Source organism: Streptosporangium sp. NPDC048047, assembly GCF_040653115.1.
Taxonomy (GTDB): Bacteria; Actinomycetota; Actinomycetes; order Streptosporangiales; family Streptosporangiaceae; genus Streptosporangium.
The window spans coordinates 49106-102482 of record NZ_JBEZNH010000006.1 but is presented as its reverse complement, the minus strand read 5'-3'; the positions used below and the strand labels follow the sequence as shown (position 1 = coordinate 102482).

The window sequence follows — 53377 nt, the reverse complement described above, 5'->3', positions numbered from 1 at the left end:
CGACCGGCTCACCGGCGGCGAGCCGCTGGAGACCCTCACCGAACTGACCGTGTGCGAGTTCCTCTGGTACACGCTGCCGACGCAGGTCGCGGGCGACCGGGAGGCGGTCGTCTCGGCGCTGGGCAGGCTGCTCGCACTGGGCGGCCTCGACCGCTACGCCGCGCTCTGCTCCTCGCCGGTCACCGCGCGGGTCCTGCGGGCCTACGAGCGGTCGGAGAAGGCCGGGACGGCCGCCTGCCGACGCGCCCTGGACGCCACCGGCCTGCTCCCGCCCGACCTCCCCGAGCTGCGGTGGAGCTCGATCATGGGTCCCGAGGAGCGGGGCGCGCACGGCGCCTGCTCCGCCGCGCTGGAGCTCGCCCTCGTCTGCGGGGAGCCGGCCTCGGACTCGGCCGCCGGACGCGAGGCGCTGACCCGCCGCTGGCTGACCGAGCCCCGCGCCGACCTCGGCGGCGACAACTGGCTGCACCGGGTCCGGGGCGAGCGGCTCAACCGCTGGGTGCTGGGCCGGGGCGACGCCTGGCGCGAGCTCGCCCAGCCCTTCGAGGCGCACCTGCACGCTCCGGTCCCGGCCCCGGCCGGAACGTTCCTCCCCGCGCTGCGGTGGCTGCTGGAACTGGGCCGCCGCCCGGGCGGGATGGTCCCTCCGGCCCAGGGCCCCGGCCCGTCCCGCCCGGCGCCCGGCGGGAGCCGCTGGAGCGAGGGGGAGCTGGAGGCGGCCCGCGAGCTGGCCGAGGGTCGCATGGGCGCGCTGCGCCGCGTGGGCCGGAGGCTGGTGACCACCCGGGAGGGGCGGCGCCTGCTCGGTGACCGCGACCTGCTGTGGGAGGCGGCGTCCGCCGCGCTCCTGGCCCCCGCGCCCGGGGAGGACGCCTTCCGGGCCTCGGCCCGCGAGGCGGCGCTGATGCTGCTCGCCGAGGGCGCCCCCGCCGACCGCGACCGCGTCGCCGAAGTGGTCGGCCGCGGGGAGGGACGGGCCCGGGAGGTGGACGCCGTCCTGGCCGACCTCGCGCGGCGCCTGGCCGCCTTCGGGCTGCGGACCGGCGGGCGGCTGACCCCGGCGGGCCGGTCCGCGGTCCTGGCGGCGCTGCGCAGCCACGCCCTGCGTCCCCGCTCGTACGCCGGGGCGTCATGACCGCTCCCGCCACCGGTGGCGGCCATCACCCACTGAATCCGACTATTCGCCCAAATGACGGGCAGGTGCCCTCCGTGTCCGAGCACCACTCCCCCGATCACGCCTCCTCCGCGTCCCCCCGGGCCGCGACGGCCGACCCCGAGGCACCCGATCCGGTCGCGATCGACCCCGTCGACGCGGCCGAGCCCGCCGAGCCGATCCTCACCTCGGCCGGCCCCCTGCGTCCGCTCGGCGAGTCCGCGGACGACACCTCCGAACTGCCCTTCGGGCGGCCGGGCCGGTCCATGCGCAACCACCCGTTCGTGTTCGGCTTCACCGCCGCGCTCGGCGTGCTCACCGCCTGGTGGCTGGTCCAGGCCGTGGTGAGCGCCAGCTCGGTGATCATCCTGATCATCGTCTCGCTCTTCCTCGCCATCGGCCTGAACCCGGCGGTCGAAGCCCTGCAGCGCCACGGCCTGCCCCGCGTGGCGGCGATCACCGCGGTCTTCCTCTGCGTCATCGCCGTCTTCGTCGCGTTCGGCCTGGCCATCGTGCCGCCGCTGACCACGCAGTCCACCGACTTCGTGCAGAACCTCCCGCAGTACGTGCAGGAGCTGCAGAACAACCCGCTGATCCGTGACCTGGATGCGCGATTCCAGATCCTGGAACGGGTCCAGCAGTACGTGACGAGCGGCGACTTCGGCAGCCAGATGTTCGGCGGTGTGCTCGGCTTCGGCCAGGTGCTCATCGGCGCGGTCTTCAACTCCCTGACCGTGCTGGTCCTGACGCTGTACTTCCTGGGCTCCCTCAACTCCCTGAAAAAGATGGCCTACCGCCTGGTGCCGCGCTCGCGCCGTACCCGGGCGAGCCTGCTCGGCGACGAGATCATCGGCAGCATCGGCGGCTACGTCGCCGGGAACCTCATCATCTCCCTGATCGCCGGGGTGGCGACCTTCTTCTTCCTCGTCCTCATGAAGGTCCCCTACGCCCTGGCGCTCTCCCTGATCGTGGCCGTTACCGACCTGATCCCGATGGTGGGCGCATTCATCGGCGCGGGGGCGGCCTCCCTGGTCGGGTTCTTCGTCTCGCCCACGGTCGGCATCGTCTGCGTCATCTTCTTCACCGTGTACCAGCAGATCGAGAACTACTGGATCGCGCCGAGCGTGATGAAGAGCTCGGTGGACGTCCCACCGCTCGCCACGGTCGTCGGAGCGCTGCTCGGCGGCGCCCTGCTCGGCGTGGTGGGCGCGCTGCTGGGCATCCCGCTGGTCGCGGCCATCCTGCTCATCGTCCGCGAGGTGGTCATGCCCCGCCAGGATCAGGCCTGACCTCGCGCCGGGTCCCCTGCCACACGGCGTCGAGCCGGGCGACCTGCTCCCCGTTCAGCTCGACGCGCGTCGCCGCCATGTTCTCCTCCAGGTGCGCGACGCTGCCGGTGCCCGGGATCGGCAGCATGACGGGTGAGCGGGCCAGCAGCCAGGAGAGCGCCACCTGTGCCGGGGTGCCGCCGACCTCTCGCGCGACCTCCGCGAGCGGCCCGTCCGTGGCGGCGTGCGCGCCGCCTGCCACCGGCTCCCAGGGGATGAAGGCGATCCCGGCGGCCTCACAGTGGCCGAGGACGTCCTCGTGCCGCCGGTCGGTGAGGTTGTAGCGGTTCTGCACGCCGGCGATCGGAACGATCCGGCGAGCCTCCTCGATCTGGGCGACGCCGACCTCCGACAGCCCGATGTGGCGGACCTTGCCCTCGTCCCGCAACCGCTTGAGGGCGCCGATCTGGTCGGCGAAGGGCACCTGGGGATCGACGCGGTGGAGCTGGAACAGCTCGATCCGCTCCAGCCGGAGGCGGAGCAGGCTCAGTTCGGCCTGCTGGACGAGGTACTCCGGGCGGCCCAGCGGCACCCATCGCCCGCGGCCCGGACGGCTCTGCCCCGCCTTGGTGGCGATGACCAGACCGCGCGGGTAGGGGTGAAGCGCCTGGGCCAGCAGTTCCTCGTTGGCGCCCAGGCCGTATGCGTCGGCGGTGTCGATGAGCGTCACCCCGAGTTCGACGGCCCGTCGTACGACCGCGATCGCGGCGGACGGATCCTTGGACGGCCCCCAGTCGGTCAGCTGCATCGCGCCGAAGCCGAGCGGGTGCACGGGCAGGTCTCCACCGATCCGGAAAGTGTTCATGGCCGTCACCCTGGCGCTTCGCGATCGCGAAGCACAAGCGAGTCTTTCTTAGAGAGTTTGCGTAGCATCACTTAGATGTTGAGTCTGGAACGGCTCCGCGTCCTGCACGCGATCAGCGCCCATGGGTCGGTCACCGGGGCGGCCGAGGCCCTGCACGTCACCACTTCGGCGATCTCCCAGCAGATGGCCAAACTGGAGCGGGAGGTCGGACAGCGGCTGCTGGAGCGCAACGGCCGCGGCGTACGGCTCACCGGCGCCGCCGAGCTGCTCGTCGCCCACGCCGGGCGGATGCTGTCCCTGGCCGAACGCGCCGAGGCGGATCTGGAGGCCCATCGCGGCGCCGTCGTTGGGCGCCTGACGCTCGCCGCGTTCGCGACGGCCGCGCGCGGACTGGTCCCGCCCGCGCTGGGGGAGCTGCGCCGCGACCACCCGCGGTTGCGCGTCGAGCTGGAGGAGGCCGAGCCGCACGAGACGGTGCCGAGGGTGGCCCGCGGCGACCTGGACATGGCGATCGTCCAGGACTGGTCCGGCCACCCTCTCCCGTTGCCCGGGGATCTGAACAGGGTCGTGCTCCTCGACGATGTCGCGGACGTCGCGCTTCCCGAGGGGCACCCGCTCGCCGCGGGCGACGCCGTCGGCCTCGCGGAACTCGCCGGTGAACCATGGATCACCTGGAGCCGCGGCTGGATCTGCACCGCCTGGTTGCTGAGCACGCTGCGTTCCTGCGGCGCCGAACCGGACATCGCCCACATCGCCGCCGAGCACCACACCCAGCTCGCCCTCGTCGCCGCGGGTCTCGGCGTGGCGGTCGTTCCCCGGCTCGGCCGCGATCCGGTGCCCGGCGGCGTCCGCTTCGTCGAGGTACGGCCGAGCCCGGTCCGGCACGTCTACGCGGTGTGGCGCGCCGACGCCGACCGGCGGCCCTCGATCCGCGCCGTGATCCGCGTCCTGCGGCGGCACGCCCTCAGCGGCCCGCCGGAACCTACGGCGAGCGCCGCCCGCGCGGGGTGAGCGGTACGGCCAGCAACGGCGCCACCGCCGCGAGCGCCCACACCCCCTGCCAGGAGGAGGCGGCGAGGGCGACGGGCACGAGCAGCGGGGTGACGAAGGCCGCGGCGAAGATCGTGGTGCCCACCAGGCCGAGGGCCGCGCCGGCCCGGTCCGCGCCCGCCATGACGGCGATCTCGGTGTAGGCGAGGCCGTGCCAGGAGTTGGCCAGCAGCCCGCCGAGCGCCAGGGCGGCGACGGTCAGCGGGACCGGCGCGTGAGCAAGGACGGCGGCGCCCGCCATGGCGAGGGCGGTGAGCGTCCCGATGAGCCGGATGGGGGTCCGGCGGTCGCCGTTCCGGTCGCTGCGCCGGCCGGTCCAGATGCGGGCCGCGCCGCCGCCGAGCTGGGCGACCAGCACGGTTCCCGCGGCCAGGGCCGTCCCGGCGCCCCTGGCGTCGTGCAGGAAGACCGCGGTGAAGGTGAGCACGGCGAACTGCGGAACGGTGAGCAGGCTGCCGGCCAGCGCCAGCCGCCACACGTCCCGGCGCAGAAGGGGTGAGACGCCCGGCGCGGGCCGGCGCGGCGTGGGACCGGACTCCCGCCTGGACGCGGCCTCCGAGGGGGTGGGTTCCTTGCCGGGGTCGCGCAGCCAGTGCCAGACCGCCACCGCGGTGAGCAGGCAGAACGCGGCCGGTGCCGCGTAGACGGCGCGGAAGCCGTACGAGGAGGCCAGGACCGGGAGGAGGGCCACGCCGACGGCGCCGCCCACCGGGATCGCGGTCTGGCGGATGCTCATGGCCAGTCCGCGTTCCCCGTCGGCGAACCAGGTCATGACCGCGCGGCCGGAGGAGGCGTTGACGCTGCCGCCGAGTGCCCCGGCGACCAGCAGGCACAGGGCGAGCACGGCCGTCCCGGGCAGCTCGGCGGGGGTGACGGCGACGGCCATCAGCGCCAGCAGCGCGCCGGTGGAGACCAGCCCGGTGAGCAGGACGCGCCGGTCGCCGAACCGGTCGGTCAGCAGCCCCCACGCGATGTCCGACACCGCCACGCCCAGCCCCAGGCAGCCCAGGACCAGGCCGAGCCGACCGGTGGACAGGTGGTAGCCGGAACGCATCGCGACGCCGGTGACCGGGATGCCGGAGAACATCACCGAGAAGCTCGCCTGCGCGGCGACGCTCACGGCCAGGACGACCCATCGGTGGCGGGGACCGTACCGGCGCGCGTCAGGAGCGGTCCGTGCGCGGACGGGGAGGGATGTCGTCACGATGACCCTCTCAGAAGTAACCGGATCGAACGGTTACTCAGCCTGACAGTCACCGAATAACCTGTCAAAGGGGTTACCATTGGGGGCATGGAGTTCACCTTCGTCAGCGGCGACCTCGGCCTCGATCTGGCCGGGACGGTCGGACGCCGCAGGGGCGAACGCGTCGACCTGCTGGCGACGCCCGCCGACCTGGCTCGCTGGACGGTCGCGGCGGGCCTCCTCGACACCCCGCCGGACACCGATGACGACGACCTGGCGCGGGCGAAGGCCCTGCGCGAGGCGATCTACCGGCTGGCGTCCGCCGCCCGCACCGGATCCCCGTCCGACGCCACCCCTCTCGGCACCGGATCCCCGTCCGCCACCGCCACCCTCGGCACCGGATCCCCGTCCGCCATCACCTCCCGCGAGGCCGGATCCCCGTCCGCCGCCCCCCTCGGCGCCGCGAGCCACCCGGACGGCACCGCCCCCTTCGACGCCGCGGACCTCGATCTGCTCGACCGCGCCGCCGCGCACCCCCCGCCCGGCGTGCGGCTGCGCGCCCCCGGCGTCCTGGAGCGGACCGGCGACCTGCCCGCCGCCCTGTCCGCCGTGGCACGGGCCGCCGCCGAACTGCTCGGCGGCCCGCACGCGGCGCTGGTCCGCGAGTGCGAGGCGTCCCCCTGCACCCGGCTCTACGTCGATCTCTCCCATCGCCGCTCCCGCCGCTGGTGCGACATGCGCGGCTGCGGCAACCGCGCCAAGGCCGCCGCCTTCCGCGCCCGCACCCGCTGACGGGAACCACCGCGCCCGCCGATCGTCGCCCCGGGTGTCATGCCTCCCGGACGCCGACGGCGGCGCGGCGGGTCCTCGGGGTCTCGACCTCGTCGAGCAGTGCGATCGCGAAGTCCTCGTAGGTGATGCGGCTGTCCGGGTCGCCGTGCTCCGCGACCCGGTACCGCCCGGCCGGGACGCCGCCGTGGTCGAAGTCACCCGCGGGCGCGACGTACGCCCAGTCGAGGTCGCAGGCCCGCAGCACGTCGAGACCCGCCGCGTGCCCGAGGATGAAGGGGCGGTACTCGTCGGGGTAGCCGGGCTCGTCCATCAGCGGCACACCGGATGCTCCCGGCATGACGGACGCGAGACCGACCACCACCAGGCGGTCCACCCCCGCCTTCGCCAGGCCGGCCGACAGGGCGCGGGCCGAGGAGGTGAAGAAGTCGTGCGGCGCCGCGGCCAGGTCCGCGGCGGCGCTGATCGCGGCGTCGTGCCCGGCGGCCACCCGCGCGATGCCCGCCTCGTCCGTGACGTCGCCCGCCACCACCCTCACGGAACCCGCCCCGCCCGTGACGCCTTCCACCGCCCTCACGGAACCCGCCCCGCCCGTGACGCCTTCCACCGCCGGAGCGCCGGCCAGGTCGCCGTGGCGCGCGGGGTCGCGCACCACGGCGGTGACCCGGTGGCCGCGCCGGAGCGCCTCGGCGACGGCCCGCCGCCCGGCCCTGCCGCCCGCACCGAAGATCACGATGTTCATGGGGAACCGCCTTTCGCCGGGGCCGGGACCTCTGCGCCCGGCCTGCCGGGGACGCTATCCGGAGCCGCGGTTACCGCCGGGATACCGGCTATCGTGAGGCCATGAGGGAGCCTCTGCCCGCCGACATGTTCGACGAGCTGTGCCCGTCCCCGCTCAACCCGATCCGGTTCGGCGACAAGTGGGCGGCGCTCATCATCCGGTGCCTCGAAGACGGGCCGCGCCGGTTCTCCGAGCTGCGCGTGCCGCTGCGCCGCGTCACCCCCAAGGTCCTCACCCAGTCGCTGCGCTCCCTCGAACGCGGCGGCCTGGTCTGCCGTACGGTCCGCGCCGGGGCCACCCCGCACGTGGAGTACGGGCTGACCCCGCTGGGCCGCAGCATGCTCGCGCCGATGGCCGCCGCGTGCGCCTGGGCGGAGGAGCACTGGGACGAACTGCTCGACGCCCATGAGGCGTACGACGACGCCGCCGGGCGGCCCGCGCACGTTCACGTCTCCGGCCCGGCTGCCGGACCCGGGGTTCACACCTCCGGTCCCGCGGCGAGACGCCCGGGCGGGTGAGGCGGGACCCGTCCGGACGGCTCCCCGTGACTCAGATGCCGCGCACGGCGGCGACGGTCCTCAAGCGGGCGGAGCAGGCGCTCAGCGCGGCCAAGCAGTCCGCGCTGAAGCCGGCCCATCTGACGGTGTCGCAGTACTCGGCGTTGCTGCACCTGTCGCTGAACCCCGGGATCTCGGCCGCCGCGCTCGCCCGGGCCTGCGCGGTCACCCCGCCGACCATGAACACCGTGCTCAAGAACCTCCAGGAGAACGGCCTGATCGAGCGCACCCCCCACGAGTGGCACAGGAACATCCTGGAGACCCGGCTCACCGAGAAGGGCGAGCGGGTGCTGGCCGAGGGGGACGCCCGCGCGGTGCGGGTCGAGCGGGGGCTCTCCGCCGAGTTCAGCCAGGAGGAGCGGGAGACGCTGGTCGCCCTCCTGGGCCGCTGCATCGAGCACCTCCAGTCGGCCCTCCCGGATCAGCCGGGTGGACGCGACCAGCGGGGCTGACCCGACGGCCGTTCGATGAGCGGCCCGGCGGATGCCGGGCGAGCATCCGGCGAACGTCCGGCGGACGGAAGACCCGCCGGGGCCGTCCGACGCCGGACCCCCGCGGGTCCGCCGGGGTCCGGTGAGGTCAGAGCGCCGGGGACGCGCCGCCCACGGAGGCCGTACGGCCGGCACGCCTCTCCAGGACGCCCGCGCCCCAGAGCGCCACGCCGATATAGAGGATCTGCTCGGGGACGCGCTGCCACAGCGGCGTCGCCGGCTCCCCGCCCAGCGTCGTTCCGGCCAGCGCGGCGTGGACGTTGGCCGGGAGCATGAGCACGAACAGCAGCGCCAGGCAGATCCCGGCCGCCCGCCGGGTGGCCGGCAGCACGAGCCCCACCGCCCCAGCCAGTTCCAGGACGCCGGTCAGGTAGACCACGAAGGCCGGGAACGGGACGAACGGCGGGACCATGGCCGCCATGTCGGCGTGGTTCGGCATGAAGGTCACGCCCGCCGGGACGAAGTGGGCACTGGCCGTCATCACCAGCATGACGGCCAGACCGTGCGCGGCGCTCACCCGCCAAGTTGTGAAACGGGACAGGCGGAACACCGCGCCCAGCAGGCGGAAGACCAGCGTGGCCACGATGAGGACGATCGACGTCATGAAACCCTGCTCCTTTTGGATAGTTACAGTATCCAATTATGGATAATACTCCTATCCACTACCTCCCCCGCAAGCGAGACGCCTGGGCGAGATATACAAACGATCGGTCGTTAATGTAGTTTGGCGTCCATGACACACGACGGCCGACTGCTGCGCGGGTCGCGCAGCCGGGAGGCGATCCTGGAACGCGCGGTGAGCCTGGCCTCCGTCGAAGGGCTGGACGGCCTCTCCCTGGGGCGGCTGGCCGCGGCGACCGGCACCAGCAAGTCCGGGTTCTTCGCCCACTGGCGCGACAAGGAGCAGCTCCAGCTCGACGCCGTGGAATGGGCCGCCCGCCAGTGGGCCGAGTCGGTGGTGGCGCCGGCCCTGCGGGCCCCCGCCGGCGTGCGGCGGCTGTTCGCGCTGCACGAGGCCCGGCTGAAGTTCTACAGCGACGGCGTGCTGCCCGGCGGATGCTTCTTCTTCACCGTGCAGACCGAGTTCGACGACCGCCCCGGGGCGGTGCGCGACCGCGTCGCGCGGGCCATGCGCGAGTGGCTGGAGTTCATCCGGCGGCTGGCGGCCGAGGCCGTGACGCTGGGCGAGCTGGCCGACAGCGTGGATCCGGCCCAGCTCGCGTACGAGTTCGACGCGCTCGGCGAGATGGTCGTCACGCACTCCCGCCTGTACGAGGGACAGGTCTCGTTCGTCCACGCCCGCCGCGCCGTACTGCAACGCCTGCGCGCGCTCTGCCCGAACCCCGCGCTTCTCCCGGAGGACTGATCATGATCGACGACGGCGTGTTCGAGCGGGTCCAGGTGCATTTCGATGATCTCGACGCCATGGGGCTGCTGCACAACTCCCGGTACGCCCTGCTGGTCGAGCGGGCGGTCGGCGCGTACTGGCAACGCCTGGGCTGGGCGGCGGACCCGGCCCGGTCGGCGTTCAAGGACGTGTTCCTGGCCGTGCGCGAGTTCAAGGTGACCTACCACGCCCCCATCGCCGGGGCCGGTGAGCCGACGGTGCACTTCTGGATCGAGCGCATCGGCCGCACCAGCAACGTGTACGGCTTCCGTGTGCTGTCGCCCGACCGCACGGTGCTGCACGCCGACGGCTACCGCGTCAACGTCAACCTGGACCCGGCCACGCTGCGGCCGACGCCGTTCAGCGACGAGCTGCGCGCCGCCGCCGAGCCCCTGCTCCGCCGTACGGCGGCGGCATGCTGAGGACCCGCTGGATCGCCGGTCCGGCGGCCGGGCATCCGGGCCCGCTGGTGGCCGCGCTGACGGACTACCGGGCGGACCGCCTCCTCGACCTGCCCGGGATCGCCCGGCGCGGTCTCGCACTGAGCCGCCTGTGGCCGGCCCTGCCGGGCGCGGTGGGCATGTGGCTGTGGGCGGACCTTCCCGGCCGCCGGGTCGGCTCGCTGTCGGTGTGGCGCGGGGAGGACGATCTCCAGGCGTTCGTACGGCTGCGCGAGCACGCGCGGATCATGCGCGAGTATCGCCACCGGGGCGTGCTCCGATCCCGCACCTGGCAGGTCGTCGGCCTGGACCGGGTCGCGCCGCCGGGGCCGATCCCGGCTATGCCGCCTCGGCGGCCTCCCCGGCCCCGCGCAGGACACGGGAGCGCCGCTGCCCGGCCAGGAGATGCCCGGCCCCGATGACGAGCACGACGGGCCAGTCGATGATCTCCAGGGCTCCCAGCACACCGAGCACCGCGTAGAAGGCGAGGTGCTCGGGGGGCGGAAGGGTCACCCTGCCGATCACCGGAACGGTGACGTGCGGCTCCTGGAGTTCGCCGGGTCCGCCGCCACGCTTGCCGCGCGGAACCGATGTGGATCTCGCCGCCATGATGGCCTCCGTCGGGTTCAGCGAGAGGACCACCGGATTCGCCCCGCGGGGAGATCGCTTCCCGTGACGGTCCGCACCTTCGGAACGGGCGGGGCTCGTCCGTCGCCTCCCCCGGGCCGGAGGAGGCGAGAGCCGTCCCTCCGGCGGGGGAGGCGCCACGAATCAGGGTCCCTCAGCTGGGGTTCCCGCTCTCCCGCGGACCGTAACACGGCCGCCGGGAGCTTTACGGTCGCACGCCGGACCATCGGCCGGCGCACAGGAGAGGGGCACGCGGCGAGCCCGCGATGCCATCGGGCGGCCGCGTGCCCCCTGTCATCCCCTGTCAGCCCTCTGTCACCTCACTGCCACCCCGCCGGCGGTCAGCTGCCCGCGGGCGGGAACGCCTCAGGGTTCTTCACCGGGTCGAGCGGGGCGTTCCAGGACGGATCCTCGACGAGCACGCAGGGCTTCACCGGGCCGTCGGCGATCTGGAAGAGGTACTGCCACAGCGCTCTCGGCTTCTCCGGCCCCGAGGTCTGGTCCTCGTTCTCGGTGAACTCCATGACAACGGTCCAGTTCGGCTTGATCCTGTCCGGATGGATCCTCAGGCCGCCGCCCGGCACCCTGTCGTATGCCTTCTCGGAGGGCGTGTTCTCGATCGCCTTCATCGCCTTGGCCCGGACCGCGGGATCCTTGCTCTTCAGCTCTTCAAGCTCGACGCCCGGCCCATCGATGCTGGTGAAACGATCCGGGGCGCACCTCTTGCCCGGCTTCACGTATGAGACGTCCGCCTTCACGCCCAGCTCGGCGAGGTCCCGCTCCACCTGCTCCGGGTTCCGGAACTCGTTGATCTTCAGGAGGATCGACCCGTCGGACTCCTGGGTCAGCGCGTACGCCGCGCTCTCCGTCCCCGCGACCATCGGCACGGCCACCAGCGCCGCGGCGGCCACGCCGGCGGCCGCGACCACCACCGGCAGACGACGCCGGAAGGGGTTGCGGGCGGGCCTCCGTGCCGCCCGCTCGTTCATCTCAGCCTTGAGCTCCATGAGCAGTCTCTCCTCGAAGTTCATCGGAGTCCTTCCATGACCGTGGGGGAGATGACGCCGGAAACGTGGCGCAGTGCCTTGCGTGCGCGGTGCAGCCGGACCCTGGCGGTCCCCTGCCGGATGCCGAGCGCGGCGGCCGCCTCGGGGACGGAGAGCTGGTCGACGGCGACCAGTTCCAGGACGGCGCGCTCGCTGTCGGGCAGGCCGGCCATGGCCTCGAAGGCCCGCCGGGCCGGGCTCTCCGCGTCCAGCCGCTCCTCCATCCGCGACAGGTCGTCCGCGTCGAGGAGCCGCCTCCCGCTGATCCGGCCGGCCAGCCGCAGTTCGCTCACGACCCGTCGCCGTTCGGCGGACAGGGTGTTGCGTGCCACGCCGTACAGCCAGCCGATCTCGCTGCCCAGGCCGGAGCGGTAGGTGTGCGCCGAGTCGAGCACCGCGACGAAGACCTCCGCGACCAGGTCGGCGACCGTGTGGGGGTCGTCCACCCTGCGGGCCATGAACCGCGTGACCGCCTCGACATGGCGCCGGTAGAAGGCTTCGAAGGCCTCGGGATCGGTGGAGATCTCCACCGATCCCGTGTGTTTGAAGCGCACCGGCCGTGCTCCCTTCGTCATCTTCCTGAACACGCCTTTGCTTGGAAGAAGACTGAAGAAGCGTTACATGCTCGACGAAAGACCCTTTTCCGGTAGGGCGACATCCTCTGGAGCGGCATCGTCCCGATCGGCGGCGGCTCCGACGGCCCCGGCCGGGTCGGTGGCTTGGGCCGGCTCGGCGAGCGGGAACGGGTGGTGCCTATGGACGGCGGCCCACGTCCGATCGCCCGAGATCTCCGCCCCGGGAGGTGGATCGCCGGTGCCTCCCCTGCCGCTTGACGGCCGTGAGCTTCACGGTCGCACGCCGGCCCGTCGGCCGGCGTGCGCGTGAAGGGCCTGCGGTCAGCTCCCGGTCACCCGCGGTCGCCCCGGGTCACTCGGACCAGGCCGCCAGCTCGTTGCCGGCCGGGTCCCTGAAATGGAAGCGCCGGCCACCGGGAAAAGAGAATATCTCTTTCACGATGGTTCCACCGGCGCCGGTCACCTTTTCGTACGCCGCTTCCAGGTCGTCGACATGGACGACCGCCAATGGCATGCGGGACCGCGCCCCGGCGTTGGCGATGAGTCCGCTGCTCACGCCGCTGTCCGCAGTGTCGGCATAATGGTCACCCCAGTCCTGGAATTTCCAGCCGAATACCTGTCCGAAGAATTCCTTGGCAGCCTGGAGCTGTTCGACGGATTCCGCTGGGAATTCGACGAGGTCGATATGATTGAAATGGCTCATAGGGCCGTTATCGTAGGACCGTGTCGGCACCTCGTCCAGCGTTCCACCCGTGGCCGAGTGATCTTCGCCTCGTCCGGCGGATCAACGCCGGTGACCGTACGCCTCGTCCCGGAGCAGGGAGCCGACCCGGGCGTCGGCGTGCTCACCCCGGTGGAAGAGACGCCTGCGAAGCGTCACCTCGACCAGGGAACCCACCTTCCGGGCCACTCTCACGGGGTCCGTACCCGCGGGGTCAGTCTCGCCACCAGTCGAGCACCCGGAGCGCGCGGAGGGTGTTCCAGCGACTCGGCCTGCCCACGCCCTCCTCGAGGGGGAAGTGGACGCGTCCCTGATGGACGCGGTCGAGCAGCCAGCGGCCGTCGGGCTGCCGCTTGGAGCGGACGACCTCCACGGCCTCCGCCATCCTGGGGTCCGGCTCGGCCCCCGAGCGCCTGAAGTAGTCGAGCGCGCGCAGCACGTCGTAGCGCCAGTAGTACGGGAAGGCGAAGTCGAGGTACGCCGCGTCGACGACCTCACCGGTGCTCCTGCGGCGGAACAGACCGCGTTCGAGGAGGTACTCCTCCCCTCCGCGGCGCGCCTCGCGCACCGCGTCGGACCCACCGGTCGCCCGCTCGAATTCGAGGAGCCCCTCCAGCACGTTGATCGTCGTGTCGATCGAGGAGCGCACCGATCCGTTCTCGGCTTCGCAGTTCCAGCCGCCGTCGGCGAGCCGCTCACCGAGGACCCGCTCCACGATCGCCGAGACGTCCGCCCCGAAGTAGGCGCCGGTCTCGATCGTCCTGCCGTTGATGCAGGGCTCGACCTCGCCGTCGAAGTACCGCTGCCCCTCGTGCTCCCACCGCCCGTTCTCGGCGACGAGCGGGATCGTACGGCGGGCCGCCTTCGACGCCGGGTCGAGGCCGAGGATCTGCAGGGTGTGCAGGGTGTGCATCGTCGCCGTCCAGGGCTGCCCGGGTTCGCCTCCGGTGTAGGACGCGGGGAAGCAGGCGCCGCCTTCCCAGAGGCCGTCGGCGCCCTGGAGCGCCAGGAGACGGGCGCCCCAGCCCTCGTGCTCCACGCGCGCCCGTTCGCCGGCGACCTCGTCGGGCGAGGAGCCGGTGAGGTCGCGTAGCACTTGCCAGCGAATGGCGGGGTCGGATTCGAACAGCCAATCGATCGCGGTCATCGCCGTACCATAGACCATCCGGAGCGCCCGCTCACGGGGTTCGCCGGAATGCATCCCGGGGCAGGAGACGTCCCGGCGGCACCGGGCCCCGCCGCCCCCGGGAGGCGGACGGAGGAGGCGGGGACGGTTCCGCTCTGCGCGAAGTCACCGGAACTCGAACGCGCCGTCTACCTATGGTGAGGTATGGCCTTCTCTGTCCCGCCGCTACGTCCGGCGACCGGTCGGACCGACCCCAAGCCGTCCCCGGTTCGCGAGCCGCTGTGGCGGCACGTGCTCGGTGAGCGTCTCAGAGATCTCCGTCACGAGCGGGGCGAGAAGCTGAGCGAGACGGCGCGTCGCGCCGGCGTCTCGCCGCAGTATCTCTCCGAGATGGAACGGGGTGTCAAGGAGCCGTCGAGCGAGATGATCGCCGCGGTCGCCGGCGCGCTGGACGTCACCCTGATCGATCTGACCCTCGCCGTCGCAGAGAGCCTGCGGTCCGCCCAGAGCGGCACGTCAAGAGGCGCCACCTGCTCCGCGGCGTACTCCCTGGCCGCCTGACGCGCTCCCCGGCCCGAAGGCCGGAGCGCCGGCCCGGCCGGGGTCGTCCATGGCCCTATGAACGCTCCTCGATGATCTGGTCGAGGAGCCCGTACTCCAGGGCCGCGGTCGCGGTGAACACGCGGTCGTGGTCGGTGTCGGCGCGCAGGGTCTCGACGGTCTGGCCCGTGTGCCGTGACAGGATGCGCTCGATGTCCGCTCGGACACGGACGACCTCGTCGGCCTGCAGGATGAGATCGGGGATCGTTCCGCGCCCCTGAGCGGCCGGTTGGTGCAGGATTATCCGTGCGTGCGGAAGTGCGGCGCGTTTCCCCTCGGCGCCCGCGGCGAGAAGGACGGCGCCCACCGCGACGGCCTGTCCGACGCAGGTCGTCTCGACCCGCGGGCGGATATAGCGCATGGTGTCGTATATCGCGAGCATCGCGCTCGGATCCCCGCCCTCACAGTTGATGTAGAACTGTATGGCGGCATCGGGGTTGTCCGACTCCAGGAAAATCATCTGCGCGATGAGCGCGTTCGCGACGCCCGCGTCGATCGCGGTTCCCAGATAGACGATCCGCTCGGTGAGAAGATGTGAGTAGACGTCCATGATCCGCTCGCCACGGGGATTCCGGGCGATGACGTTGGGAATGGTGTAACTGCTCACTGGCCGGCTCCTTCGGTGATGCCGAATCCGGACCGCGGGCGATTGCGCGGCGCTATTTCGTCGAAGCTCTGGACGATCTCGTCGATGAAGCCGTAGTCCAGTGCCTCCTGCGCCGTGTACCAGCGATCGTGCAGGGAGTCCTCGAAGATCCGCTCCACGGGCTGCCCCGTGTCCTCGGCGATGAGGCCGAGCACCGTGTCGCGGGTGTGCCGGAGGTCGTCGGCCTGCAGCTCGATGTCGACCGCGGTGCCACCGATTCCGGCCGAGCCCTGGTGCATCAGGACACGGGCGTGCGGCAGGGCGCGGCGCTTCCCCCGGGCGCCCGAGGACAGCAGGAACTGCCCGGCGCTGTAGGCGATTCCCAGCACGAGGGTCGACACGTCGCAGGGGATGAGCCGGATGACGTCGCGAATGGCGAGCATCGACGGGACCGAGCCGCCCGGGGAGTGAATCCACAATGCGATGTCGGCCGACGCGTCCTGCGTGGCGAGCGCTATCAGTTGCGTGGCGAGCAGTGTCCCGTTGTCGTCATTGAGAGGACCGTCGAGAACGAGAACGCGCCCCTCGTAGAGTTCACGCCTCACCCGCGCGTCGAACAGTGGAAGTTTCGATTCTTCGCCCATGCGTTCATCATGTGGGGCGGTACGGACCGATGTCGCCGCGATCCGCCTGCGGCAGATCTGCTCTGAGCAGCGCGAGTCCGGTTCGCGGACGTCGCGGCCGGGAATCGGCTCTCACCCGCCGGTCTCTCCCCCGATCGGGTCCTTGCAGGATCCTTGCCGGGTCCGCTCGCTCGGACAGCCGGCCGCGGTGCCCACGGGGAGCGGCCGCGATCGGCGTCCTTCCGGGTCCTCGACGTCTCCGTCGGCCCGGGGCGGTTCAGGGAGACCGCCGGGCTCGCCGCGGGGAGCGTCGAGCCCGGCCTCCGAGATCATTTCTTGGGCATGAGGACGGTGTCGATGATGTAGACGGTGGCGTTGCGGGTGGACACGTTCCCGCACACCACGCCGGCGCCGCCGACCGTGTAGTCCTGGCCGGACCCGCTGGTGGTGACCTTGCCGCCCTGCAGTGTGGCGAACGAGCCGTCGGCCAGATCGGCGGGTGTCTTGCGGCCCTGGACGACGTGGTAGGTGAGGATGTCGGTGAGCATCTTCTTGTCGGCCAGCACCTTGTCGAGCGTGGCTTTGTCGATCTTGGCGAAGGCGTCGTCGGTCGGGGCGAAGACGGTGATGTCCTCGGCGGAGTTGAGGGTGTCGACCAGGCCGGCCTTCTTCACCGCGGTGACCAGGGTGGAGAGCACCGGGTTGTTGGAGGCGGCGGTGGCCACCGGGTCCTCGGCCATGCCGGTGAAGCTGCCCTTGCCCGAGGCGGGGACCGCGGAGCAGGCCGCACCGAACGGCGCGGCCGCGGCGGACTCACCGGCCATCGGGGTGTCGCTGTCGGCGGCCGTCGGAGCGCTGCTACCGGTGGCCGTCGGGGCGCTGCTGGCGGACGGCGCCGCGCCCATGTCGGCGCCGGTGTCGGCATCGCCTCCGCACGCGGTCAGGGACACGGCCAGGGCCAGCAGGGGCAGAGCGACGGCAAGGCGATTGCTCTTGATCATTTTTATCGGTTCCTTGTCTGAGTGCGAACAGGCGGACAGATGGTGGGACAGGGGGTTCAGGTGACGGTCACCAGGACCGAGTGCCAGCCGGTGGCGCCGTCGGGAATGGTGGGTGCGCGCCGGCTGGTCTGGACGGCGCCGGTGGCGTCGACGGCGCGGACCTGGAGGCGGTGCCGGCCGGGGGTGGCGTTCCAGGGCAGCTTCCACTGCCTCCAGGTGTCGGGTCCGGGGGTGGCGGCGAGCTGCGCCTGTCGCCAGGGGCCGTCGTCGATGCCGACCTCCACTGCGGCGATGCCGCGGTGCTGGGCCCAGGCGGTGCCCGCGACCATGACCGGGCCGGCGGGCACGGTGGCGAAGGGCTTGGGAACCTCGATGCGGGAGGCGGTCTTGATCGGGGCGCGTTCGGCCCATCCCCGGCGGGTCCAGTAGGACCGCCCGCCGCCCGGCGGAACGAGGCGGAGTTCGGTGACCCACTTGGTGGCCGAGGCGTAGCCGTACAGCCCCGGCACGATCAGGCGGGCGGGGAAGCCGTGCTCGGGCGGGAGCGCCCGGCCGTTCATCGCGATGGCCAGGAGCGCGTCGCGGCCGTCCAGGATGGTCTCCAGCGGGGTGGTGGCGCTCCAGCCGTCGGCCGAGCGGGACAGCAGTTGCGCCGCGCCACGCTGGACGCCCGCCTGGCGCAGCAGCGCGGCGAGATCCAGGCCGAGCCAGCGGGCATTGCCCGCGTACGGCCCGCCGACCTCGTTGGACACGCACGTCAGGGTGATGTCGCGTTCGGTCAGCGGCCGGGCCAGCACCTCCCGCAGGGTCAGCTCAACGGGGTGATCGACCAGCCCGTGGATGCGCAGCGTCCAGTCGTGGGGGTCCACCTGGGGGATGACGAGCGCGGTGTCGACACGGTAGAAGGCGGTGGCGGGGGTGGTGAACGACGACAGACCGGGGACCGCCAGGTCCGTACCGGCGGGCAGGGGCGGAGCCGGGCGCGCCGGGCGTGGGAGTGCGATCGTCGTGACACCGGGCCGCCGCAGGGCGGTGATCGCGCGGCTCCCGCCGCCGGCGAGCGCGGCCAGCCCCAGCATGCCGGCGCCCGCGGTGAGGAGGACGCGCCGGTCGAGGTCGTCACGGGCCCCCTCGCGGCCGTGGGCCTTTTCGCGACCCTCGTTCCAGGTGAAGCGGTCATCGTGGCCCCCTTCACGGCCGTCGTCGTTCCGGGCGAAGTCGCTGAGCGCGACACGGTCGCGCGACAGGAGACGGCGGTCGACCAGCCGAAGCGTGATCACGCCGGTGATGACCGCGACCGCCGACGGCAGGACGTCCACGGGCAGGACGGCGGGCCTGGTCAGGACCGCCGCTCCGGCGACCGCCACGACCCCGGAGAGGATCGCGATGGCCACGCGCGGTCGCCGGGGCGCGGCCAGACCGATGGCCGCGGCGATCAGGAGGAACCCGGCCGCCAGGGCGAGCAGCAGCACGAGCTTGTCGGCGCTGCCGAAGGTGCGGATGGCGAAGTCCTTCAGCCATCCGGGGGTCAGATCGATGAAGGCCGATCCGACCGCCGCCGGCGGGCCGGCCTGCGGTCGCCCGATCAGCGCCGCCGCCAGCTCCGCCATGGCCATGGAGAGGATCCCGGTCAGCACCCCGTAGGCGGCTGCCGTGAAGCCTCGTTTCTCACCCGTCACACCAGGGATTCGGAGCCGCTCCCCGATCGGATGGGTGTCAGGCGGCCGGAATGTCCACCAGCAGGATCGGGTCGCCGGTGGGCTGCCGGGAACCGCCGGCCGGCTCCTGGGTCATACCCAGCCTGGCCGTCCCCGCGCCGGCCGTGACCAGCACCGGCGTGGCGCTGCCCGAGCTGACGGTGAGCAGACCCGCCGAGCTGATCTCCCCCGGCGCCAGCCGCCACAGCTGGTAGACCCGGCCCGCCGGCGGGTCGGGCAGGCCGGAGGCCCAGAACACCATCCGCCTCTCCGACCGCGAGACCAGCACGCCGCCCCGCATCCCGCCGGACACGGCCGTCGAGGTGCGGGCGTCCGGGGCGGTCATCACCGCCGTGATCTCCTGCTGGCTCCGGCGGATCTCCTCCAGCCGGCTCCGCGTCTGCAACGTCGTGACGCCCATGGCCACCACGGCCGCCAGCATCGCGGCCACGCCGGCCGCGGCCAGCCAGGGCCGCCACCCTCCCGGCCGCCGGCGCGGTCGCGCGACGGCGGGGGGAAGCTGCCGGACCTGCTCGATCTCGGCCATCACCCGTGCCCGCAGACCCGGTGGCGGCTCGGCGGCCACCGCCGCGCCCATCCTGGCCGCCGTCTCCATCAGCGTGGCGATCTCCCGGGCGCATTCCTGGCATCCGGCCAGGTGCTGCTCGAAGCGGTGGCGCTCCAGCTCGTCGTCGAGGGCGTTGAGCGCGTACGCCCCCGCCAGCGTGTGGGGATCGAACTCCTGTCGCCGCTCTGTCATCGCTCCACTCCCAGGCAGTCACGCAGCCGGATCAACCCGTCTCGCATCCGTGTCTTGACCGTCCCCAGCGGCGCCTTGACCAGTTCGGCGACCTCCCGGTAGGAGTAGCCCCCGTAGTAGGCGAAGGTGACCGACTCACGCTGCAACTCGGTCAGCCCCTCCAGGCAGCGGCGCAGCCGCTCGCCTTCCAGACGGCCCACCACCAGCTCGGTCACCTCGTCGAAGGGGCGGTACGGTTCCAGCCGCGCCGCCCGTTCCTCCCGGTCCATGACCGCCTGCGCCGAACGCACCCGGTCGATCGCCCGCCGGTGCGCGATGGTCAGCACCCATGCCAGCACCGACCCCTTGTCCGGTTCGTAACGGGTGGCGCTGCGCCACACCTCCACCAGGACCTCCTGCGCCACCTCCTCGCTGTGCGCCCGATCCCGCAGCACCCTCAGGACCAGCCCGAACACCCGAGGAGCCAGCACCTCGTACAACCGCTCGAACGCCTCACGATCACCCTTGCCGACCGCCTGCAGCAGTTCCCTCAGCCCCGGTGAGAAATCATCCGGACGGTCTTCGCCGATCGGCGACCGGCCACGCGCTCCCATGCGCCCCCTCCTGCCCCTGCCGGCACGGCACCGGCCACAGGAACTTCGTCGCCGGTCGCGTATCGGATGGGTCGGTGCATCCGTTGACCGGCGAATCCCCTCACCCACCCGGCGCGGGGACGGGCTCACCGGCACGGCGTGGCGGATCGGGACGCGCGTGCTCCCGTTTCCTCCTCGGGTGCAGGGGACGGCCCCCGGCACGCTCCGCCGCGGAAGGAAATCCCAGCACACCGGAGGACCGCCTCCACGGACCCGGAGGCGCACCGAATTTCTTCGCCGAATTCGAGTATCCCGGTAAACGCGTTTTTAAAACAGGCGTCGTATCTGGTGTGCGACATTCGTCGCGAGGGAAGACGCCGAACGAGAAAGGGAACTCATGCTGCCATTAAGCGGTGTGACCCGGAACGAACCGTTCACCCACCCCCGGCTCTCTCAACCCCCGCTCCGCAGGACGCTGCACCGGATGGTACGGCGCGCGTACGGCCGGGTACGGCAGAGCGACCTCGGCGCGCTACGGGTCGCGCTGGGCGGCACCGGCGTGGACAACTACGCCCGGACCGCCGCCCCGCTGGACTACACGAACGCGACGGCCGACGACACCCTGGAAAAGCTGATCGAGGTCTTCAACGACAGGACCCCGTACGTCATGCAGGCGGGAACCCGGCAGAACCAGCCTCCGAAGAACCCCGGCCTGACGGTGCTGAAGACCATGGTGGACGAGGTGACCGCCGTTCTCACCCAGATCGCCGCGGGCAACGCCGACGCGCACATCATCGCCGTCTTCGCCCTCCCGGACAACACCAGGGTGCCGGGGATCAGGAAGACGTTCACCGAAGCCGCGGAAGGGCTGAACCGTCTCCACGACAACCGGTTGATCCTGCTGGACCACCGGGGTGATCTGGACATCCAGGGCGCCGGCGCGACGTCCTCTCCCAGGTCGCTGACCGTTCCCGAGACGTTCGTGGACGCCCGTACCGATGGCCGGATCCGCACCCTGCTGCACGAGTCCTTCCACATAGCCAGCGCGGACATCACGGATCACCTCTACTTCGGCGCGCCGGGCTTCGCGACGGCCGACTGGCCGATCAAGAGCACCAACGCCGACCACTACGCCGAGGTGGCCAGACGCCATGCGGGCCTGACCCTGCCCGCGCCCGCTCCGCTCACCGTGCTCGGCCCGCCGGGCGGCCCGGCCCTGACGGCTCCGCAGGAGACCAAGGTGCGCCAGGCGATGACGGAGGCGCAGCAGCGGCTCACCCGGGCCTGGGCCCGGTCGCTGTGGGTGTGGCAGCGGATGGGATACGTACAGCGGTATCAGACCTCGTGGGTGTGGCTGGGCGCCGCACCGGACGAACTACTGCTCCGGCAGCTCATGCTGGAGTCGGAGCAGATCTCGATGACCCTGCACCACGGGGCCGAGGGCCGCTCCACCACCCGGGCCGACGTCGCGCCGGAGCTTCCCATGATCACCGCTTACGACTTCGCGGTGATGGAGGAGGTTCTGGCTGATCTGCACCAGCTGGTGGGCTGGGGCCTGGCGCAGAACACCGTGCACGTGCTGCCGGCCGGAGCGGCCCTGCCCGCGGGGAACGCGGCCCACCTGCGGGTCGCGGACGTGACGAACGCCGCGACGCCGATGACCAGCCTCGCCGATCAGTTCGTCGCTCAGGCCACCGTGTCACCGGCCGACCCCTGGTTGCCGACCTCCGCCGCGCTCAAGACCCTCGTGGACGGCATGCGCGTCCGCTACGACCAGATGTCCGCTTGAGAGACCGTCCGGCCTGAGAACCCGTCCGGCCTGGGGACGCGGCGCGCGTCCGCGACGCGTTCCGGGGGAGGTCCGCTCGGCGCCTGGCTGGATCCGACCCGTCGCCGTCTTCGATTCGACGCGGCCGGGGGTCAGGACGCCTGGCGGTCGCGGGTCCAGGCGGGGCTGTCGAGGAAGTGGTTGTCGTAGAGGTCCTGGGAGGCGAGCAGTTCGTCGAGTGTGGCCTCGCCCCGGCGCAGGCGGTCGAGCAGGCGGAAGTACTCGAAGCGCTGGATGCCGGGGGCGACGACGATGAGGAGGTCGGCGGTGTGGCCGGGGGCGGCGGCGAACGCGTGGGGTGTCAGCGGGGGCACGGCCGCCACGTCGCCCGCCTCCAGGGTCACGATCTCCTCGCCCGACAGGACGCGGGCCCTGCCCTCCAGGATGTAGAACAGCTCGGTCGCGGTGGCGTGGTGGTGGGGCACGGCGCCGTCCGCGCCTTCGGCGAGCGTCATCCGGATGGTGCTCAGCGCGCCGCCGGTGTCGCCGGAGTCGAGCAGCAGCCGTCCGGTCGCCGTGGGCGAGCCGATGGTCTCGGCGTCGACCGCGTGGACGACGGCGGTTTCCACGATCATTGACATGTCAGGTTCCCTTCGAGCGCGCAGGACACGAGCCGTTTCGCATAGGCCCGGTCGACAGGTGCGCCTGTGATCATCACTCGGTAGTAGAGGGCGCCGGCCATCTGGTCGAACAGCGCCTCGGCGTCGAGGTCCGCGCGCAGCTCTCCGCGTACGCGCGCCCGCTCGATCAGGGCGAGCGCGATGGCGTTGCGCTCGGCGTACTGTTCGCGGGTCAGTCGGCCGATGTCCTCGTGCCTGGCCGCGGCGGCCACGAGCTCGCCGGCCGTTCCGGCGGAGGGCCCCCGGCGGTGCCCGGCCGCGCGCATGCGGTTGAGCCCGGCGGCGATCTTCTCCAGGTAGTCGACGAGGTCGGCCCGGATGTCGCCGGTGTCGGTGATCTCGTCATCGGCCTGCAGCCGTGCCACCACCGCGACGGCCAGGTGGTCCTTGGTCGGCCAGCGGCGGTACAGCGTGGTCTTGGCCACCCCCGCCTGCTCGGCCACCTCGTCGATGGACAGACCGGCGTAGCCGCGCTCGAACAGCAGGGCGGCGGCGATCCGCAGCACCCGCTCGTCGACCTGCATGTCACGCGGCCGCCCCCGAGGCGCCATGCCGACCTCCCCATTACGAAACTCATGTAGCGAAATAAAAGCTACCCCCCGCCCCGCCATTACGCAACCGCGGTTTCGTAATGGCGGGGCGGCCGGGGACGGCGGTGAGGGCCACGGCCGGCCGTCCCAACCGGTCACAGCCGGGCCGTCACCGTCAGGGCGACGGCGGTCAGCGCGGCGAGCAGGGCCCAGGCGGGCGCGAAACCACCGGCCAGGTCGGTGAGCAGGCCGAGCGCGGCCGGCGCCAGGACGACCGCCACCTGGTTGACGGCCATGGCCAGGCCGAGGGTGAATCCGGTGTGGCCCGGCGGCGCCGAATCGGCGGCGTAGGCGACCCAGGGGCCGTACCAGCCGATTCCGAAGAAGCCGAGCCAGACGAAGAGCGCGCAGGCCGCGACGGGAGACCGGCCGACGGGGGTCGCCAACGCGGTCATCCCGACGATCACGGCGGCCAGGCACGTCAGGACGCAGGCGTAGCGGCCGGATCGGTGGCGGTCGCTCCAGGCCGCCAGGCAGACACGGCCCAGCGCGCCCGCGCACTGGACCGCGACGTAGACCAGGGCCGCCGGGGCGGCGTCCATGGACGTCACCCCGTGCAGGTACAGCACGGTGAGGACGCCCACGCCGCTGTGCACCGACACCATGCTCACACCGGAAAAGACGATCTTCTTCATGTACGGCTCGCGGAGCAGCTCCAACCGCACGCGGGACGCGGCCGGCGTCGGTCGCCGGCCCGGTGGGCGGCGGTAGAGGGCCATGAAGACGACGGCGCCCGACAGCGCGACGAGCGAGCCCGCCACGAGCGTCGACCGCCAGCCGAAGGCGGTCGCCAGCGAGGGGAGCGCGAGGGCGGCGAGGACGCCTCCGAGCGGGAGACCCGCCTGGCGGACACCCATGGCCAGGCCACGCTGTGACGCGTCGAACCAGGACGCCACCGATTTACCGCCGCCCGGCTGGACGGTGCTGTACCCCGCACCGACGATCAGCAGGACCACGAGCAGGGAGGCGTACCCCGGGGCCGCGCTTCCGGCGGCCAGCGCGACGGCGACCACGAGAGCGCCGATCCCGACGACCCAGCGTTCGTCGTGGCGGTCCAGCAGCCGTCCCGCCACGAGCAGCCCGGCCAGCGGAAGCAGCTGAGCCGCCGACAGCAGCAGGCCCAGCCGGGTCGCGTTCAGCCCCAGGTCCCGTTGCAGGTGGACGCTCATCGCGCCGATGCCCTGCACGAAGAACGCGGCCGCGGCCTGGGTGAAGGTCGCGACACCCAGAATGACCCAGCGGTATCGCGACGTCCTCACGGCTTCCAGCACAGCAGGGGGTCGGGGTGGTCCGCGAAGCCGAGCCGCCGGTAGAGCGGTTCCGCCTCGCGGGAGGCGGTGAGGTCGACCCGTACGGCGTCGCGGTCGCGGAACCAGTCGAGCAGGCCGAGCATGACCGCCCGGCCGTACCCGCGCCGCCGGTACGACGGGTCGGTGACCATGCCGATGACGTGGCCGATCCTCCCGTTGCGGGAGTGGGGGCCGGGGAACCACTGTTCGATCGTGCCGATGCCGCAGGCGGCCAGGCCGGTGCCGCCGTCCACGACCAGGATCCGGCAGTCGGGCTCGGTCAGCTTCCGCCGGAGAACCCGGGCGAGCGCGTCGCGCCAGTCGTCACCGGCGTCCGCCGGGTTGAAGAAGTCACCGCCGAGGTCGTCGAAGAGCAGTGTCCGGAGACGGACGAGTTCGGGAATGTCATGCTCTGTTGCTGTTCGCGTCATGGCGTACAGGCTGATGTAATGGGCTTATGCACCTCAACCCTTACGGCGCGGATGTGGTGAACTTCGCCGCGGAACTGGCGAACCGCCCGCCGGCGAGCGCCGGCGAACTCGCCGACCGCTGCCGCGCGGCCGGCCTGGTGCTGGAACGCCCCGTCGAACCGTCGGATCTCGACCAGACCCTCGCCGTCGTCGACGTCTGGACGAAGGTCGTCGACGCCACGGACGAGCGCGCGAAGGCCGGGCTGGTCAACGAGATGCTGGCCCGGTCGGCCGCCTACCCCCGGCTGACCGACCACGCCCACGGCTGGCACCTGCACTACCGCGACGACCTGCAGCCGCTCGGCGCGGTGCTGTTCGCACTGATCTCCGTGGGCACGGCGATGCACCTCGTCAGCCGGGGCATGGACCGGCTCGGACGGTGTGCCGCCGCCGACTGCGAGAGGATCTTCGCGGACACCTCACGCACCGCCCGGCAGCGTTACTGTTCCCAGCCGTGCGCCAACCGGGACGCGGTACGCCGCCACCGCGCCCGTCATTCCACACCCCCCGCCCGGCTCGCCGGCGGGCGACGGTAGCCGGCACCGGCCGCCGGCCCCTCGGCCCCGGCGTCCATGACCGATCGCGTCTCAACGTAGGAGACAGTCTCGACACAGGAGACAACAGGAGACAACAGGAGGACCTGGATGACCGGCCATGACTCTCTTGCGGGAAGCGACGTCTGGGACCCCTTCGGCACGTTGCGCCGCGCGTTGTGGATCGGCGGTGGCCAATGGGCCGGAAAGTCGACCGTGGCCCGGCTCCTGGCCGCCCGATGCCGCGTCACCGTCTACCACTACGACTACCACGACGCCCGCGGGCACAACGACCGCCGGATCGCCCGTCGCGTCGGCCTCGGCGAGCCGGCCACCGAGCCCGACCCGGACAGGATGTGGGTCCACACCACCCCGGAGGAGATGGCCGCCGCGACCCTGGCCGGTTTCCCGGACCGGTTCGGGTGGGCCCTGGACGACCTGCGCGCGCTCGTCTCAGGCCACCCGATCATCGCCGAAGGCTGGGGACTCCGCCCGGAACTCGTCGCGCCCATCATCGACTCACCGCGCCGGATGGTCGTCATGGTGCCCACGCCGGAGTTCCGCCGGCGCCAGCTCCGGGAACTACCGCGCGCCGCCTCGCTCGGGCACCGCGTCAGCGATCCGGCCCGCGCACAGGCCAACCGCCTCGCCCGGGACCGCCTCGTCGCGGACGACGCCGTCCGCAACGCCCACCGGCTCGGCATCCGCGTGATCGGAGTCGACGGCTCCCTCGACGCCGCCGCGATCGCGGAGACCGTCGCCGACCATTTCAGCCCCTACCTCTCGTAGCGAGATCGCAACCCCTGACCGGCGGAGGCACTCGGAGGGCTCCGGCACCCGGCGTCACCATCACACGCCTCGCGGGACCGCGACAGGGCCCGCGCGGTTTCGCGCGCGAAAAGCGGCCGTGAACGTCCGTGAGTTCCGACCTCGCCCGGGAACGGGAGACATGATCGATCCTCGCGGGAAGCGACCGTACCCGGCGCGGGCGTTCGCCGGTTGCCCTGTGCCTTTCGAATGGGGCCGATGTCATCGGTTCCGGCCCGTTCGCCTGTCCGCACCGGCACGGTTCCGGCCCGGTCGGTGATCGCCTGACCGCCATGGGGCCGGTCGGCCGGCGACGCTTCCGGGGACGGTGAGATCTGAAGGTCTGGCACGGCGCCGAGGGCCATGTCAGGCTTGGGGTCGTGAGTCTGATCAAGGGGTTGGTCTCGGCCCTGACAATCACCGTGCTGTTGTCCCCCATCCCTTCGTGCGGCATTCACGTGGCGGAGTGCAAGGAGCGGGCGGCACAGCAGGCGCCCCGGCTCGAAGAGGAAGTGATCCGGCTGCTTCCCGCAGGCTCGGTCAAGTCGGTCGAACTCGGGGATGACTGTCAGGCCGACCCGGACAGCGACGGCACGGTGGTCGTGACGGTGTCGGGTGTCGACAACGCACGAAAGGCGCTGGCCGCATTTCACCGAGAGGGCTGGCATTTCACCCGCCCCTTCGCAGAACTCGATCCGTCCGACATTCAGGAGGTCGCCACCAAGAAGTTCGCGCATGGCGAGATCGACGTACTGATGGAAGGTCCCAGCGACGACGCCGATTCGGATGCGCCCGTCTGGTATCTCTGGATCGACTACTCGTCCTGAGCTCGACCGGGCCGGAATCGGTGACACCGGGCCGATTTCCATGGCGAAGGACATATCGCCGGCAGAGGGCCGGAGCCCTCCAGGTGGGGACGGTCACCGAGGCGCCGGACCAGCCCCGTCCGGGAAGGGTCGCGCCCATCCCGACGCCGAACATGACCGCTCCCAGTCGGCAGGGGTGAGCTTGCTCCGCCTTCCGTTCGCCCCGCGCCCCGGTCTCGTCGACGGCCGATCCTGGCAGGACCCGCGCCCGTATCCGGTTCCGGACGCCGGATGGTGGAGGATCACTGGATGACGATCAACGCACCGGGGCGCTTCGAGGCGGGAACGACCGTGGTACGCCGCCACGTGTGGGGCGGCAAAGTCTGGTCGGCGATGCCGTACCGAGTGCTGGAGGACGTCGGCGACCATCTGACGGTGGCCGGCTGGCCGGGCCTGCGTGGGCTGGTGTCGACCACGTGGATCACAGCGTTCCTGCACGACGGGCACGGCCGGGACCGGACCCTCCAGGAACTGGCATCGGGCACGTGGCGGCTGGGGTGGTGGACGTGGCAGGACACCACGGTACGCAGCTGGTACGGCCTGGACGCCTACTTCACGGTGCGACAGTACTTCGACGCCGATCGACGCCCGCTCACCTGGTACGTCGACTTCGACCTGCCGAAGCGGCGCACCCACATGGGTATCGACACCTACGACCTCCTGCTGGACCTGGTCGCCGACCCCGACCTGTCACACATCCGGTGGAAGGACGTGGAGGAGTACGAGCACGGTCGCCGGCTCGGGCTGATCGATGACCGGTCGCACCAAGGCGTCCTCGCGGCCCGCGAGGAGGTGATCGGGCTGATCGAAACACGGCAGGGGCCCTTCGCGCACGACTGGACGCCCCTGCCCACCGAGGACTGGCAGATGCCCGCGCTGCCGGATGATGTCCGGCCTGACGCCGTGAGCGCGACCGATGGGCACGGTGGCACGGGAACCGGCTGAGGCCGGCGAGGGGATCAGCCGTGGGCCAGAGCCATGAGGAACCGGGTCTGTGCGTCGTCTCGCCCCGCGCACCTCCGGGGGACCGCGATGAGGGCGGCCAGGGCCCGGCACCAGCCCAGCACACGACGAGGACACTGACCGGGAACCAGTGCCGCCAGCTCCTCGATCCTTCGCTCCAGCGCGGTGAGATCCGCGGCTCCCTCGAGCACCCAGTCCACGGCGTCGAAGTCCGGGTCGCCCCAGGCGGGCCTCGGATCGATCGCCACCAGACGGGCGTCCGGGCCGGACAGCACGTTACCCGGATGAAGATCGCCATGCACGAGTCCCGCAGGCCCGTCGGCTGCCAGTTCCAGGGCCGCCGCCCGCGCTTTCCGGAGCACCGCCGAGGCAGCCGGGTCGGTCGCGCCGGCCGCCGCCAGCCTGCGGTCGGCCAGGTCGAACATGAAGCCCACGCGGTGGGACAGGGGCCGCAGTACCGAGTGCTCACCCGGCGCGGGAGCGAAGACCCGCAGGTCCCGCAGCAGCGCCGCGACCTCGGTCATATTCCAGGCGTACCGCCTGACCGGCACTCCCGGCTCCACGTCCTCCAGCAGCAGGGCCCCGGCAGCCAGGTCGTATGCCAGCAGCGTCACGACCGACGGCGTCTTGTCCCAGGCCCGGAGAGCTTCGGCCTCCTGCCGGGCGATCTCGGGCTCCGGGGTGAGTTTCAGCCACGCCGAGGTGGCGGTGTCGCGCCTGAGGCAGCGGAACACCCGCGAGGTGCCTCCTCCGCCCGCCGCGACGAGATCCAGATCCCAGCGGGCAGCGAGTTCGTCCACCAGGACCGGCAACGCATCACACCAGGCGAGCACCTCGGCTCCGAACCGGACGACGAGCCGGTCGCGGACCTCGGGCGCGACGTGGGTCAGCTCTTCCACCATGTCCCCCGCGGGGTGGTCGATGCGGTCTTCGCGCATCCCGAGAGGACCGTTCGCGAGCCGATACCCGTGATGCCGGAAACGATGGTGGTCTCAAGGGATCAGCGCATCACCGCTGTTCAGGATCTCAGCGTAGACCTCCGCTGGACTGCGGTAGCCCTCGGCGCCTTCCCGCAGCATCGACCGGTAGAGGCCGATCGCGCCGCGCCAGCCGTCAGGACGTGAGTAGGCGCGGGTGAACTCCTCGATGTCGGTCTCGGTGAACGCGCCCGGCTCGGCGGCGACCGTTGACCAGGCCGACAGCCCGGCCCTCCTCGGAGTCACGGACGTGCCCGGCGGATGCGTCGTCAGCCGGCCCTGGGGGTACGCCGCCTACACCTACGGTGTCACGAAGCGTCTGTCCGCAGGAACCGTCTGCTACGCGATGTACGACAGCCCCAAGAGCGGCAAGCAGGGAAGCGTCTCCCGCAACGGCGGCATCGTGATGCCGGACACCCATCCCGGCGGCGGCACCGTGGCCCACGACGAGCCAGCCGAGGAGATACTGCCAGCCGAGGAGATACTGACTGCATACCTCTGCCGGTCCCGAGCCGTGGCCTGCTGCTTCGCCGGCGCGGGCCTGCGGCCGGCCGACGCCAGGCCGATCACCGGGCCACCCGGCATGTGGCTCAGGCCGCCCGACCGGGACTGGTGGACCTGACCGGCGACACAACGAAAAGGCCCGGCTCCTGATGCGGAACCGGGCTTTCCGTCTTGCGGAGTGCTCACGAGTGGGTGTGAGCCGGGATGAGCCGGAGCCCTGAGAGATCCGCTTCGCGGGATGCCGGTCTCACCGAGACCACCGAGGTCCGGGCGTCGGAATCGGTCAGTCGTCGCGGGCTCTGCCGAACTCCTCGATCAGCACGGGATACTGCTCTCCGCCGTGTCCGGCGACGATCGAGCGGTCGGCCATCGCCTTGATCAGCTTCGGCAGTTCGGCGTTGACACCCGCCGCCTCGCTCTCCTCGATCAGGTGTGCCATCGCCCGCACGTCGGTCTCCAGGGCCGACACCTCGGCCGGGAAGGAGCCGCTGTCGATCTGCTCGGCATACCCGGGCAGCCATTCGGCCACGACGGCGGCGATCTGCCGCGCGAACGGCGCATACGTCGCGGCGTCGACCCCGGCCGTCCTGAGCAGGGCGGTGCCCTGGAGCCAGGCGTTCAGGACGCTCCACATCATGGCGAGGCCGGCCACGTCGTACAGGGACGCCAGCCCGTGGTCCGCGCCGAGGTAGGTGACGGTGCCGAGCGCGTCGAGCGTTGACTTGTGCGCCTCGAAGTCCCGCTGCGGCCCGCTGTGCAGAATCACCGCATCGGCGGTCCCGATCGCCGGCGGGACGGCCATTATGGCGCCGTCCAGGTAACGGGCGCCGCGCCGCTCGGCCCATCGGGCCGTTTCCCGGGCCTGAGCCGAGGTGCCCGAGGTCAGGTTGACCAATGTCCTGCCGTCCAGTTCGCCGTCGCTCGTGCCGAGCAGCTCGTGCACGGCCTGGTAGTCGGTGAGGCAGATGATCGTCAGGGGACTCGCCCCGAGCGCGTCGCCGGCCGTCGGCGCCGGTCGCGCACCCTCGGCCACCAACCGGTCGGCCTTGGAGGCCGTACGGTTCCACACGGTCGTGGGATGCCCGGCTCTCAGGAACGCCCTGGTGAGCGCCCGGCCCATCAGTCCGAGTCCGACGACCGTCACGGGTGTATCGGTTCCGCTGTTCATGGCAGCATCGTCAACGTTGATACCGGTGTGAAGGTCAAGTGAGGTTTCCATGCTGATCGGAGAACTGAGTCGCCGGACGGGTGTGAACACCCATCAGTTGCGCTACTACGAAGCCCAGGGCCTGCTGAAGGCGGCCCGCGGCGCGAACGGCTACCGCGAGTACGACCAGAACGCCGTACTGCGGGTGAAGCAGATCCGGCACCTGCTCGGTGCGGGCCTGTCCTCCGAGGACATCGCGTACCTGCTGCCCTGCGCGGCCGGAGAGGCCCCGGAGCTGCTCGGATGTCCCGAGCTGCTGGCCGCGATGCGATCACGGTTGCAGCGGCTGGACGACCAGATGGACCGGCTCGCCCAGTCCCGTGCCACCCTCGCCGACTACATCGACGCGGCCGAACGGATGGCCGGCGAGAGCCATCCCCCCTTCGAAGCCGCCTGCCAGGAGCCCGTCCCCGCCTGAGCTTCGGGCCGGCGCCCCGGGGACGCCCTCCGCGTCCGCTCGGAGGATCCCCCAGGCGGTGGTGAGGTCGCGTCCGCGCCTCCGGAGAACGACCGGCCGCACAGCTCCCGGCCGAACAGAAGACCCGATTCCGCCATCTGGAGTCGGGCCCTCCGTCTTGTGGGGGTGAGGGGACCCGAACCCCTGGGGCGGTCTCACGGGCCACACCGTTACCCCGGGCCGTCTCCGGCTCGGAGGCCGGAGTTTCAGCCCGCGCGGACCGAACCTTTCGACCGGTCACCGGAGTCGGTAACGGTCGAGAGGAGTCGCCTTGGATCGCAATGACAGCTTCCGTGAGTTCGTCGCCGGCCATCAGCAGGCGCTGATGCGCACCGCGTACCTGCTCACGGGAGACGCCCACCAGGCCGAGGATCTGCTGCAGAGCGTTCTGCTCAAGGTGCTCGGACGCTGGTCCAGGCTCTCGCGCGTCGAGCACCCCGAGGCGTACGCGCGCAAGGCGCTGGTCAACCAGCACATCTCCTGGCGGCGGCGCCGCGTCAGGAGCGAGCTACCGACCGCCGAACCGCCCGACCGGGCGTATTCGAGCGAGGACTCCACCGTCGTACGGCTCGTCATGCGCCGGGCTCTCATGCGGCTGCCGCCCCGGCAGCGGGCAGTGATCGTGCTGCGCTACTACGAGGACCGGACCGAACGCGAGACCGCCGTGCTGATGGACTGCTCGATCGGCACGGTGAAGAGCCAGGCTCACTACGCGCTGGCCCGCTTGCGCGAACTGGCGCCCGAACTCGCGCCGAGGCTCGCCGATATCGAAGCCGAGGAGGCCTACCGATGACCTGGCTGCGGAACGTGCTCATCGACCTGGCCGACGACTCTCCACAGGTGGACCTGGCCGAGCGGACGATCGCGGTGCATCACCGCAGGCGGCGCACGGTGATCTCGTACCTCGCGGCGGCCATGGTCGCGGTCGTCACCCTCGGTGTGACGGCCGCCATCCGGCTGCTGCCGGACGGGCCGCAGAAGGTCGCCTCCACAGGCGACCTACCGGCGCGCGGGGTGGGGCCGTTGAGCCACGCGTACAAGACCTTCTGCAAGCCGGTCGGCGGGAAGGCGCCGGCGGGCTGCCGGGACGGAGCATGGCGGGTGGTCGCCCGGAGCGGGAAGGCCTACTACGTCACCGAGGCGCTGCCCAGCCTCGCCCCGGGCCGCACCGGCCTGCGCGACAGCCCGCTGGCGATCAGCCGGGACGGTCGGAAGATCGCCTACTACAGCGCCGAAGAAGGCACCTTCCAGGTCCGCGACCTGGCCTCGGGTCAGAAGACGACGGCGGCCCGCAAGGTGCCGCGGGGCTGGCTGGGCAGCATCTCACACCTGATGCTGTCGGACGACGGGCGGTTCGTGGCCTTCAGCAAGGTCCCGGAGTTCAAGGATCCCGCGTTGCTCATCGACATGCGTGACGGGGGCGTCCGCGAGCTGCCGAACCGCTGGGTTCCCATCGGCCTGTCACGGGACGGCTCCACCATCACCCTCGCGGAGCACTCCCCCAGGTCACGGCTGCGGACGATCTCGAACCTCTGGTCGGGCTCCGCCAAGAGCGACACCATGTCGGTCATCCAGCCGGTGAACTACGACTTCAGCCCGCTCGCCCCCGACGGGAAGACCGTCGCGGTGATCGAGAACCGCAGCACCGCCGAAAAGCCGTGCCGTCACGGTGACCTCGCCCTCATGAACACGCTCACCGGTGAGAAACGGGAGACGACCGTCATCAAAGGCCTGCCCTCCGACGTCTCCCAGATCTCGCTGCGCACCTGGCTCAGCGCCGAGGAGGTCACGGCTCTCACCGTGTCCGTGCGGTGCAGGCCGGCGTCCGAGGTGCCGGACGACGAGCCCGCGGTGATCGACCCGCCGTACCGGACCATGACCGCCTACGCGCTGAACGTCAGGACCGGCAAGACCAGGAAGCTCGCCACATACAGGGCGCAGAGCTTCTTCGAGATCGTCCTGCCCGGCCCCCCCGGGGCGCTGTGACCTCCGGGGTTTCGGTCTGCGGCGAGCATCCGCCCTGGCCGGACCCGGACGTCGTTCATCACTGGGATCATCTGCCGGTCATGTCGTGAGGGCGGAACCGTCGGGCATCTCATGGCGTCGGACATCGACACCGGGTGCTTCGTCCGGCGACGCGGTGACCGCTTCGCCATCGCCGACGATCTCCGTGCCGCACCCGGCGCGGAACACGCCCGCGGCTTGACCTTGACCTTGGGTCAGGGTCGACACTGGCCGCATGACGAGCTCAAACGTGACCTACTCGGCCTGGAGTGGCATGTGCCGGTGGAAGACACCGCGCCGGTCGTGACCGACACCGGCGGGACAGGAACCCCGGTTGTCTACCTGAGCGGTTCCTACGCGAGCCGGCGGTATTGACGGCCGGTCATCGACGCCCTGGGGCCGGGGAGGCGACACATCACCTACGACGAGCGGGCTCGCGGCAAATCGAAGAAGTCGGCGGACTACTCCTTCGAAGCCGTCGTCCGGGATCTCGATGCCGTCCTGAAAGCCAGGGGGGTGGAGCGACCGTCGGCCAGGCGGCCGCCTTCGCCGGTGTCACGATCAAGACCATCCGCCACCACCCCCGGCTCGGCCTGGTCGGCGAACCGCGCCGGGACGGTTCGGGCTACCGCCGCTACGGGTCGTCCGACCTGCTGCGACTGGTCCAGGTCCGGACGCTGGCCGAGTCCGGCGTACCGCTGCCCGAGATCGGCGCCCTGCTCGACGCCGGCCCGCAGCGGTTCGCCACCGGCCTGGCCGAGGTCAAACAGCGGCTGACCGAGCGGATCGAGGAGCTGACCGCGCGCCGCGACCTGCTGGACCGGCTGGCCAACGGTGACCGGACCCTGTTGCCCGACCGGGCCTGCGCGCTGTTGGACCGGGCCGCCGACCTCGGCTTCTCCCCGGCCGAGGTGGCGGCCCACCGCGAGGGCATGGTGCTGGCCAGGGCCCTGGTCCCCGACGGCTTCGACGACTTCCTCACCCAGGCCGAGCAGGCCCTCGACGACACCCGGTTCGTCGCCTTGAACAAGCGATGCTGGGCCGCCAAGGACCGGGGACCCGACGATCCCCGCCTCGAGGAACTCGCCACCGCCATGGCCGGCCGCTTCCTCGCCAACCCCGCGTTGCTCGCGATCCCGAACGGCCTCCAGACCCCCACCGACGTCATCCGATACGGCCTGCTCAACCACCACGGCGAAGACCAGGCACCGGCCATGGCCCGGCTGACCACGCTGGTCGAGACGAAACTGCGCTCCGCAGGCTTAGACATCCCACAGCAATGATCACGGCCGGCTGCAGTACATCGCCGAACAAGTGGCCCAAGGAGTGCAACCGATCCTCGAACAGTCGATCAAGCCCTTTAATCGCGCTTGGGCCAGGTCGGGCCCTGGTCGGTCCAGATGACGCCCTTGTTGCGGCACAGGCAGAAGGGGTGGCCGATCGGGTCGGTGTAGACCCGCCAGCCGTAGCCTTCGGGATTGATGAAGTCCTGCCGCAGCGTCGCACCGAGGTCGAGGACGCGGCGCTGCTCGGGCTCGATCTCGTCCACTTCGAAGTCGAGGTGGAACTGCTTGGGGTGCTCGCTGTCGGGCCACTGCGGAGCGCGGTAGTCGTCCACCCGGATGAAGGCCAGCTCGATCTCGCCGAACTTGATGCCGGCCCAGTTCTCGTCACTGCCTTCCCTGATCGGACGACCCGTCACCTCGGAATAGAAGGCCGCCAGCTTCATCGTGTCCGGGCAGTCGATGATGAAATCGGTGAGTCGCAGCATCCCGCGATGCTGCCACAAGATCTTTTACGCAGGAGCCTCAGTCCGGGTGACCAGCGGTGTGGCGGAAGTGCTCCCGGTACGCGGTCGTGAAGCGCCCGACGAACGAGGGGCTCCGCCGATGGGCGGCGCGAGGCCGGAAGCGGCCGCGCTCGATCGCCCAGCCGTGGAGAGTGGGTGCTCCATGAACATCCCCGTCAGTTCGCCGTCCTTGATCCACGAATCCGCCCGCTCTCGCGCCCGGAACACGCCTGACAGCCACCGCGCCCTCACCCAGGAAGACCCGCACGGTCCCGGGACTGGAACCGCTCACCGCTGAGACACCGGCCGCTGAACCCCGCGAGCCCCGGAGGGGCATGGTCACGCAGTTGGTCACCCGGTGATGAGGTACGGCCGTAGTCACTCAGTTGGTCACCCGACAACGCAGAAGGCCGCTCCCGATCTCTCGGAAGCGGCCTCTGACCTGGGTGGAGATGAGGGGATCCGAACCCCTGACCCCTTCGGTGCGAACACTGGTCAGGCGTGCCGGGCCACCCCGTCGGATGCCGTCCGGTGCCGTCCGATGGTCTCGGCCGAGCCCTGGTATCAGCGGGTTCGCCGGCTTTTCACTGACTCCAACCGGCCTTCGCCGATCATGAGTCCATCCTGGCTCCGGCCGTTCAGCCGAAGTCCGTGGCCCCTTCCCGGTAGGAGGGTGAACGCATCGACATGGCGAGATCTCACGGACGCGAGTCGGTATCCGCCTCACCGGCGCCCGGGTCGTACGGGACGGAGAGGTGCTGATGGATCATCACCCAGGCGCCGTCCCGCCGCTCGAACACCCGGGTCCCCCGTGACCAGCTGCTGAGGAACCGGCCGTCGGTCTGCTTGATCCGGACGTGGTTGAGCCCCCAGGCGACCGCCAGGTCCTCCCGGGCGATCACCTTCAGGTCAGGGATGTCCAGGCTGACGGCGACGCCGGGCGCACCGAGGTTGCGCCGGCAGACCTCCCGTACGGCCTCGGCCCCGAGATACCGGAGGGGCTCCTCGTGCTCGTAGGACACGACGTCGTCGGCGACGGCGGCCATCATGCCGTCCAGATCCCTCGCGGCGGTGGCTTCGCACCACCTTTGGTGCAGCCGGCGCACTTCCTGTTCGGCGCCGCCGTCCCGATCGGTGTCAACGATCGGGAACGAGTGATGCTCGTGGGCGATGACCCACCGGCCCCCCTGCCTCCGCAGCCCGAACGTCAGCCGTAGCCGGTTCTCCGGGTTCCCGGCGAACTGCTCCGGGGTGCCACATCGCAGCAGGGCGTGGGCGAAGGCGACGTCGCCGCCCGCGGTGACGTCCAGCGTCTCGATCTCGAAGACGGCGCCCTGCGCCTGCCATCGGAAGAAGGGCGGCCACATCCGGCGGTAGGACTCGATGCCGCGCACCCCCTCGTAGGGGGGCGGCACGTCGAACATCACGATGTCGTCGGCGTGGTCGGCGACCACCCCGTTCATATCACCGCGGTGGACCGCCTCGGCCCAGCGCTCGATCAGGTCACGGATCTGTTCTTCGTCGGTGGGCATGAACCCCTGGTCCCTTCAGGTCGGTACTCCTGTCGGGACTACAACCCGCGCGTCTCCGGAAACTCATCGCGGATCGCCGTACCGCTTCTCCTCCAGTTCCGATGGCAGGCCGAACGCCGGGAGGTCCGCGTCCAGGAACGAGACCACCTCGGCGATCCGGGTACCGCGCAAAGTGAGGAGGTCCAGGCCCGCCGCGACGTAGACGGCTCGACGCCCGTCCCACATGTAGGTACCGAACGCCAGTTGCCCGTTCGCCCGAGCGGGCAGGAAACGCCAGCGTCGCTTCGGCACCGCCTCGGTCAGGAACCCGCGGACGTCGATGTGACCCGCGTACCAGGTCGCCAGTGGCGGCATCGAGTATCTGGCGTCCTCCGTCAACATCGCCACGATGGCATCGACGTCCGCGGCCTCCCAGGCCGCCGCGTACTTCCGGGCCAGCTCCCGCCGCTTCGCTTCGCCCAGCGCGTCCAGCGTCCGCCGCTGGGTGGTCTCCGGGAGCAGGGCCGCCATGACCTTGCGGGCCCGTTGCAGGGCGCTGTTGACCGCCGCGACCGTGCTCTCCAGCGTGTCGGCGGTCTCCCGGGCGGTGTAGCCCAGGACATCACGCAGTACCAGGACCGCCCGTTGCGGACCGGACAGATGCTGCAGGGCGGCGACGAACGCCAGCTCCACGCTCTCCCGCGCCACCGCCCGGTCCTCCGGGACCTGCTCCGCCGTCCACCTCATCGAACGGTCGGGGTACGGTTCCAGCCAGGTCACCTCGGCTTGCGGCGCCCCCACCGGACTCAGATCCGCAGGCAGTTCACGCCGTCCCCGCCGTTCGATGAGCGTCAGCGACCGGTTCGTCGCGATCCTGTACAGCCACGGCCGGATCGACCCGCGATCCTCGAACCGCTCCAGGTTGCGCCACGCTCGATCCATCGTCTCCTGCACCGCGTCCTCCGCGTCGTGGACTGAACCCAGCATTCGGTAGCAGTACGCGCGCAACTCGTCCCGCAGCGGTCCCACCAGGCATCCGAAAGCGGCATCGTCCCCGGCTCGAGCCGCGGCCAGCAGCTCCGTCGCACCACGCTCGTCCGCCCACCCCGACCCGAACCGCATCCGCCGTCCCGTCCCGTTCTGTCCCGTCCCGACGCGGGCCAGGCTACGTCGACTCACCGGCACTCGATCAGGACCGGGGCCGACCGGGAGACGGCGTCGTGTGCGGGTCCACGGATCCGAACGGAACAGAGTGATCAGAATTGGACGTTGGTCATCGTGTACCACGTCGGGGCGAATGTCAGCAGAGCCAGTGCGACGAGGACCGCGAACGACATGAGTGCGCGTGAGGTGGTGATGGGCGCGGGTGCGATGGGCCGTAGCCTCCATCGTCCGACCGCGACGAACGCCACGACGCCTCCCAGCAAGAGATTCGCGGGCACCAATGCGTATTCGTTACGCGTGATATGAAAACCAGCGGCGAGGATCATCGTCAGTGTCAGGCCGATGGCGGCGAGCGGCGTCAGCATCGGTTTGACTTCCGTCATCGCCGGCAGGATCAGGCCGACACCGCCGAGCACCTCACAGACCCCGATGAAGACGATCAGAGGCTGCGGCACCGCGGCGTACCAAGCCACGGCCCGGGGCGCCGCCGCATACAAAGCTCCGTCGTACAACAGCACTTTGCCGAAACCGCTCCCGGCGAAGAAGAAGCCGAACAACGCTTGCAGCGACCAAAGCGCACCGTTGAGCGTGAACCTCGCTCCGCGCCTCTCAGGCTGCCGCTCAATGTTCTCACCGCTGAGCAGGTTGGCGCTGACATGCCCGTTCATGCTCTGTTGCTGCCTTTCTCATGGAGTTCGCCAGGGAAGAAGCCTTGCGGGCGGTTCTCTACGAGGTGGCCCGTCGTTTCGATGCCGCTCATGGCAGATTCCCCTCCGAAAACCTCGATGTACTCGATCTTGAAAAGGGCACTGATGGCCCTGAGGTCGTCGCGGGTGAGCCGGTGCTCGGTGTGGCACCGGCGTCGGCGTTCATCGGTCTTGAAGCAGTCCGAGGACGTTGCCGTCGGGATCGGTGACGGTGGCCACGAGGCGGCCACCGCCGACATCGTGCGCGGCCTCCTTCACGATGGCCCCCGCGGCGATCACCTCGGCCAGCTTCGCCTCGATGTCCGGCACGTGCCAGTAGGCCACCGGCGAGGTCATGCCCTGCGGCCCACCGCCTGGCACCAGTCCGATGTGCTGCCCCCCGGATTCGAAGCCGACGTAGTAGGACGAGTCGGTCTGTGGCGCGACACCGAGGAGGGCCGAGTACACCGCCTTGGCCTCGGCCAGATTGGACACGGGATGGAGCACGGTCTTGATTTCCTGGGAGGAAGAGCCGGTCATGGTACTCCTGTCGTCGGGGGCGCATCGCCCCCCTGTTTGCGTGTGCTCAGCTTTCCGCCCGGATTGGCCGCTGCGCGTCCGTGGCGACCACGGATCGTCAGCACGGATGGATCACGGAGGGCATGCGGCAAATTGGGGTGCTGGTGACAGGAGGGGATATTTCACCTTGGGAAGCCGAGATGCTGGAACTGATCAGGGCCCGTCTCGGCAATGCCGAGATCACGGCACGGCTGTGCATCTCGGTGCGTACCTTGGAAAGCCATGTTTCCTCGCTGCTGCGCAAGCTGGATGTGCCGGATCGGCGGGCGCTCGCCCGGCGTGCGCCCACGCCGGGCCGGCGCCGGCCCGGCATCGGTTCTGTCGATCCCGCCGACCTCGTTCATCAGTCGGGTGAGCGAACGGGCCAGGCTGACCGGGACGGCCAGGGCGCACCGGCAGGTGACCGTGGTCGGTCCCGGCGGAGTGGGCAAGACCCGGTGGGCGATGGCGGTGGCCGCGGAGGTGCGCGACTGACTTTTCGCTGACTCCCTCCGGCCTCTATCGACCGGAGATGATCCTGATCGCGGGGAACACCACGCTAAGCATCGTCAGATCAGCAGGAGAGTCTTGCCCAGGGCACTTCGTGACTCGATCACGGCATGCGCGTCCGCAGCACGCTCCAGGGGGAAAGTCTGCCCGATGACCGGCCGGATCCGACCCGCCGCCGCCTCCGACATCACCCGCTCGGCCCAGCCCCGCATCTTCGGACCGAAACCGAAGAGCTGCTCGATCCCGATCACCTCGACTTCGCGCCGTTGTGCCTGGGCAGGATCGATCTCCGTGACCTGACCGCTGGAAGCACCGTGGATGGAGAAGCGACCGCCGACCGCCGTCACCTTGAACGCGGCCCGGCCGATCGCTCTGCCGACCCCGTCGAACACCACATCGGGCCCCGTACCACCGGTCGTCTCGCGTACCTGCTTCGCCCAATCCGGGTCCGAGTAGTCGACCGCGACATCCGCGCCCAGACCACGGATCATGTGCAGCTTCCGTGCGCCGCGCGCGGCCCCCACGACTCTGGCGCCTGCCGCCCGAGCCAACTGCACCAACAGGGTGCCGACACCGCCACCTGCCGCCTCGACCAGCACCCACTCCCCGGGAAGGATCCGGGCTCCCTCGACCAGCCCCAGCGCGGTGCTGCCGTCGGTATGCAGAGCCGTGGCCTCGGGCAACCCCAGCCCATCCGGCACCGGGATCAGACCCTCCACCACAGCCACCGCGCGCTCGGCGAAGCCGCCGGTCTCCCCCACATCGGCGATGACACGCCGTCCGGACCAGCTCGGATCCACGCCCTCCCCGACCGAATCCACCTGACCGGCCACCGTACCGCCCGGCACGTACGGCAGGACGGGCCTGTCGTGCCATTTGTCGACACCCCGCCGTATCTGCGTCTCGACGAACGTGATGCCGGCGACGGATACGTCGACCACCACCTGTCCCGGTCCGGCGACCGGGTCCGGCACCTCGCCCGGAACCAGTACCTCGGGACCTCCGAAACGCTCCGCCTGCACCACCCGCACGTCAACCGCTTCCCTGTACTCAGCTTGCCCGACACCGGTACAGAGGAGTCTTCAACCCCGACCGAGGTTGAGGTCAAATGACCACGAGGCGGCATGGCTCCGATCCGTCCGCAGGCGAACCAGGCCCACCCTGCGTCCGACGAGTATCTAAATCGCCCCGGCGAAGCGACAGCAGGTTCTCTCACCCTGCGGGTCGTTGCCGGATGATTCCTGCGGCGAGGAGGGCTGCTCCTGCTGCGCGGTCGTGAAGCGCTCGACGAATGAGGAAGTCTGCTGGTGGGCGGAGCGAGGCTGGAAATGGCCATGCTCGATCGCCCGGTCGTAGACACCCGCGTCGAGGGGGGTGCTCCGTGAGCATCCCTGTCAACTCGCCGACCTTGATCCAGGACTCGGCGCGTTCTCGTGTCTGGAACACACCGGACGGCCACTGCGGACCGTCGCCCAGGAAGACCCACACGGTCATGGGACTGGAATCGCTCACCGCTGAGGATCAGATAGAGCAACCGCAACGCCACGAACAGCGATCACGCCCGCCAGAACAGAACAGTCGACCCCCAGGTCAACCCCAACGGCCGAGTTTCGGGCACCCGCAGGACACGAGGCGGGCGAGCTGGATGATCTGCGCGGATGACACTGTCGGCAGGCACACATCCACGCGACGATCGCGGCCAGGGCATCGGCCGGCAGCGATCCCGCCGGCACACGCAGCACACCCGGATCGGTCATCGGCGCGACCAGCAGCGCGGTGAACCGAGACGGCGATGACGGGTGGAGTCCTGTCCAAGCCCGCGTCCGGTGAACGTTCTTCGATCTCCGAAACCTCGGCTCACGAAAGGTCGAAGGTGAGACCGGACGTGGCGATGCCGATCTCACCGTCGTAGCCGGCCCCGGCGGCGGCTCGCGCGGCCGAGGTGTCCGTGCCTGGCTGCAGGTGCGTCAGCCACAGGCGCCGGGAATCGGCTTCCAGGGCTTGCCGGCCTGCTTGACGGGCGCTCGTCAGGTAACGTCGGGAATCCTCCGGGACCTGGTTCACAAAGGTGGCCTCGGCCAGGAGCAGGTCAGCGTCACGCGCCAGTTCCACCCTGTCGGGACTCGGACCGCTGTCGCCCGTGTACGCGAGCACCCGTCCGCCCGCTGTCAGCCGTATGCCGGCATTGGGCACCGAGTGCGGCAGCAGACGAGTCTGTGCGCGAAACGGGCCGATGTCGAATCCGCTGCCGGCGGTGAACTCGTGCAGGACATAGGCGTCGGCCAGCACCCCTGGGCGGTCCAGCGCGAGTACCGCGTCCAGGGCGCCGGGCAGCGAGTACACCGGCAGCGCCGCCGGCGGGTCATCACGCATGGTGCGCGCCCGCAAGAGCGGGTTCAGGTCGGCGCAGTGGTCGGGATGTCCGTGGCTGATGAACACGGCATCGATCTGATCGGCGCTGACCCGTTCCAGCAGCCGCGGCACCGTCGCGTGTCCAAGGTCGACGAGCAGCCTGAACCCGTCGTGCTCCACGAGGTAACCGCTGCAGGCCTGGCCCGCCGCCGGCCACGCACCGCATCCGCCAATGATCGTCAGCAGCACCCGTGAACTTTAACGGATGTCGCTCGTGCTCAGTGATCGACACGAAGTCCCGGTCCGTCGTGAGGCGCTGGAGGCCGAAGGAGGCGCAAGGCCGCCTCGTCGGGCCGTCGCAGGTGTGGAACGCGATCGAACAGGTCGTACCGCGTGACCTGCTCGCTGCGGCGTTGGAAGGTCGAGGACCTCCAGCAGCGGCTTGATGAAGTCTGCGCCGTTCGTTGCCGCTTGGGCGATTCGGCCCGCCACGCCGCGGCCCCACCCCTCATCGCTCTCCGGGATGAACGCCGCGATCGTCCGGCACTGCCGTCCAGCCCCGAGGGCGCATCGCAGGGCAACCTATTTCCCAAGGACTGTTGGATAAATTATAATCCCAAGGTGTCTTTGGAAAATCAGGATGACCTGGTGCCCCTGCGCGCCCTGGCCAACCCGCTGCGCATCCGCATCGTGTCGCTGCTCACCGGCGCGTCGATGTCGGCCACCGAGGTCGCCGGCGAACTCGGCATCGCGCACGCCTCAGCCAGCTACCACCTGCGCCAGTTGGCCAAAGCGGGCTTCCTCCAGCAGACGGACGAGCGGCCGCGGGCAGGCAAGGGCCGTCCGCAACTGCGGTACCGGTACGATCCGTCCAGCGGCGAGCGCCTCGACCGGTCCGAGGGACGGCAACTCGTCCACCGGGCGATGAGCACCGACCTGGCCAGGCGCCTGGCTGAGACTGATCGCCAGCGCACGTCGATGGACGCCGAGGTATGGCTGGCCAGGCCCGTCTGGGAGGAGATCGTCGGCCTGGTCGACCAGGCCGTGGCGCTCCTGCACGACAAGGCCGGCCCGCCGCACGACGGCGTCAAGGTCAGCATGACCGCGCTCCTGCTCGAACTGCATGACGAACAATGACCGCGCTCCTGCTCGAACTGCGTGACGAGCGGTGATCGGCCGTCTGCTCGTCTGCGCGGCTGGGGCGTTCCTGTCGATCGGACTGCTCATCCCGGCGGTTCCGCGATACGTCACCGGCCCGCTGGACCGGCAGGCCGGCATGGTGGGCGTCTCGCTGGCCGTCACCGCGGTGGCCGGGGTGCTCGCGCGCCCGCTGGCCGGACGGGTGGCCGACAGGGCCGGACGCCGCACGGCCCTGTGCGCGGGCGCGCTGTTGCTGTCCGGCACGTCCCTCGCGCTGCTCGCCGTCGGGCGGTTACCGCTCTTCCTCGTCCTGCGCGGCATCGCCGGCATCGGTGAGGCGCTGGCCTACGTCGGCCTCGCAACTCTGGCCAGCGACCACCGGCGGCCCGGCGCGGCGATCAACCACTTCTCCGTCGCCGTCAACGCCGGCCTGCTCACGGGGCCCGTCATCGCCGAGACGCTGTACGCCGCGTCCGGGTTCGCCGCAGTCTGGGTCACGGCCGCGGCCGTGGCACTGGGGTCGGCGGCGCTCGGCCTCACCCTGCCGAAGACGATGAGCCCGGACACGGAGAGCGCGAGCCCGGATCCGAGAACCCGGCTGTACCACACGTCCGCTCTACGACCCGGCTTCGGCTACCTGGCCTCCGTGTGGGGCTACACCGCCATCAGCGCCTTCCTGCCGCTGCACCTCGCCGCGCTCGGCGGCTCCGGCGGCCTCCATTTCCTGGTCTACGGCGGCGTCCTCGTCGCCATCCGGCTGGTCGGACATCGCCTGCTCGCCACGGCCGCCCCGACGCGCCTGGCCGTCACCTCCCTCCTGCTGACCGGGACGGGATCGACCCTGCTCGCCGCCTGGCCCTCTCCGGCCGGGACCTGGTGCGCGATCGCGCTGATCGGCGCCGGGCAGGGCCTCGGGCTGCCCGCCTTCCTCAGGATGGCGGTGCACGGCCTGCCCGCCCGCGAACGCGGATCCGCCGTCGCCACCACGACGGCCTTCTTCGACATCGGATTCCTCACCGCCGCCCTGACCCTCGGCGCCCTCGCCGACCGGTTCGGCCTGGCCGGCGGCTTCGCCCTCGCGGGCGTCGTGTCCGCCGCCGGAGCGCTGCTGTTCCTGCCCGTACGTCACCACGAACACGAAGGAGCCCCCCTTGACCGTTCCCCCCGCTGACCTGTCCGGCTATGCCGACGTCGTGTTCGACGTGGCCGTGCCCCTGCTGGCGGACGACCGGGTGCTGATCAACGCCGAGATCGAGCATGCCCCGCTCGCCCGCGCCCTGGCCGAGGCTGCATACGCCAGAGGCGCCCGCTACGTCGACGTCTGGTACTTCGACCCGTACGTCAAACGATCCCGCGTCCGGCACGCCGCCACCGCGAGCCTGGCCGAGGTGCCCTCGTGGCTCGACGCCCGCAACGACGAGCTCGGACGCGAAAGCGGCGTCCTCGTCAACATCCGCGGCGCCGCCGCCCCCGACCTCCTGGCCGGGCTGGACCCGGTACGCGTCGGACTGGACCGCATGCCGGCCCTGACCTCCCGGCAGCGGCTCCAGCTCGACAACCTGGTCCGCTGGACGATCGTCCCCTGCCCGACGCCCGAGTGGGCCCGCGCCGTCTTCGGCGAACCCGACCAGGCCCGGCTGTGGCGGCACCTGCGCCGTGTCCTCCGTCTGGACGAGCCCGACCCGCGCGAGGCGTGGCGGCAGCGCATCGTCGAACTGCTCGACCGCGCCCGACGGCTCACCGAGATGCGTCTGGACGCCGTGCGGTTCGAAGGCCCCGGCACCGACCTGACCATCGGCCTGCTCCCGGACGCCCACTGGACCGCCGCCCGCCTGGAGGACGTCCAGGGCCGCCCGTTCCAGGCCAACCTGCCGACCGAGGAGGTGTTCACGACTCCCGACTACCGGCGCGTCGACGGCACGGTCCGCGCCACCCGGCCGCTGTCCCTCGACGGCACGGTCATCCGCGATCTGGAACTGACCTTCGCCGACGGCGTCGTGACCGGTGTCAGGGCGAGCGCCGGAGCCGACGTCGTCCGCGCGCACCAGGCGACCGACGCGGGAGCGGCCCGGCTGGGCGAGCTCGCTCTGGTCGACGGCTCCTCGCGGGTGGGCGAGAGCGGCATCACCTTCATGGAGACCCTTCTGGACGAGAACGCCACCTGCCACCTGGCCTGGGGCGCCGGGCTGCCTCCGGGCGTGCCCGCCCACCTGCGTACCGACGATCCCGCACGGCTCGACGCGGCGGGTGTGAACACCTCGCGCGTGCACGTCGACTTCATGGTCGGCGGCTCGGACGTCACGGTCACCGGGCTGGGGCCCGGCGGGAAGGTGGTGCTCCTGCGCGACGACGCCTGGGAGTTCTGACGCCCTGCCACAGCCGGGAGTATCGACTTGACGGCCGATCTCAGTCGCGAATGATCTCGTTGAAGGGAGAGTCTGTTGTGCGTGGCACCGCCCTGACCGCGTCCGTCGCCGTCATGGTCGTACTCGGGGGGTGTTCCGCGCCGACGCCCTCGCCGGGTGAGGTGCGGCAGACGCCCGGTGAGCAGAAGGAGGCAACACGGCAGACGCCGTCGCCGCAGCTGGTCCCCTCGACCGCCGCGCAAGGCAAGGGGTTCACCCGCCGAGGCGTGGTCAGCGCGGGCGCGCCGGTGGATCTGGAGATCAAGGCCGTCGAACGGCATCGCGACCTCACCGCTCTGAAGATGGAGCTCTCCATCAACACCGCCGACTTCCACGGCGCCGACTTCGGCCTCGGCCCGCTCACCACCGACTTCGCCCAGTTCTGGCTGCTGGACCCGGTCGGCAGGCTGAGCAGACCTTGGCGCACTCCACGCCGGGCGCGACCGACGAGGTGATGCCGCTGTGGCGAAGGAGCGCCGCACTCGTTCTCTTGGAGCAGGCCCTGGCCCCTTCTCCCATCGACGCGGCCCGCTCCGCCGTTGAGCGGGCTGGGAATTTCTGCGCGATCGGGACAGACCACATGCGCCTACGTGTGCTGAGCAACGTCGTCGCCCGCATCCATACGACCTGCGGCGCCCCTGACCGCTCCTGGGCTTCCCACTCAAAGATGCGCGTATCCACCGGCGACCGGCACGCATCCCAGAACCACCTGTCGCCTGGACCCTGAACAGTGAGAAAGCCCGGCTCCATGATCTGGAACCGGGCTTTTCGTCTTGTGGAGATGAGGGGATTCGAACCCCTGACCCCTTCGATGCGAACGAAGTGCGCTACCGGACTGCGCTACATCCCCAAGACCTGAACTAGGTTAGCAAACTTCTGGAGCCGCTCGCGCCATCCGAGAACGGGGAGATCAAAGGGATCGTGTGGGAGACCGGGAGGGGCGGCGCGGCAGGGCGGGAAGCCGCAGGCGGCGGACCCAGGGCCGGTCGCCGGCCGTACGGCGCGGCAGGAGCGGCCCGTACGGCGCGAGCCACGTCACGGCGTCGACGCCGATCACCCGACAAGCGACATTGAACAGTGCTTTCAACCGCAGGGTTGATAGAAAGACGATCTACATCCTAGGATCCTTTCAACCGTTGGGTTGAAACGGAGGGGTGATGAGCACGGACGCACTGTCCCGGGTCTTCGCCGCCCTCGCGGATCCGACGCGGCGCGACATGGTCGCCCGGCTCTCGGAGGGCGACGCGACCGTGAGCCGGCTGGCTGAGCCGTACCGGATGTCGCTGCAGGCCGTCTACAAGCACCTGCGGGTGCTGGAGGACGCCGGGCTCGTCAGCCGGCCGCCGGGGCCGCAGCCCCGGCCGGTGCGCCTGGAGACCGATGCCCTCGACCTGATGGACACCTGGATCGAGCGCCACCGGAGCCGTGTCGAGCAGCGTTACCGCCGCCTCGACGCCGTCCTGGCGGAGATGGAGGGAGACGAGGATGAACATGATCAAGGAGACGGTCATCGAGGCCGACCCGGGGCTGCCGGTCATCCGGATGACGCGTGACTTCGCCGCGGCACCCGGACGGCTGTTCCGCGCCCACACCGATCCCGCGCTGTTCGCCCGGTGGGTGGGTCCCGACGCCATGGCCACCCGGATCGAGCACTGGGACGCGCGTACCGGCGGCAGCTGGCGGTACGTCTCGGCGCGCGAGGACACGGACGGGGACACGGAGTACTGGTTCCACGGCTGCTTCCACGAGGTACGGCCGGACCGCATCGTGCAGACCTTCACGTTCGAGGGCGACCCCGACGGAGTCGCGCTGGAGACGCTGTGGTTCGAGGACCTGGGCGACGGCCGTACGCGGCTGCGGACGCAGTCGCTGGTCGACAGCTTCGAGAGCCGTGACGCGTGGCTGCGCAGCGGCATGGAGGTCGGGGTCAACGAGGGGCACGCGAAGCTGGAGAGGATGCTCGCCGATGGCACTGTCTGATCACCCGGCCGAGCGGCACCGGCAGGTCGCCGGGCTGTTCACCGACCGGGTCCGCGGCACCCGGTCCTGGGACGCGCCGTCCCCGGTCACCGGCTGGACCGCCCGCGACGTCGTGCGTCACCTGGTCGAATGGCTCCCGGGTTTCCTGGCCTCCGGCTCCGGCGTCGTGCTGCCTCCCGGGCCGTCGGTGGACGACGACCCGGTCGCCGCGTGGCAGGCGCACCGCGACGGTGTGCAGGAGGTGCTGGACGACCCGGAGACGGCGCACCGGGAGCTCGCCAACCCGCACATCGGCACCGTGCCGCTGGACACCGCGATCGACCGGTTCTACACCGCCGACGTGTTCATGCACACCTGGGACCTGTCCAGGGCGACCGGCCAGGACGACCGGCTGGACCCGGACTTCTGCGCCCGGCTCCTCGCCGAGATGGAGTCGATGGAGGAGGTCCTCCGCTCCTCCGGCCAGTACGGTCCCAGGGTCGAGGTGCCCGTCGACGCGGACGTCCAGACCAGGATGCTGGGCCTCATCGGCCGGGACCCGTTCTGGCGGGGACCGGTGAGCCGGACGCCCTGACCGGGCCGAAGACCGATGGGAACGTGCCGCCCGGGGCCGTACGGCGCCGCGTCCCGGTGTCGGTCGCCGACCGCGCGGTGTCCCGGCATGCCGGGTCTCGGTCGCCGGCCGTACGGCTCACGTCCCGACGTCCCGGGCTTCAGTCGTCGGCCGCGCGCCGCAGCGTACCGGGCCTCGGTCGCCGGCCGTACGGCGCGGTGTCCCGGCGTCAGTCGCCGACCGCGCGGCGCGGTGTCTCGGCGTACTGGTCGAACAGCTCGTCGCGCAGCGCGGTGAGGTCGATGACCTCCGCCACCGGCCGCCGGGCCTCCAGCTCGGCACGCCGGCGGGCGCGCCTGGCACGCTCCGCCCTGGCCAGGGCCGCGGCCCTGCGCCGTTCGGCGTCGGCCTTCACCGCGGCCCGCAGAACCGTCAGGTAGCCGCCCAGGAGGACGACGGAGGGGGCGATCCCCCACCAGGGGATCACCCGGGTCGCGGCCGTCACCACGGAGGCGAGGAGCAGCAGCACGCACCACAGTGTCAGCCGCCTGCGCTTGGCCACCTGAACGGCTCGGCGCCGCCTCTCGGCGCGCCGCCTCCCGGCCTCGGAACCGGGCACCGCGGCCGGGGCGTCACCGCCCGTGCCATCGGTGCCGGCGGGGGGCTCGGCGCGCGTGTCACCGCCCCCGTCCACGTCCTCGTCCGCGTCCTCGGACACCCGCGCGGCCGGGCCGTACGGCCCGGCGACGGTGACGGCGTCGGCATCGACGTCGGAGTCTTCCCCGGCGTCCACACCGGGCTCGGCGTCGGTCTCGGAGTAGGCGGGCCGATCGCGGCGCAGCCACATGGGCACGAGCACGCACAGCCACATCACCACGATGGCCAGATAGAGGAGGACGCTGCCGCTCACGGCCACCTCCAGGCAGCACGAAAGCGCCGCTGGTCCGCTGGCGCTCTCGATGTGCTCACGTCACGCACCGTAAGACCGCGTGTCACTATTTGACGAGTATTCGATGCGGTGTGTCGCGAGATCTTCAAACCTCTTCGTGCGGAGCGCCGCCGTGCGCCGCCGCTTCTCGGTCCCTGCGCCACCTGGTCAGCAGCCCTCTGGGCACATCCTCAACGGTCAGCGCATAACAAATATGGTCACGCCAGGCGCCGTCAATGTGTAATTGCCGACGTCTGATGCCCTCTTCCCGGAAACCAAGCTTTTCAACCACTCTGCGGCTCGCGTGATTTTCCGGGCGGATATTGGCCTCGACGCGGTGCAGGCCGGTGGTGAAGAAGCAGTGGTCGACGGCCATGGCCACGGTGGTCGGGATTATGCCCCGGCCCGCCAGTGCGCTGTCCACCCAGTAGCCGATCTGCGCGGACCTGGCCGACCCCCAGACGATCGCGCCGACGGTCAGCTGCCCGGCGAACGCCCCCCGGTAGGTGACGACCCAGGGAAGCGCCAGCCCCTGCCGGGCCTCCCGGCGCAGCGTGGCGGTCATCGAGACGTAGGGGCCGAGACCCGTCCGGAACAGGGGCGTCTCGGGGTTGCTCGGCTCCCAGGGACGCAGCCAGTCGGCGTTGCGCAGCCGCGACTCGCGCCAGACGCGCACGTCTCTCAGCCGCAACGGCCGAAGCCCCACGGGCCCCTCCGTCAGGGTCACCGGCCAGCCACGTAGTCGATCCACGCCTTCCATCATCCTCCCAAGGCGTGCCGCCGTGCCACGGACTCGTCGCTCCCCTCTCCGCCCCGGACCACGACGTGAGCAGGACCGGGCCGCCGCGGTCAGCGCGGGTGGTCCCCTCCGCGGATCTGGTCCACGGCGTGCTTGAGGATCGGCGCGAGTACGGCCATGCCGTCGCGGACCCCGCCCGAGGAGCCCGGCAGGTTGACGATCAGGGTGTTCCCCGCCTGCCCGGCGAGCCCCCGGGACAGGATCGAGGTGGGCACCCTGTCGCGGGTGGACTGGCGGATCGCCTCGGCGATGCCGGGGATCTCCCTGTCGAGTACGCGGCGCGTCACCTCCGGGGTCAGGTCGGCGGGCGTCAGTCCGGTGCCTCCGGTGGTGACGATCACATCGTGCCCCTCCGCCACCCCGGCCCGCAGCGCCTCCTCGACCGGCTCGCCGTCGGGCACCACCCGCGGGCCCGTCACCTCGCACCCGGCCTCGGCCAGCAGCTCGGCGAGCAGCCTGCCGGACCTGTCCTCGTAGACCCCCGCGGCGGCCCGGTTGGACGCCGTGATCACCAAAGCCCTCATACGATCACCAAAGCCTTCACCTGGTCACCCGGCCCTCATCCGATCATCCAGCCCTCATCCACGTCCGCCCGGGACGGGATCCGTCCATCCGCGTCCGCTCGGGACGGCCGATCACGGGCGGGTCCAGACCCCGGTCTTGCCGCCCGTCTTCTCCTCCACCCGCACGTCGGTGATCACCGCCGCCGGGTCCACCGCCTTGACCATGTCGATCAACGCGAGCGCGGCGACGGAGACCGCGGTCAGCGCCTCCATCTCGACGCCGGTGCGGTCGGCGGTCTTCACCCGCGCGGTGATCTCCACCCCGTCGTCGGCCACCGTCAGGTCGACCTTCACCCCGTGCAGGGCGATCGGGTGGCAGAGCGGGATCAGGTCGGGGGTGCGCTTGGCGCCCATGATCCCCGCGATCCGGGCGGTGCCGAGCGCGTCGCCCTTGGGCACCTCCCCCGACCGCAGCAGCGCGACCGCCTCGGCCGACAGCAGCACCTTGCCGGTGGCGCTCGCCGTACGGGCGGAGACGTCCTTGGCGGAGACGTCGACCATGCGGGCCGCACCGGTCTCGTCGATGTGCGTGAATCCGGGCGCGGACCCAGGGGTGGATCCAGAGGTGGATCCGGGAGTGGATCCGGGAGTGGATCCGGGAGTGGATCCGGGAGTGGATCCGGATGGAGATCCGGGGGTGAACCCGGGTGTGAATCCGCTCACAGCGGGATGACCTCCACGTTCGAGCCCTCGGGCAGTTCGGTGACGTCCTCGGGGACCACGATCAGGGCGTTGGCCGAGGCGAGGGCGGCGAGCTGGTGCGAGCCCTGCCCCCGGACCGGCGTGACCGTGCCGTCGCGGCCGAGCACGGCGCGCAGGTAGGAGCGCCTGCCCTGCGGCGAGCGCAGCGGTGCGGCGGTCACCCCCCGCACGCTGTACGGGGCCCCGGCGGCCAGACCGCGCATCTTCAGCAGCGCGGGACGGACGAACAGCATGAACGACACGAAGGACGACACCGGGTTGCCGGGCAGCGCGAAGATCGGAATCTGGTCGTGGCCCACGACGCCGAACCCCTGCGGCATGCCCGGCTGCATCGCGACGCGCTCGAAACGGACCGTGCCGAGCGGCGAGAGGGCCTCCTTGACGGGCTCGTAGGCACCCATCGAGACGCCACCGCTGGTGATCACGGCGTCCGCCCGCAGCAGCTGGGCGTCGAGCTGGTCGAGGAACCGGGCGGGGTCGTCGGCGACGATCCCGGCGCGGTAGCCCTCCCCTCCGGCCTGCTGCACCGCGGCGGCCAGGGTGTAGCTGTTGGACTCCCACAGCTGCCCGTGCTCCAGCGGCGCGCCGGGCTCCACCAGCTCGGCGCCGGTGGAGATCACCACGACCCGGGGGCGGGGCCGTACCAGCACCCGGCGGCGGCCGACCCCGGCGAGGATGCCGAGCTGCGCCGGGCCGATGGGCGTGCCCGCCGGCAGTACGGCCTGCCCCTCGGAGACGTCCTCACCCGCGCGGCGGATGGCGTTGCCCTCGGGGGCCTGCCGGTCGATCAGCACCTCGACGGTGCCGCCGTCGGTCCACTCGACCGGGATCACGGTGTCCGCGCCCGGCGGCACCGGGGCGCCGGTCATGATCCGTACGGCCGTGCCGGGGCCGACGGCGAGCGTCCGGGCGTCGCCGGCCGCGATGTCGCCGAGCACCTGCAGCCTCGCGGGCACCGTCGCCAGGTCCCCGGCCCGTACGGCGTAGCCGTCCATGGCCGAGTTGTCGAACGACGGCAGCGGCACCGGGGAGGCGACCTCCTCGGCGAGGGTGGTGCCCAGCGCCTGGTCGAGCTCGATCTCCAGCGGTGCGAGCGTCCGCACGGTCCGCAGGATGTCGGAAAGGTGGTCGTCGACCGTTCTCATGGGATCGTTCATCGAGACGCCAGGAACTCCTTCAGCCAGGGCAGGAAATCCGGTCCGAGGTCGGGCCGGTCGGCGGCGAACTTCACCACCGTGCGCAGGTATTCGAGCTTGTCGCCGGTGTCGTAGCGGCGGCCGCGGAACAGCACGCCGTGGACCGGGCCGCCCTCCTCCTTGCCGCGGCCCGCCAGGGTGCGCAGCGCGTCGGTGAGCTGGATCTCGCCGCCGCGGCCGGGCCCGGTGTTCTCCAGGACGTCGAACACGGCCGGGTCGAGCACGTAGCGGCCGATGATCGCCCAGTTGGACGGCGCCTCGTCCGCCGGGGGCTTCTCCACCAGGTCCGTCACCCGCACCACGTCGTCCTCGGCGGTGGCCTCGATGGCTGCGCAGCCGTACAGGGACACCTGCTCCTGGGGCACCTCCATCAGCGCGATGACGCTGCCGCCGTGGGTCTGGCGCACCTCGATCATCCGCTTGAGCAGCTCGTCACGCTGGTCGATCAGGTCGTCACCGAGCAGGCAGGCGAACGGGTGGTCGCCCACGTGCTGCTTGGCGCACAGCACCGCGTGGCCGAGGCCGCGCGGCTCGCCCTGCCGTACATAGTGGATGGTCGCAAGGTCGGCGGGCTCACGCACCTTGGACAGGCGCTCGTCGTCGCCCTTGGCCTCCAGCACGTCCTCAAGCTCGATCGCCCGGTCGAAATGGTCCTCGATGGACCGCTTGTTCTTCCCGGTCACCATCAGGACGTCCAGCAGCCCGGCGGAGACGGCCTCCTCCACGACATACTGGATCGCCGGCTTGTCGACGATCGGAAGCATCTCCTTAGGTGTCGCCTTGGTGGCGGGCAGGAAGCGCGTGCCCAGCCCCGCGGCGGGGACTACGGCTTTGGTCACAGAATGGAAGTCGGTCATAACCGAAACCATAACGGAGGCGTCTGTGGACAAGTCGAGGCTGAGGTCCGCCATCGAGGACGCGCGGGCCACCATCCCCGGCGACGCGCGGCACGCGGCCTCCGTCCGGATCAGGGACGCCCTGCTCGACCGGCCCTGGGTGCAGATGGCCGGGCTGGTCGCCTGCTACTGGTCCGTCGGCGCCGAGCCCGAGACCCACGGCCTCGTCTTCGCGCTGTGGAAGCACGGCGCGACCGTGATGCTGCCGGTGCTGCGTGACGACGACGACCTCGACTGGGCGGTGTACGACGGCCCCGACACCCTCGCCCCCGGACGCTTCGGGATCATGGAGCCGGTCGACACCCGGCGCGGCGTCGACGCGATCCGGACCGCCGCCCTGGTCATCGTGCCCGCCCTGGCCGTGGACCGCGCGACCGGCGTACGGCTCGGCCGCGGCGGCGGCTCCTACGACCGCGCGCTGGCCCGGGTCGGCCCGAACGTGCCGACGGTCGCGCTGCTGCACGAGGGCGAACTGATGGACGGCGTGCCGGCCGAGCCGCACGACGTGCCGGTCCGCTACGCGGCCACCCCGGAGGGGATCGTCCACCTGGCCCCGTGAGCCGCCAGGGACGGATGAGGCCGCAGGGGACGGGTGAGATCGTCCACCTGGTCCGGTGACCCGCGCGGGACGG

66 protein-coding genes, 1 tRNA gene and 1 pseudogene (1 of these 68 only partly in view) are annotated in these 53377 nt (G+C 71.2%); 31 read left to right on the top strand and 37 right to left on the bottom strand.

Features of this window, described 5'->3' with window-relative positions:
• On the top strand, nt 1-1135 hold the 3' portion of the coding sequence (locus AB0D67_RS07505; protein WP_362930990.1) for a hypothetical protein. It extends 152 nt beyond the left edge of the window; only the last 1135 of its 1287 coding nucleotides appear in the window; its start codon lies off the left edge, out of view; the stop codon is at nt 1133-1135.
• Between the two features lie 74 nt (nt 1136-1209).
• On the top strand, nt 1210-2442 hold the full coding sequence (locus tag AB0D67_RS07500) for an AI-2E family transporter (RefSeq protein ID WP_362930988.1): 1233 nt from the start codon (nt 1210-1212) through the stop codon (nt 2440-2442).
• Here the strand turns inward: AB0D67_RS07500 and AB0D67_RS07495 are convergent.
• Nucleotides 2417-3286, bottom strand: coding sequence for an aldo/keto reductase (locus tag AB0D67_RS07495; RefSeq protein ID WP_362930986.1), 870 nt, complete (start codon nt 3284-3286; stop codon nt 2417-2419). The genes AB0D67_RS07500 and AB0D67_RS07495 overlap by 26 nt on opposite strands.
• A gap of 75 nt (nt 3287-3361) precedes the next feature.
• Here AB0D67_RS07495 and AB0D67_RS07490 point away from each other — a divergent pair, with 75 nt between their 5' ends.
• Nucleotides 3362-4297, top strand: a complete 936-nt coding sequence (locus tag AB0D67_RS07490; RefSeq protein WP_362930984.1) for a LysR family transcriptional regulator — start codon at nt 3362-3364, stop codon at nt 4295-4297.
• On the opposite strand, the gene AB0D67_RS07485 is transcribed toward AB0D67_RS07490, so the two are convergent.
• Nucleotides 4269-5540 (bottom strand): MFS transporter, encoded by a 1272-nt coding sequence (locus AB0D67_RS07485; protein ID WP_362930982.1) that lies wholly within the window; start codon nt 5538-5540, stop codon nt 4269-4271. The genes AB0D67_RS07490 and AB0D67_RS07485 overlap by 29 nt on opposite strands.
• An 87-nt stretch (nt 5541-5627) precedes the next feature.
• On the opposite strand from AB0D67_RS07485, the gene AB0D67_RS07480 reads away from it, so the two are divergent.
• Nucleotides 5628-6311 carry a CGNR zinc finger domain-containing protein gene (locus AB0D67_RS07480; RefSeq protein WP_362930980.1) on the top strand — a complete coding sequence of 228 codons (684 nt, stop codon included), beginning with the start codon at nt 5628-5630 and terminating at the stop codon, nt 6309-6311.
• 37 nt (nt 6312-6348) lie between these two features.
• Here the strand turns inward: AB0D67_RS07480 and AB0D67_RS07475 are convergent, their stop codons facing one another.
• The gene (locus AB0D67_RS07475) at nt 6349-7050 is read right to left on the bottom strand and encodes an NAD(P)H-binding protein (RefSeq protein ID WP_362930978.1); all 702 of its coding nucleotides are present in this window, start codon (nt 7048-7050) and stop codon (nt 6349-6351) included.
• A gap of 101 nt (nt 7051-7151) precedes the next feature.
• Here AB0D67_RS07475 and AB0D67_RS07470 point away from each other — a divergent pair, with 101 nt between their 5' ends.
• Entirely contained in the window at nt 7152-7607 is a 456-nt protein-coding gene (locus AB0D67_RS07470) for a helix-turn-helix domain-containing protein (RefSeq protein WP_362930976.1), read from the top strand.
• Nucleotides 7608-7642: 35 nt separating this feature from the next.
• Nucleotides 7643-8098, top strand: a complete 456-nt coding sequence (locus tag AB0D67_RS07465; RefSeq protein WP_362931230.1) for a MarR family transcriptional regulator — start codon at nt 7643-7645, stop codon at nt 8096-8098.
• A 127-nt stretch (nt 8099-8225) separates the two neighbouring features.
• Here the strand turns inward: AB0D67_RS07465 and AB0D67_RS07460 are convergent, their stop codons facing one another.
• Nucleotides 8226-8741 carry a hypothetical protein gene (locus AB0D67_RS07460; RefSeq protein ID WP_362930974.1) on the bottom strand — a complete coding sequence of 172 codons (516 nt, stop codon included), beginning with the start codon at nt 8739-8741 and terminating at the stop codon, nt 8226-8228.
• Between the two features lie 129 nt (nt 8742-8870).
• On the opposite strand from AB0D67_RS07460, the gene AB0D67_RS07455 reads away from it, so the two are divergent.
• From AB0D67_RS07455 to AB0D67_RS07445, 3 genes are read left to right on the top strand one after another with little or no spacing between them, the layout of a single operon-like run.
• Complete coding sequence (locus AB0D67_RS07455) at nt 8871-9503, top strand: helix-turn-helix domain-containing protein (RefSeq protein WP_362930972.1); 633 nt, start codon at nt 8871-8873, stop codon at nt 9501-9503.
• A 2-nt stretch (nt 9504-9505) separates the two neighbouring features.
• The gene (locus AB0D67_RS07450; RefSeq protein WP_362930970.1) at nt 9506-9946 is read left to right on the top strand and encodes a thioesterase family protein; all 441 of its coding nucleotides are present in this window, start codon (nt 9506-9508) and stop codon (nt 9944-9946) included.
• Nucleotides 9940-10386 (top strand): hypothetical protein, encoded by a 447-nt coding sequence (locus AB0D67_RS07445; protein WP_362930968.1) that lies wholly within the window; start codon nt 9940-9942, stop codon nt 10384-10386. Before AB0D67_RS07450 ends, AB0D67_RS07445 begins: the two co-directional genes overlap by 7 nt.
• On the opposite strand, the gene AB0D67_RS07440 is transcribed toward AB0D67_RS07445, so the two are convergent.
• The 6 genes from AB0D67_RS07440 to AB0D67_RS07415 form a co-directional block, all read right to left on the bottom strand.
• Complete coding sequence (locus AB0D67_RS07440; protein WP_362930966.1) at nt 10304-10573, bottom strand: hypothetical protein; 270 nt, start codon at nt 10571-10573, stop codon at nt 10304-10306. The two genes, AB0D67_RS07445 and AB0D67_RS07440, sit on opposite strands and share 83 nt — an antisense overlap.
• A 359-nt stretch (nt 10574-10932) precedes the next feature.
• Entirely contained in the window at nt 10933-11622 is a 690-nt protein-coding gene (locus AB0D67_RS07435) for a hypothetical protein (RefSeq protein ID WP_362930964.1), read from the bottom strand.
• The gene (locus AB0D67_RS07430) at nt 11619-12191 is read right to left on the bottom strand and encodes a sigma-70 family RNA polymerase sigma factor (protein ID WP_362930962.1); all 573 of its coding nucleotides are present in this window, start codon (nt 12189-12191) and stop codon (nt 11619-11621) included. Before AB0D67_RS07430 ends, AB0D67_RS07435 begins: the two co-directional genes overlap by 4 nt.
• Before the next feature lie 373 nt (nt 12192-12564).
• A complete protein-coding gene (locus AB0D67_RS07425) occupies nt 12565-12915 on the bottom strand; it encodes a VOC family protein (RefSeq protein ID WP_362930960.1) in 351 nt (116 codons plus the stop codon).
• 81 nt (nt 12916-12996) lie between these two features.
• Complete coding sequence (locus AB0D67_RS07420) at nt 12997-13128, bottom strand: hypothetical protein (RefSeq protein ID WP_362930958.1); 132 nt, start codon at nt 13126-13128, stop codon at nt 12997-12999.
• A gap of 19 nt (nt 13129-13147) precedes the next feature.
• On the bottom strand, nt 13148-14080 hold the full coding sequence (locus AB0D67_RS07415) for a squalene cyclase (protein WP_362930956.1): 933 nt from the start codon (nt 14078-14080) through the stop codon (nt 13148-13150).
• Between the two features lie 183 nt (nt 14081-14263).
• Here AB0D67_RS07415 and AB0D67_RS07410 point away from each other — a divergent pair, with 183 nt between their 5' ends.
• The gene (locus AB0D67_RS07410; protein ID WP_362930954.1) at nt 14264-14620 is read left to right on the top strand and encodes a helix-turn-helix transcriptional regulator; all 357 of its coding nucleotides are present in this window, start codon (nt 14264-14266) and stop codon (nt 14618-14620) included.
• Nucleotides 14621-14675: 55 nt separating this feature from the next.
• Here AB0D67_RS07410 and AB0D67_RS07405 read toward each other — a convergent pair whose 3' ends face one another.
• The 6 genes from AB0D67_RS07405 to sigK form a co-directional block, all read right to left on the bottom strand.
• On the bottom strand, nt 14676-15266 hold the full coding sequence (locus AB0D67_RS07405; RefSeq protein WP_362930952.1) for an ATP-dependent Clp protease proteolytic subunit: 591 nt from the start codon (nt 15264-15266) through the stop codon (nt 14676-14678).
• Entirely contained in the window at nt 15263-15889 is a 627-nt protein-coding gene (locus AB0D67_RS07400; RefSeq protein WP_362930950.1) for an ATP-dependent Clp protease proteolytic subunit, read from the bottom strand. The genes AB0D67_RS07405 and AB0D67_RS07400 overlap by 4 nt, the downstream gene beginning before the upstream one ends.
• A 308-nt stretch (nt 15890-16197) precedes the next feature.
• Nucleotides 16198-16869 carry a fasciclin domain-containing protein gene (locus AB0D67_RS07395; protein ID WP_362930948.1) on the bottom strand — a complete coding sequence of 224 codons (672 nt, stop codon included), beginning with the start codon at nt 16867-16869 and terminating at the stop codon, nt 16198-16200.
• Nucleotides 16870-16925: 56 nt separating this feature from the next.
• Nucleotides 16926-18548, bottom strand: coding sequence for a molybdopterin-dependent oxidoreductase (locus AB0D67_RS07390; RefSeq protein ID WP_362930946.1), 1623 nt, complete (start codon nt 18546-18548; stop codon nt 16926-16928).
• Nucleotides 18549-18585: 37 nt separating this feature from the next.
• A complete protein-coding gene (locus tag AB0D67_RS07385) occupies nt 18586-19326 on the bottom strand; it encodes an anti-sigma factor (RefSeq protein WP_362930944.1) in 741 nt (246 codons plus the stop codon).
• Complete coding sequence (gene sigK, locus AB0D67_RS07380) at nt 19323-19919, bottom strand: ECF RNA polymerase sigma factor SigK (RefSeq protein WP_362930942.1); 597 nt, start codon at nt 19917-19919, stop codon at nt 19323-19325. Before sigK ends, AB0D67_RS07385 begins: the two co-directional genes overlap by 4 nt.
• Before the next feature lie 394 nt (nt 19920-20313).
• Here sigK and AB0D67_RS07375 point away from each other — a divergent pair, with 394 nt between their 5' ends.
• Nucleotides 20314-21687 carry a hypothetical protein gene (locus AB0D67_RS07375; protein WP_362930940.1) on the top strand — a complete coding sequence of 458 codons (1374 nt, stop codon included), beginning with the start codon at nt 20314-20316 and terminating at the stop codon, nt 21685-21687.
• Between the two features lie 131 nt (nt 21688-21818).
• On the opposite strand, the gene AB0D67_RS07370 is transcribed toward AB0D67_RS07375, so the two are convergent.
• From AB0D67_RS07370 to AB0D67_RS07355, 4 genes are all read right to left on the bottom strand, one after another.
• Nucleotides 21819-22307 (bottom strand): cupin domain-containing protein, encoded by a 489-nt coding sequence (locus AB0D67_RS07370; protein ID WP_362930938.1) that lies wholly within the window; start codon nt 22305-22307, stop codon nt 21819-21821.
• Complete coding sequence (locus AB0D67_RS07365; RefSeq protein ID WP_362930936.1) at nt 22298-22897, bottom strand: TetR/AcrR family transcriptional regulator; 600 nt, start codon at nt 22895-22897, stop codon at nt 22298-22300. The genes AB0D67_RS07370 and AB0D67_RS07365 overlap by 10 nt, the downstream gene beginning before the upstream one ends.
• Nucleotides 22898-23031: 134 nt before the next feature.
• Complete coding sequence (locus AB0D67_RS07360) at nt 23032-24195, bottom strand: MFS transporter (protein WP_362930934.1); 1164 nt, start codon at nt 24193-24195, stop codon at nt 23032-23034.
• Nucleotides 24192-24656 carry a GNAT family N-acetyltransferase gene (locus tag AB0D67_RS07355; RefSeq protein ID WP_362930932.1) on the bottom strand — a complete coding sequence of 155 codons (465 nt, stop codon included), beginning with the start codon at nt 24654-24656 and terminating at the stop codon, nt 24192-24194. Before AB0D67_RS07355 ends, AB0D67_RS07360 begins: the two co-directional genes overlap by 4 nt.
• A 26-nt stretch (nt 24657-24682) precedes the next feature.
• Here AB0D67_RS07355 and AB0D67_RS07350 point away from each other — a divergent pair, with 26 nt between their 5' ends.
• The 4 genes from AB0D67_RS07350 (at nt 24683) to AB0D67_RS07335 (ending at nt 27846) form a co-directional block, all read left to right on the top strand.
• On the top strand, nt 24683-25231 hold the full coding sequence (locus AB0D67_RS07350; RefSeq protein ID WP_362930930.1) for a CGNR zinc finger domain-containing protein: 549 nt from the start codon (nt 24683-24685) through the stop codon (nt 25229-25231).
• A gap of 108 nt (nt 25232-25339) precedes the next feature.
• A complete protein-coding gene (locus AB0D67_RS07345) occupies nt 25340-26017 on the top strand; it encodes a hypothetical protein (RefSeq protein ID WP_362930928.1) in 678 nt (225 codons plus the stop codon).
• A 398-nt stretch (nt 26018-26415) separates the two neighbouring features.
• Nucleotides 26416-26862: a hypothetical protein gene (locus AB0D67_RS07340; protein ID WP_362930926.1), complete on the top strand. Its 447-nt coding sequence runs from the start codon at nt 26416-26418 to the stop codon at nt 26860-26862.
• 288 nt (nt 26863-27150) lie between these two features.
• On the top strand, nt 27151-27846 hold the full coding sequence (locus AB0D67_RS07335) for a DUF402 domain-containing protein (RefSeq protein WP_362930924.1): 696 nt from the start codon (nt 27151-27153) through the stop codon (nt 27844-27846).
• A gap of 14 nt (nt 27847-27860) precedes the next feature.
• Here the strand turns inward: AB0D67_RS07335 and AB0D67_RS07330 are convergent, their stop codons facing one another.
• Nucleotides 27861-28802: an aminoglycoside phosphotransferase family protein gene (locus tag AB0D67_RS07330; RefSeq protein ID WP_362930922.1), complete on the bottom strand. Its 942-nt coding sequence runs from the start codon at nt 28800-28802 to the stop codon at nt 27861-27863.
• A gap of 54 nt (nt 28803-28856) precedes the next feature.
• A complete protein-coding gene (locus AB0D67_RS07325; protein ID WP_362930920.1) occupies nt 28857-29087 on the bottom strand; it encodes a hypothetical protein in 231 nt (76 codons plus the stop codon).
• Nucleotides 29088-29091: 4 nt separating this feature from the next.
• Between AB0D67_RS07325 and AB0D67_RS07320 the strand changes: the two genes are divergently transcribed.
• The gene (locus AB0D67_RS07320; RefSeq protein ID WP_362930918.1) at nt 29092-29463 is read left to right on the top strand and encodes a hypothetical protein; all 372 of its coding nucleotides are present in this window, start codon (nt 29092-29094) and stop codon (nt 29461-29463) included.
• Between the two features lie 165 nt (nt 29464-29628).
• On the opposite strand, the gene AB0D67_RS07315 is transcribed toward AB0D67_RS07320, so the two are convergent.
• Nucleotides 29629-30513 carry an NAD(P)-binding domain-containing protein gene (locus tag AB0D67_RS07315; protein ID WP_362930916.1) on the bottom strand — a complete coding sequence of 295 codons (885 nt, stop codon included), beginning with the start codon at nt 30511-30513 and terminating at the stop codon, nt 29629-29631.
• 49 nt (nt 30514-30562) lie between these two features.
• On the opposite strand from AB0D67_RS07315, the gene AB0D67_RS07310 reads away from it, so the two are divergent.
• The 5 genes from AB0D67_RS07310 to AB0D67_RS07290 all read left to right on the top strand — a co-directional run bounded on the left by AB0D67_RS07310 (nt 30563) and on the right by AB0D67_RS07290 (nt 34296).
• Nucleotides 30563-30970, top strand: a complete 408-nt coding sequence (locus tag AB0D67_RS07310; protein ID WP_362930914.1) for a MerR family transcriptional regulator — start codon at nt 30563-30565, stop codon at nt 30968-30970.
• 310 nt (nt 30971-31280) lie between these two features.
• On the top strand, nt 31281-31802 hold the full coding sequence (locus AB0D67_RS07305) for a SigE family RNA polymerase sigma factor (RefSeq protein ID WP_362930912.1): 522 nt from the start codon (nt 31281-31283) through the stop codon (nt 31800-31802).
• Nucleotides 31799-32995: a hypothetical protein gene (locus tag AB0D67_RS07300; protein ID WP_362930910.1), complete on the top strand. Its 1197-nt coding sequence runs from the start codon at nt 31799-31801 to the stop codon at nt 32993-32995. Before AB0D67_RS07305 ends, AB0D67_RS07300 begins: the two co-directional genes overlap by 4 nt.
• A 111-nt stretch (nt 32996-33106) precedes the next feature.
• A complete protein-coding gene (locus AB0D67_RS07295; RefSeq protein ID WP_362930908.1) occupies nt 33107-33388 on the top strand; it encodes a hypothetical protein in 282 nt (93 codons plus the stop codon).
• The gene (locus tag AB0D67_RS07290; protein WP_362930906.1) at nt 33385-34296 is read left to right on the top strand and encodes a MerR family transcriptional regulator; all 912 of its coding nucleotides are present in this window, start codon (nt 33385-33387) and stop codon (nt 34294-34296) included. Before AB0D67_RS07295 ends, AB0D67_RS07290 begins: the two co-directional genes overlap by 4 nt.
• A gap of 77 nt (nt 34297-34373) precedes the next feature.
• On the opposite strand, the gene AB0D67_RS07285 is transcribed toward AB0D67_RS07290, so the two are convergent.
• The 5 genes from AB0D67_RS07285 to AB0D67_RS07265 form a co-directional block, all read right to left on the bottom strand.
• On the bottom strand, nt 34374-34784 hold the full coding sequence (locus AB0D67_RS07285; protein ID WP_362930904.1) for a VOC family protein: 411 nt from the start codon (nt 34782-34784) through the stop codon (nt 34374-34376).
• A gap of 716 nt (nt 34785-35500) precedes the next feature.
• Nucleotides 35501-36334 carry a nuclear transport factor 2 family protein gene (locus AB0D67_RS07280; protein WP_362930902.1) on the bottom strand — a complete coding sequence of 278 codons (834 nt, stop codon included), beginning with the start codon at nt 36332-36334 and terminating at the stop codon, nt 35501-35503.
• 63 nt (nt 36335-36397) lie between these two features.
• Nucleotides 36398-37492, bottom strand: a complete 1095-nt coding sequence (locus tag AB0D67_RS07275) for a sigma-70 family RNA polymerase sigma factor (protein ID WP_362930900.1) — start codon at nt 37490-37492, stop codon at nt 36398-36400.
• A gap of 77 nt (nt 37493-37569) precedes the next feature.
• Nucleotides 37570-38145: a DoxX family protein gene (locus AB0D67_RS07270; RefSeq protein ID WP_362930898.1), complete on the bottom strand. Its 576-nt coding sequence runs from the start codon at nt 38143-38145 to the stop codon at nt 37570-37572.
• A 201-nt stretch (nt 38146-38346) separates the two neighbouring features.
• Nucleotides 38347-38703: a VOC family protein gene (locus tag AB0D67_RS07265; RefSeq protein WP_362930896.1), complete on the bottom strand. Its 357-nt coding sequence runs from the start codon at nt 38701-38703 to the stop codon at nt 38347-38349.
• Between the two features lie 122 nt (nt 38704-38825).
• Between AB0D67_RS07265 and AB0D67_RS07260 the strand changes: the two are divergent.
• Both AB0D67_RS07260 and AB0D67_RS07255 read left to right on the top strand, forming a co-directional pair.
• Nucleotides 38826-38966: pseudogene (locus AB0D67_RS07260) on the top strand (hypothetical protein); the annotation flags it as partial.
• Between the two features lie 127 nt (nt 38967-39093).
• Nucleotides 39094-39216, top strand: coding sequence for a hypothetical protein (locus AB0D67_RS07255; RefSeq protein ID WP_362931246.1), 123 nt, complete (start codon nt 39094-39096; stop codon nt 39214-39216).
• 74 nt (nt 39217-39290) lie between these two features.
• Here AB0D67_RS07255 and AB0D67_RS07250 read toward each other — a convergent pair whose 3' ends face one another.
• Nucleotides 39291-40262 carry a zinc-binding dehydrogenase gene (locus tag AB0D67_RS07250; protein ID WP_362930894.1) on the bottom strand — a complete coding sequence of 324 codons (972 nt, stop codon included), beginning with the start codon at nt 40260-40262 and terminating at the stop codon, nt 39291-39293.
• Nucleotides 40263-41088: 826 nt separating this feature from the next.
• Nucleotides 41089-41832, bottom strand: coding sequence for an MBL fold metallo-hydrolase (locus AB0D67_RS07245; RefSeq protein WP_362930892.1), 744 nt, complete (start codon nt 41830-41832; stop codon nt 41089-41091).
• Nucleotides 41833-42204: 372 nt separating this feature from the next.
• Between AB0D67_RS07245 and AB0D67_RS07240 the strand changes: the two genes are divergently transcribed.
• The 4 genes from AB0D67_RS07240 to AB0D67_RS07225 all read left to right on the top strand — a co-directional run bounded on the left by AB0D67_RS07240 (nt 42205) and on the right by AB0D67_RS07225 (nt 45583).
• Nucleotides 42205-42720, top strand: a complete 516-nt coding sequence (locus AB0D67_RS07240; RefSeq protein WP_362930890.1) for a winged helix-turn-helix domain-containing protein — start codon at nt 42205-42207, stop codon at nt 42718-42720.
• Nucleotides 42721-42751: 31 nt separating this feature from the next.
• On the top strand, nt 42752-43894 hold the full coding sequence (locus tag AB0D67_RS07235) for an MFS transporter (protein ID WP_362930888.1): 1143 nt from the start codon (nt 42752-42754) through the stop codon (nt 43892-43894).
• Complete coding sequence (locus AB0D67_RS07230) at nt 43875-45089, top strand: aminopeptidase (protein ID WP_362930886.1); 1215 nt, start codon at nt 43875-43877, stop codon at nt 45087-45089. The genes AB0D67_RS07235 and AB0D67_RS07230 overlap by 20 nt, the downstream gene beginning before the upstream one ends.
• 77 nt (nt 45090-45166) lie before the next feature.
• Nucleotides 45167-45583: a hypothetical protein gene (locus AB0D67_RS07225; protein ID WP_362930884.1), complete on the top strand. Its 417-nt coding sequence runs from the start codon at nt 45167-45169 to the stop codon at nt 45581-45583.
• A 321-nt stretch (nt 45584-45904) separates the two neighbouring features.
• Here AB0D67_RS07225 and AB0D67_RS07220 read toward each other — a convergent pair.
• Nucleotides 45905-45978: transfer RNA gene (locus tag AB0D67_RS07220), tRNA-Ala, on the bottom strand.
• Nucleotides 45979-46285: 307 nt separating this feature from the next.
• On the opposite strand from AB0D67_RS07220, the gene AB0D67_RS07215 reads away from it, so the two are divergent.
• Genes AB0D67_RS07215 through AB0D67_RS07205 form a run of 3 tightly spaced genes read left to right on the top strand, consistent with a single transcriptional unit; the run spans nt 46286 to nt 47682 of the window.
• The gene (locus AB0D67_RS07215) at nt 46286-46681 is read left to right on the top strand and encodes a metalloregulator ArsR/SmtB family transcription factor (protein ID WP_362930882.1); all 396 of its coding nucleotides are present in this window, start codon (nt 46286-46288) and stop codon (nt 46679-46681) included.
• Nucleotides 46614-47108: an SRPBCC family protein gene (locus AB0D67_RS07210; protein WP_362930880.1), complete on the top strand. Its 495-nt coding sequence runs from the start codon at nt 46614-46616 to the stop codon at nt 47106-47108. The genes AB0D67_RS07215 and AB0D67_RS07210 overlap by 68 nt, the downstream gene beginning before the upstream one ends.
• Nucleotides 47095-47682, top strand: coding sequence for a TIGR03086 family metal-binding protein (locus tag AB0D67_RS07205; RefSeq protein ID WP_362930878.1), 588 nt, complete (start codon nt 47095-47097; stop codon nt 47680-47682). The genes AB0D67_RS07210 and AB0D67_RS07205 overlap by 14 nt, the downstream gene beginning before the upstream one ends.
• Nucleotides 47683-47890: 208 nt before the next feature.
• On the opposite strand, the gene AB0D67_RS07200 is transcribed toward AB0D67_RS07205, so the two are convergent.
• The 6 genes from AB0D67_RS07200 to galU form a co-directional block, all read right to left on the bottom strand.
• Complete coding sequence (locus tag AB0D67_RS07200) at nt 47891-48571, bottom strand: hypothetical protein (protein WP_362930876.1); 681 nt, start codon at nt 48569-48571, stop codon at nt 47891-47893.
• Nucleotides 48572-48695: 124 nt separating this feature from the next.
• A complete protein-coding gene (locus AB0D67_RS07195; protein ID WP_362931228.1) occupies nt 48696-49349 on the bottom strand; it encodes a GNAT family protein in 654 nt (217 codons plus the stop codon).
• 89 nt (nt 49350-49438) lie between these two features.
• The gene (locus AB0D67_RS07190; RefSeq protein WP_362930874.1) at nt 49439-49912 is read right to left on the bottom strand and encodes a MogA/MoaB family molybdenum cofactor biosynthesis protein; all 474 of its coding nucleotides are present in this window, start codon (nt 49910-49912) and stop codon (nt 49439-49441) included.
• A gap of 111 nt (nt 49913-50023) precedes the next feature.
• Nucleotides 50024-50476 carry a cyclic pyranopterin monophosphate synthase MoaC gene (moaC, locus tag AB0D67_RS07185; RefSeq protein WP_362931226.1) on the bottom strand — a complete coding sequence of 151 codons (453 nt, stop codon included), beginning with the start codon at nt 50474-50476 and terminating at the stop codon, nt 50024-50026.
• 134 nt (nt 50477-50610) lie between these two features.
• Entirely contained in the window at nt 50611-51798 is a 1188-nt protein-coding gene (glp, locus tag AB0D67_RS07180) for a gephyrin-like molybdotransferase Glp (RefSeq protein WP_362931224.1), read from the bottom strand.
• Nucleotides 51799-51806: 8 nt separating this feature from the next.
• Nucleotides 51807-52706: a UTP--glucose-1-phosphate uridylyltransferase GalU gene (galU, locus tag AB0D67_RS07175; RefSeq protein WP_362930872.1), complete on the bottom strand. Its 900-nt coding sequence runs from the start codon at nt 52704-52706 to the stop codon at nt 51807-51809.
• A 25-nt stretch (nt 52707-52731) separates the two neighbouring features.
• On the opposite strand from galU, the gene AB0D67_RS07170 reads away from it, so the two are divergent.
• Complete coding sequence (locus AB0D67_RS07170; RefSeq protein WP_362930870.1) at nt 52732-53304, top strand: 5-formyltetrahydrofolate cyclo-ligase; 573 nt, start codon at nt 52732-52734, stop codon at nt 53302-53304.
• Nucleotides 53305-53377 lie beyond the last annotated feature (73 nt).

Bases quoted from the DNA above. Each gene is read 5' to 3' on its own strand.
- AB0D67_RS07370 (WP_362930938.1), bottom strand. From the start codon at position 22,307: ATGTCAATGATCGTGGAAACCGCCGTCGTCCACGCGGTCGACGCCGAG.
- AB0D67_RS07400 (WP_362930950.1), bottom strand. From the start codon at position 15,889: ATGGGCGAAGAATCGAAACTTCCACTGTTCGACGCGCGGGTGAGGCGT.
- AB0D67_RS07195 (WP_362931228.1), bottom strand. From the start codon at position 49,349: ATGGAAGGCGTGGATCGACTACGTGGCTGGCCGGTGACCCTGACGGAG.
- AB0D67_RS07410 (WP_362930954.1), top strand. From the start codon at position 14,264: ATGGCCTTCTCTGTCCCGCCGCTACGTCCGGCGACCGGTCGGACCGAC.
- AB0D67_RS07355 (WP_362930932.1), bottom strand. From the start codon at position 24,656: ATGACGCGAACAGCAACAGAGCATGACATTCCCGAACTCGTCCGTCTC.
- AB0D67_RS07445 (WP_362930968.1), top strand. From the start codon at position 9,940: ATGCTGAGGACCCGCTGGATCGCCGGTCCGGCGGCCGGGCATCCGGGC.
- sigK (WP_362930942.1), bottom strand. From the start codon at position 19,919: ATGGGAGCGCGTGGCCGGTCGCCGATCGGCGAAGACCGTCCGGATGAT.
- AB0D67_RS07480 (WP_362930980.1), top strand. From the start codon at position 5,628: ATGGAGTTCACCTTCGTCAGCGGCGACCTCGGCCTCGATCTGGCCGGG.
- AB0D67_RS07330 (WP_362930922.1), bottom strand. From the start codon at position 28,802: ATGCGCGAAGACCGCATCGACCACCCCGCGGGGGACATGGTGGAAGAG.
- AB0D67_RS07470 (WP_362930976.1), top strand. From the start codon at position 7,152: ATGAGGGAGCCTCTGCCCGCCGACATGTTCGACGAGCTGTGCCCGTCC.
- AB0D67_RS07310 (WP_362930914.1), top strand. From the start codon at position 30,563: ATGCTGATCGGAGAACTGAGTCGCCGGACGGGTGTGAACACCCATCAG.
- AB0D67_RS07345 (WP_362930928.1), top strand. From the start codon at position 25,340: ATGACCGGCCATGACTCTCTTGCGGGAAGCGACGTCTGGGACCCCTTC.
- AB0D67_RS07335 (WP_362930924.1), top strand. From the start codon at position 27,151: ATGACGATCAACGCACCGGGGCGCTTCGAGGCGGGAACGACCGTGGTA.
- AB0D67_RS07295 (WP_362930908.1), top strand. From the start codon at position 33,107: ATGGCGTCGGACATCGACACCGGGTGCTTCGTCCGGCGACGCGGTGAC.
- AB0D67_RS07265 (WP_362930896.1), bottom strand. From the start codon at position 38,703: ATGACCGGCTCTTCCTCCCAGGAAATCAAGACCGTGCTCCATCCCGTG.
- AB0D67_RS07475 (WP_362930978.1), bottom strand. From the start codon at position 7,050: ATGAACATCGTGATCTTCGGTGCGGGCGGCAGGGCCGGGCGGCGGGCC.
- AB0D67_RS07465 (WP_362931230.1), top strand. From the start codon at position 7,643: ATGCCGCGCACGGCGGCGACGGTCCTCAAGCGGGCGGAGCAGGCGCTC.
- AB0D67_RS07205 (WP_362930878.1), top strand. From the start codon at position 47,095: ATGGCACTGTCTGATCACCCGGCCGAGCGGCACCGGCAGGTCGCCGGG.
- glp (WP_362931224.1), bottom strand. From the start codon at position 51,798: ATGAGAACGGTCGACGACCACCTTTCCGACATCCTGCGGACCGTGCGG.
- AB0D67_RS07350 (WP_362930930.1), top strand. From the start codon at position 24,683: ATGCACCTCAACCCTTACGGCGCGGATGTGGTGAACTTCGCCGCGGAA.
- AB0D67_RS07300 (WP_362930910.1), top strand. From the start codon at position 31,799: ATGACCTGGCTGCGGAACGTGCTCATCGACCTGGCCGACGACTCTCCA.
- AB0D67_RS07435 (WP_362930964.1), bottom strand. From the start codon at position 11,622: ATGAACTTCGAGGAGAGACTGCTCATGGAGCTCAAGGCTGAGATGAAC.
- AB0D67_RS07215 (WP_362930882.1), top strand. From the start codon at position 46,286: ATGAGCACGGACGCACTGTCCCGGGTCTTCGCCGCCCTCGCGGATCCG.
- AB0D67_RS07280 (WP_362930902.1), bottom strand. From the start codon at position 36,334: ATGCCCACCGACGAAGAACAGATCCGTGACCTGATCGAGCGCTGGGCC.
- AB0D67_RS07450 (WP_362930970.1), top strand. From the start codon at position 9,506: ATGATCGACGACGGCGTGTTCGAGCGGGTCCAGGTGCATTTCGATGAT.
- AB0D67_RS07210 (WP_362930880.1), top strand. From the start codon at position 46,614: ATGAACATGATCAAGGAGACGGTCATCGAGGCCGACCCGGGGCTGCCG.
- AB0D67_RS07415 (WP_362930956.1), bottom strand. From the start codon at position 14,080: ATGACCGCGATCGATTGGCTGTTCGAATCCGACCCCGCCATTCGCTGG.
- AB0D67_RS07385 (WP_362930944.1), bottom strand. From the start codon at position 19,326: ATGACAGAGCGGCGACAGGAGTTCGATCCCCACACGCTGGCGGGGGCG.
- AB0D67_RS07190 (WP_362930874.1), bottom strand. From the start codon at position 49,912: ATGAGGGCTTTGGTGATCACGGCGTCCAACCGGGCCGCCGCGGGGGTC.
- AB0D67_RS07285 (WP_362930904.1), bottom strand. From the start codon at position 34,784: ATGCTGCGACTCACCGATTTCATCATCGACTGCCCGGACACGATGAAG.
- AB0D67_RS07425 (WP_362930960.1), bottom strand. From the start codon at position 12,915: ATGAGCCATTTCAATCATATCGACCTCGTCGAATTCCCAGCGGAATCC.
- AB0D67_RS07440 (WP_362930966.1), bottom strand. From the start codon at position 10,573: ATGGCGGCGAGATCCACATCGGTTCCGCGCGGCAAGCGTGGCGGCGGA.
- AB0D67_RS07460 (WP_362930974.1), bottom strand. From the start codon at position 8,741: ATGACGTCGATCGTCCTCATCGTGGCCACGCTGGTCTTCCGCCTGCTG.
- AB0D67_RS07365 (WP_362930936.1), bottom strand. From the start codon at position 22,897: ATGGCGCCTCGGGGGCGGCCGCGTGACATGCAGGTCGACGAGCGGGTG.
- galU (WP_362930872.1), bottom strand. From the start codon at position 52,706: ATGACCGACTTCCATTCTGTGACCAAAGCCGTAGTCCCCGCCGCGGGG.
- AB0D67_RS07495 (WP_362930986.1), bottom strand. From the start codon at position 3,286: ATGAACACTTTCCGGATCGGTGGAGACCTGCCCGTGCACCCGCTCGGC.
- AB0D67_RS07455 (WP_362930972.1), top strand. From the start codon at position 8,871: ATGACACACGACGGCCGACTGCTGCGCGGGTCGCGCAGCCGGGAGGCG.
- AB0D67_RS07395 (WP_362930948.1), bottom strand. From the start codon at position 16,869: ATGATCAAGAGCAATCGCCTTGCCGTCGCTCTGCCCCTGCTGGCCCTG.
- AB0D67_RS07270 (WP_362930898.1), bottom strand. From the start codon at position 38,145: ATGAACGGGCATGTCAGCGCCAACCTGCTCAGCGGTGAGAACATTGAG.
- AB0D67_RS07315 (WP_362930916.1), bottom strand. From the start codon at position 30,513: ATGAACAGCGGAACCGATACACCCGTGACGGTCGTCGGACTCGGACTG.
- AB0D67_RS07490 (WP_362930984.1), top strand. From the start codon at position 3,362: ATGTTGAGTCTGGAACGGCTCCGCGTCCTGCACGCGATCAGCGCCCAT.